The 57671-nt window shown below is 34.8% G+C and carries 60 protein-coding genes, 1 pseudogene and 1 riboswitch (1 of these 62 only partly in view); of the genes and pseudogenes, 44 read left to right on the top strand and 17 right to left on the bottom strand.

Features of this window, described 5'->3' with window-relative positions:
* The 3 genes from HLK68_RS10925 to HLK68_RS10935 form a co-directional block, all read left to right on the top strand.
* Window positions 1–1007 carry the 3' portion of an NAD(P)/FAD-dependent oxidoreductase gene (locus HLK68_RS10925; RefSeq protein WP_132942775.1) on the top strand. 229 nt of this gene lie to the left of the window's left edge, so 1007 of the gene's 1236 nt are visible here — the last part of the coding sequence; its start codon lies off the left edge, out of view; its stop codon occupies window positions 1005–1007.
* A gap of 47 nt (window positions 1008–1054) precedes the next feature.
* The gene (locus tag HLK68_RS10930; protein ID WP_009607598.1) at window positions 1055–1996 is read left to right on the top strand and encodes a TDT family transporter; all 942 of its coding nucleotides are present in this window, start codon (window positions 1055–1057) and stop codon (window positions 1994–1996) included.
* Between the two features lie 176 nt (window positions 1997–2172).
* Window positions 2173–3123: a TDT family transporter gene (locus HLK68_RS10935; protein ID WP_132942776.1), complete on the top strand. Its 951-nt coding sequence runs from the start codon at window positions 2173–2175 to the stop codon at window positions 3121–3123.
* 122 nt (window positions 3124–3245) lie between these two features.
* On the opposite strand, the gene HLK68_RS10940 is transcribed toward HLK68_RS10935, so the two are convergent.
* Window positions 3246–4412 carry an iron-containing alcohol dehydrogenase gene (locus HLK68_RS10940; RefSeq protein ID WP_006783540.1) on the bottom strand — a complete coding sequence of 389 codons (1167 nt, stop codon included), beginning with the start codon at window positions 4410–4412 and terminating at the stop codon, window positions 3246–3248.
* 123 nt (window positions 4413–4535) lie between these two features.
* Here HLK68_RS10940 and HLK68_RS10945 point away from each other — a divergent pair, with 123 nt between their 5' ends.
* A complete protein-coding gene (locus HLK68_RS10945; protein WP_006783541.1) occupies window positions 4536–5714 on the top strand; it encodes a cation diffusion facilitator family transporter in 1179 nt (392 codons plus the stop codon).
* 12 nt (window positions 5715–5726) lie between these two features.
* Complete coding sequence (locus tag HLK68_RS10950) at window positions 5727–6209, top strand: GNAT family N-acetyltransferase (protein WP_070099651.1); 483 nt, start codon at window positions 5727–5729, stop codon at window positions 6207–6209.
* 13 nt (window positions 6210–6222) lie between these two features.
* Here HLK68_RS10950 and bcp read toward each other — a convergent pair whose 3' ends face one another.
* A complete protein-coding gene (bcp, locus tag HLK68_RS10955) occupies window positions 6223–6693 on the bottom strand; it encodes a thioredoxin-dependent thiol peroxidase (RefSeq protein WP_132942777.1) in 471 nt (156 codons plus the stop codon).
* 171 nt (window positions 6694–6864) lie between these two features.
* Between bcp and yaaA the strand changes: the two genes are divergently transcribed.
* The gene (yaaA, locus tag HLK68_RS10960; RefSeq protein ID WP_006785654.1) at window positions 6865–7632 is read left to right on the top strand and encodes a peroxide stress protein YaaA; all 768 of its coding nucleotides are present in this window, start codon (window positions 6865–6867) and stop codon (window positions 7630–7632) included.
* A gap of 91 nt (window positions 7633–7723) precedes the next feature.
* On the opposite strand, the gene HLK68_RS10965 is transcribed toward yaaA, so the two are convergent.
* On the bottom strand, window positions 7724–7948 hold the full coding sequence (locus tag HLK68_RS10965; protein WP_040764148.1) for a hypothetical protein: 225 nt from the start codon (window positions 7946–7948) through the stop codon (window positions 7724–7726).
* Window positions 7949–8075: 127 nt separating this feature from the next.
* Between HLK68_RS10965 and HLK68_RS10970 the strand changes: the two genes are divergently transcribed.
* Window positions 8076–8870: an EFR1 family ferrodoxin gene (locus HLK68_RS10970; protein WP_006785653.1), complete on the top strand. Its 795-nt coding sequence runs from the start codon at window positions 8076–8078 to the stop codon at window positions 8868–8870.
* 313 nt (window positions 8871–9183) lie between these two features.
* Window positions 9184–10866 carry a PTS transporter subunit EIIC gene (locus HLK68_RS10975; protein WP_055164065.1) on the top strand — a complete coding sequence of 561 codons (1683 nt, stop codon included), beginning with the start codon at window positions 9184–9186 and terminating at the stop codon, window positions 10864–10866.
* Between the two features lie 125 nt (window positions 10867–10991).
* On the opposite strand, the gene HLK68_RS10980 is transcribed toward HLK68_RS10975, so the two are convergent.
* Both HLK68_RS10980 and HLK68_RS10985 read right to left on the bottom strand, forming a co-directional pair.
* The gene (locus tag HLK68_RS10980; RefSeq protein WP_006785651.1) at window positions 10992–11441 is read right to left on the bottom strand and encodes a hypothetical protein; all 450 of its coding nucleotides are present in this window, start codon (window positions 11439–11441) and stop codon (window positions 10992–10994) included.
* Window positions 11442–12100: 659 nt separating this feature from the next.
* Complete coding sequence (locus tag HLK68_RS10985; RefSeq protein WP_229040095.1) at window positions 12101–13246, bottom strand: alkaline phosphatase family protein; 1146 nt, start codon at window positions 13244–13246, stop codon at window positions 12101–12103.
* Window positions 13247–14168: 922 nt separating this feature from the next.
* Between HLK68_RS10985 and HLK68_RS10990 the strand changes: the two genes are divergently transcribed.
* Together HLK68_RS10990 and HLK68_RS10995 are read left to right on the top strand one after the other, a co-directional pair.
* Entirely contained in the window at window positions 14169–14594 is a 426-nt protein-coding gene (locus tag HLK68_RS10990; RefSeq protein WP_006785647.1) for a Fur family transcriptional regulator, read from the top strand.
* Between the two features lie 16 nt (window positions 14595–14610).
* Window positions 14611–16767 carry a YhgE/Pip domain-containing protein gene (locus HLK68_RS10995; protein WP_006785646.1) on the top strand — a complete coding sequence of 719 codons (2157 nt, stop codon included), beginning with the start codon at window positions 14611–14613 and terminating at the stop codon, window positions 16765–16767.
* A gap of 30 nt (window positions 16768–16797) precedes the next feature.
* Here HLK68_RS10995 and HLK68_RS11000 read toward each other — a convergent pair whose 3' ends face one another.
* Window positions 16798–17172, bottom strand: a complete 375-nt coding sequence (locus HLK68_RS11000; protein ID WP_009607357.1) for a ribosomal maturation YjgA family protein — start codon at window positions 17170–17172, stop codon at window positions 16798–16800.
* Between the two features lie 258 nt (window positions 17173–17430).
* On the opposite strand from HLK68_RS11000, the gene htpG reads away from it, so the two are divergent.
* The gene (gene htpG / locus HLK68_RS11005) at window positions 17431–19296 is read left to right on the top strand and encodes a molecular chaperone HtpG (protein ID WP_006785643.1); all 1866 of its coding nucleotides are present in this window, start codon (window positions 17431–17433) and stop codon (window positions 19294–19296) included.
* Between the two features lie 793 nt (window positions 19297–20089).
* Here the strand turns inward: htpG and HLK68_RS11010 are convergent.
* Both HLK68_RS11010 and HLK68_RS14745 read right to left on the bottom strand, forming a co-directional pair.
* A complete protein-coding gene (locus HLK68_RS11010; protein WP_040764146.1) occupies window positions 20090–20281 on the bottom strand; it encodes a hypothetical protein in 192 nt (63 codons plus the stop codon).
* Between the two features lie 21 nt (window positions 20282–20302).
* Complete coding sequence (locus HLK68_RS14745; protein ID WP_006785642.1) at window positions 20303–20434, bottom strand: hypothetical protein; 132 nt, start codon at window positions 20432–20434, stop codon at window positions 20303–20305.
* Window positions 20435–20693: 259 nt separating this feature from the next.
* Here HLK68_RS14745 and HLK68_RS11015 point away from each other — a divergent pair, with 259 nt between their 5' ends.
* Genes HLK68_RS11015 through HLK68_RS11025 form a run of 3 tightly spaced genes read left to right on the top strand, consistent with a single transcriptional unit; the run spans window position 20694 to window position 22510 of the window.
* Complete coding sequence (locus tag HLK68_RS11015) at window positions 20694–21461, top strand: hypothetical protein (protein ID WP_006785641.1); 768 nt, start codon at window positions 20694–20696, stop codon at window positions 21459–21461.
* A complete protein-coding gene (locus tag HLK68_RS11020; protein WP_132942778.1) occupies window positions 21461–22330 on the top strand; it encodes a S66 family peptidase in 870 nt (289 codons plus the stop codon). The genes HLK68_RS11015 and HLK68_RS11020 overlap by 1 nt, the downstream gene beginning before the upstream one ends.
* 3 nt (window positions 22331–22333) lie before the next feature.
* On the top strand, window positions 22334–22510 hold the full coding sequence (locus HLK68_RS11025) for a hypothetical protein (protein ID WP_155061881.1): 177 nt from the start codon (window positions 22334–22336) through the stop codon (window positions 22508–22510).
* 18 nt (window positions 22511–22528) lie between these two features.
* On the opposite strand, the gene HLK68_RS11030 is transcribed toward HLK68_RS11025, so the two are convergent.
* Window positions 22529–24061 carry a leucine-rich repeat domain-containing protein gene (locus HLK68_RS11030; protein ID WP_006785639.1) on the bottom strand — a complete coding sequence of 511 codons (1533 nt, stop codon included), beginning with the start codon at window positions 24059–24061 and terminating at the stop codon, window positions 22529–22531.
* Window positions 24062–24493: 432 nt separating this feature from the next.
* Here HLK68_RS11030 and abc-f point away from each other — a divergent pair, with 432 nt between their 5' ends.
* From abc-f to HLK68_RS11060, 6 genes are all read left to right on the top strand, one after another.
* The gene (gene abc-f, locus HLK68_RS11035) at window positions 24494–26056 is read left to right on the top strand and encodes a ribosomal protection-like ABC-F family protein (RefSeq protein WP_132942779.1); all 1563 of its coding nucleotides are present in this window, start codon (window positions 24494–24496) and stop codon (window positions 26054–26056) included.
* Between the two features lie 153 nt (window positions 26057–26209).
* Window positions 26210–27238, top strand: coding sequence for an ROK family protein (locus tag HLK68_RS11040; protein ID WP_006785707.1), 1029 nt, complete (start codon window positions 26210–26212; stop codon window positions 27236–27238).
* A gap of 8 nt (window positions 27239–27246) precedes the next feature.
* A complete protein-coding gene (locus tag HLK68_RS11045; protein WP_006785708.1) occupies window positions 27247–27849 on the top strand; it encodes a sugar O-acetyltransferase in 603 nt (200 codons plus the stop codon).
* A 13-nt stretch (window positions 27850–27862) separates the two neighbouring features.
* On the top strand, window positions 27863–28669 hold the full coding sequence (locus tag HLK68_RS11050) for a DUF4037 domain-containing protein (protein ID WP_006785709.1): 807 nt from the start codon (window positions 27863–27865) through the stop codon (window positions 28667–28669).
* A gap of 130 nt (window positions 28670–28799) precedes the next feature.
* A complete protein-coding gene (locus tag HLK68_RS11055; RefSeq protein WP_006785710.1) occupies window positions 28800–29810 on the top strand; it encodes a biotin--[acetyl-CoA-carboxylase] ligase in 1011 nt (336 codons plus the stop codon).
* A gap of 53 nt (window positions 29811–29863) precedes the next feature.
* A complete protein-coding gene (locus HLK68_RS11060) occupies window positions 29864–30418 on the top strand; it encodes a biotin transporter BioY (RefSeq protein WP_006785711.1) in 555 nt (184 codons plus the stop codon).
* A gap of 131 nt (window positions 30419–30549) precedes the next feature.
* On the opposite strand, the gene HLK68_RS11065 is transcribed toward HLK68_RS11060, so the two are convergent.
* Together HLK68_RS11065 and HLK68_RS11070 are read right to left on the bottom strand one after the other, a co-directional pair.
* Window positions 30550–31353 (bottom strand): ZIP family metal transporter, encoded by an 804-nt coding sequence (locus tag HLK68_RS11065; protein ID WP_006785712.1) that lies wholly within the window; start codon window positions 31351–31353, stop codon window positions 30550–30552.
* 336 nt (window positions 31354–31689) lie between these two features.
* The gene (locus HLK68_RS11070; RefSeq protein WP_006785713.1) at window positions 31690–32532 is read right to left on the bottom strand and encodes a L,D-transpeptidase family protein; all 843 of its coding nucleotides are present in this window, start codon (window positions 32530–32532) and stop codon (window positions 31690–31692) included.
* A gap of 88 nt (window positions 32533–32620) precedes the next feature.
* On the opposite strand from HLK68_RS11070, the gene HLK68_RS11075 reads away from it, so the two are divergent.
* The 14 genes from HLK68_RS11075 to HLK68_RS11140 all read left to right on the top strand — a co-directional run bounded on the left by HLK68_RS11075 (window position 32621) and on the right by HLK68_RS11140 (window position 44773).
* The gene (locus HLK68_RS11075; protein ID WP_237701298.1) at window positions 32621–32884 is read left to right on the top strand and encodes an NUDIX hydrolase; all 264 of its coding nucleotides are present in this window, start codon (window positions 32621–32623) and stop codon (window positions 32882–32884) included.
* 240 nt (window positions 32885–33124) lie between these two features.
* Window positions 33125–34174 carry a lysylphosphatidylglycerol synthase transmembrane domain-containing protein gene (locus tag HLK68_RS11080; protein ID WP_006785716.1) on the top strand — a complete coding sequence of 350 codons (1050 nt, stop codon included), beginning with the start codon at window positions 33125–33127 and terminating at the stop codon, window positions 34172–34174.
* 233 nt (window positions 34175–34407) lie between these two features.
* Window positions 34408–35847, top strand: a complete 1440-nt coding sequence (locus HLK68_RS11085; protein WP_006785717.1) for a DEAD/DEAH box helicase — start codon at window positions 34408–34410, stop codon at window positions 35845–35847.
* Window positions 35848–36245: 398 nt separating this feature from the next.
* Window positions 36246–36749: a molybdopterin-guanine dinucleotide biosynthesis protein B gene (gene mobB / locus HLK68_RS11090; protein WP_009607694.1), complete on the top strand. Its 504-nt coding sequence runs from the start codon at window positions 36246–36248 to the stop codon at window positions 36747–36749.
* A riboswitch (molybdenum cofactor riboswitch) is annotated at window positions 36748–36891 on the top strand. (Overlaps the previous gene by 2 nt.)
* Before the next feature lie 86 nt (window positions 36892–36977).
* Window positions 36978–38183: a molybdopterin molybdotransferase MoeA gene (locus HLK68_RS11095; protein WP_006785719.1), complete on the top strand. Its 1206-nt coding sequence runs from the start codon at window positions 36978–36980 to the stop codon at window positions 38181–38183.
* Window positions 38184–38188: 5 nt separating this feature from the next.
* On the top strand, window positions 38189–38773 hold the full coding sequence (mobA, locus tag HLK68_RS11100; protein ID WP_237701299.1) for a molybdenum cofactor guanylyltransferase: 585 nt from the start codon (window positions 38189–38191) through the stop codon (window positions 38771–38773).
* Window positions 38774–39265: a MogA/MoaB family molybdenum cofactor biosynthesis protein gene (locus tag HLK68_RS11105; RefSeq protein WP_006785721.1), complete on the top strand. Its 492-nt coding sequence runs from the start codon at window positions 38774–38776 to the stop codon at window positions 39263–39265. It begins immediately after the preceding gene.
* On the top strand, window positions 39250–40014 hold the full coding sequence (modA, locus tag HLK68_RS11110; protein ID WP_006785722.1) for a molybdate ABC transporter substrate-binding protein: 765 nt from the start codon (window positions 39250–39252) through the stop codon (window positions 40012–40014). Before HLK68_RS11105 ends, modA begins: the two co-directional genes overlap by 16 nt.
* 1 nt (window position 40015) lies before the next feature.
* Complete coding sequence (modB, locus tag HLK68_RS11115) at window positions 40016–40678, top strand: molybdate ABC transporter permease subunit (protein WP_006785723.1); 663 nt, start codon at window positions 40016–40018, stop codon at window positions 40676–40678.
* A gap of 24 nt (window positions 40679–40702) precedes the next feature.
* Window positions 40703–41719, top strand: coding sequence for a molybdopterin-binding protein (locus tag HLK68_RS11120; protein ID WP_006785724.1), 1017 nt, complete (start codon window positions 40703–40705; stop codon window positions 41717–41719).
* A gap of 19 nt (window positions 41720–41738) precedes the next feature.
* Window positions 41739–42215, top strand: coding sequence for a cyclic pyranopterin monophosphate synthase MoaC (gene moaC, locus HLK68_RS11125; RefSeq protein ID WP_006785725.1), 477 nt, complete (start codon window positions 41739–41741; stop codon window positions 42213–42215).
* A gap of 20 nt (window positions 42216–42235) precedes the next feature.
* Window positions 42236–43207, top strand: a complete 972-nt coding sequence (gene moaA, locus HLK68_RS11130; protein ID WP_055164039.1) for a GTP 3',8-cyclase MoaA — start codon at window positions 42236–42238, stop codon at window positions 43205–43207.
* A 4-nt stretch (window positions 43208–43211) separates the two neighbouring features.
* Window positions 43212–43646, top strand: a complete 435-nt coding sequence (locus HLK68_RS11135) for an MOSC domain-containing protein (protein ID WP_006785727.1) — start codon at window positions 43212–43214, stop codon at window positions 43644–43646.
* Between the two features lie 221 nt (window positions 43647–43867).
* Window positions 43868–44773 (top strand): aminoglycoside phosphotransferase family protein, encoded by a 906-nt coding sequence (locus HLK68_RS11140; protein WP_132942780.1) that lies wholly within the window; start codon window positions 43868–43870, stop codon window positions 44771–44773.
* Between the two features lie 181 nt (window positions 44774–44954).
* Here HLK68_RS11140 and HLK68_RS11145 read toward each other — a convergent pair whose 3' ends face one another.
* Together HLK68_RS11145 and HLK68_RS11150 are read right to left on the bottom strand one after the other, a co-directional pair.
* Window positions 44955–45872 (bottom strand): glycoside hydrolase family 73 protein, encoded by a 918-nt coding sequence (locus HLK68_RS11145; protein WP_132942781.1) that lies wholly within the window; start codon window positions 45870–45872, stop codon window positions 44955–44957.
* A 103-nt stretch (window positions 45873–45975) separates the two neighbouring features.
* Window positions 45976–46674: a DUF434 domain-containing protein gene (locus tag HLK68_RS11150; RefSeq protein ID WP_129821554.1), complete on the bottom strand. Its 699-nt coding sequence runs from the start codon at window positions 46672–46674 to the stop codon at window positions 45976–45978.
* 88 nt (window positions 46675–46762) lie between these two features.
* Between HLK68_RS11150 and HLK68_RS14610 the strand changes: the two genes are divergently transcribed.
* A complete protein-coding gene (locus HLK68_RS14610; RefSeq protein ID WP_238843587.1) occupies window positions 46763–46966 on the top strand; it encodes a DNA alkylation repair protein in 204 nt (67 codons plus the stop codon).
* Window positions 46960–47451, top strand: coding sequence for a DNA alkylation repair protein (locus HLK68_RS11155; protein ID WP_238843589.1), 492 nt, complete (start codon window positions 46960–46962; stop codon window positions 47449–47451). The genes HLK68_RS14610 and HLK68_RS11155 overlap by 7 nt, the downstream gene beginning before the upstream one ends.
* A 26-nt stretch (window positions 47452–47477) precedes the next feature.
* On the opposite strand, the gene rluF is transcribed toward HLK68_RS11155, so the two are convergent.
* A complete protein-coding gene (rluF, locus tag HLK68_RS11160) occupies window positions 47478–48185 on the bottom strand; it encodes a 23S rRNA pseudouridine(2604) synthase RluF (protein WP_006785732.1) in 708 nt (235 codons plus the stop codon).
* Between the two features lie 886 nt (window positions 48186–49071).
* On the opposite strand from rluF, the gene HLK68_RS11170 reads away from it, so the two are divergent.
* The 5 genes from HLK68_RS11170 to HLK68_RS11190 all read left to right on the top strand — a co-directional run bounded on the left by HLK68_RS11170 (window position 49072) and on the right by HLK68_RS11190 (window position 53377).
* Window positions 49072–49815: a phosphotransferase gene (locus tag HLK68_RS11170; RefSeq protein WP_006785735.1), complete on the top strand. Its 744-nt coding sequence runs from the start codon at window positions 49072–49074 to the stop codon at window positions 49813–49815.
* A 69-nt stretch (window positions 49816–49884) separates the two neighbouring features.
* Window positions 49885–50028, top strand: a complete 144-nt coding sequence (locus HLK68_RS11175) for a hypothetical protein (protein ID WP_155222991.1) — start codon at window positions 49885–49887, stop codon at window positions 50026–50028.
* Between the two features lie 95 nt (window positions 50029–50123).
* Window positions 50124–50621 (top strand): YehS family protein, encoded by a 498-nt coding sequence (locus HLK68_RS11180; RefSeq protein WP_006785737.1) that lies wholly within the window; start codon window positions 50124–50126, stop codon window positions 50619–50621.
* Between the two features lie 152 nt (window positions 50622–50773).
* Window positions 50774–51370 (top strand): ATP/GTP-binding protein, encoded by a 597-nt coding sequence (locus HLK68_RS11185; protein WP_006785738.1) that lies wholly within the window; start codon window positions 50774–50776, stop codon window positions 51368–51370.
* 147 nt (window positions 51371–51517) lie between these two features.
* Entirely contained in the window at window positions 51518–53377 is a 1860-nt protein-coding gene (locus HLK68_RS11190) for an LTA synthase family protein (RefSeq protein ID WP_006785739.1), read from the top strand.
* A gap of 77 nt (window positions 53378–53454) precedes the next feature.
* Here HLK68_RS11190 and HLK68_RS11195 read toward each other — a convergent pair whose 3' ends face one another.
* Complete coding sequence (locus tag HLK68_RS11195; RefSeq protein WP_009607699.1) at window positions 53455–53634, bottom strand: hypothetical protein; 180 nt, start codon at window positions 53632–53634, stop codon at window positions 53455–53457.
* A 322-nt stretch (window positions 53635–53956) separates the two neighbouring features.
* Between HLK68_RS11195 and HLK68_RS11200 the strand changes: the two genes are divergently transcribed.
* On the top strand, window positions 53957–54508 hold the full coding sequence (locus tag HLK68_RS11200) for a DUF3793 family protein (RefSeq protein WP_006785740.1): 552 nt from the start codon (window positions 53957–53959) through the stop codon (window positions 54506–54508).
* A 158-nt stretch (window positions 54509–54666) separates the two neighbouring features.
* Here the strand turns inward: HLK68_RS11200 and HLK68_RS11205 are convergent, their stop codons facing one another.
* Window positions 54667–55212 (bottom strand): hypothetical protein, encoded by a 546-nt coding sequence (locus HLK68_RS11205; RefSeq protein ID WP_132942782.1) that lies wholly within the window; start codon window positions 55210–55212, stop codon window positions 54667–54669.
* A 279-nt stretch (window positions 55213–55491) separates the two neighbouring features.
* A pseudogene (locus HLK68_RS11210) lies at window positions 55492–56304 on the bottom strand (M28 family peptidase).
* Window positions 56305–56599: 295 nt separating this feature from the next.
* On the opposite strand from HLK68_RS11210, the gene HLK68_RS14750 reads away from it, so the two are divergent.
* A complete protein-coding gene (locus HLK68_RS14750) occupies window positions 56600–56734 on the top strand; it encodes a hypothetical protein (RefSeq protein ID WP_262942055.1) in 135 nt (44 codons plus the stop codon).
* Between the two features lie 297 nt (window positions 56735–57031).
* The gene (locus HLK68_RS11220; RefSeq protein WP_132942783.1) at window positions 57032–57262 is read left to right on the top strand and encodes a hypothetical protein; all 231 of its coding nucleotides are present in this window, start codon (window positions 57032–57034) and stop codon (window positions 57260–57262) included.
* Window positions 57263–57671: the final 409 nt, after the last annotated feature.

The raw sequence follows: 57671 nt of genomic DNA on the forward strand, positions 1-57671 counted from the left end.
TTGAAGCATTAGATAAGGATAAAAAAGAGTTGACCTTATCTAATGGTGATGTTGTTTCTTATGATAAAGTTTTACTAGCAACAGGTGCTTCAACCTTCTTCCCTCCAGTGAAAAATTTAAAAGAAGCTAAAAATGTTTATGGCCTTCGTAACTTAGATGATGCGATTGAAATCAAAGAAAAAGCGAAATTAGCAACAAATATCGTGGTAATGGGGGCAGGGCTTGTTGGGATTGATGCCTTAACAGGTCTGCTACACTATGGAAAAAATTTAACATTAGTTGAGTTTAAAGGACATATGCTCTCAATTCAGTTAGATAAAAAGGCTGCTAAACGATATCAAGATGCTTTTACAAACGAAGGGGTGACTCAATATTATGATACTGCGGTGCAAGAAGTCATCTTAGATGATGAAGGAGCAGTCAAAGAATTAGTCTTATCAAATGGATTAACGATTCCTTGTGATTTCTTGATTGTGGCAACGGGTGTTCGTTCAAATGTTGCCTTCTTAGAAGGTAGTGGAATTGAATGCGATCGATTTGGACTTATTTTTAACGAATATGGTCAAACCAATGATGAATCAGTATTTGGTGCGGGAGATATTTCAGGACGAAATCCAATTTGGCCAGCAGCTGTTAAAGAAGGAATTATTGCAGTAAGTAATATGTGTGGAAAAACACGTGAGTTAACAGATTTCTTTGCAAGTAAATCAACCATGAATTTTTTACATATTCCAACGATGTCACTTGGAACACCAGAACCAGCAGATGAAACTTACACGGTTGAAGTAGACTGTGACGAAGCTTTAAATTATAAAAAAATTATCCATAAAGATGGAGTAATCTATGGGGCGATTATCCAAGGAGATTTATCTTATTCGGGTGTCTTAACACAATTGATTAAAGAAAAGATAAACATCTCAAAAGTGGAAAAATCTATCTTCAATATTGATTATTCTGATTTCTTCCATTTAACAGATAACTGTGAATATACGTATCAAGAAAAGTAGAGAGTATTTTGTATCGGTAGTTAAAAACGAAAGAGGAGTTTCAACGTATGAAAAATTTGATTAGTAAGATTGCAAATCTTCCGGTTGGAGTGATTGCAACCTGTGTTGGGATGGCGACGCTTTCTAACGTCTATTTGACGCTTGGATACACAGGCATTCGTCATGTGAGTATGATGATTGCAGCAGTGATTTGGATTGCTGCGTTCATTAAAATCACGGTTCATTTTAAAACATTTAAACAAGAGTATCAAAATGTCGTTCCAGCTAGTTTATATGCCACTTTTACCATGTTAACGATGATCCTAGGGAGTTATATCTTTAGCTATCAACAGACAATTGGAAAAGCCATTTGGTTAACAGGTGTTTGTCTTCATATTCTGCATATCTTAATTTTTACATATCGAAATGTGATTAAAGGTGTGAAAAAAGAGACCTTTATTCCAAGTTGGTTTGTAACTTATAACGGATTACTAGTTTCAACCGTTGTTGGAACGGCTATGAACGAGCCAATGTTATCAAAATGTATTGTCTTTTATGGAATTACAGTCTTTATCATTATTATCCCATTTATGATTATCCGTATGATTAAACGACCAATCCCGGATGCTTTATATCATACAAGTGCTATTTTATTAGCACCAAGTAGTTTATGTTTAGTTAGTTATTTAAACGTCATCCCAAACCCTAATGCTGTCGTGGTTTATTGTTTATACGCAGCAGTCTTTGCAACGTTAATTTTTATTTTAATCAGTATCCCTAAATTTTTTAAACCTGCATTCCACCCAGGCTTTGCAGGATTAACATTCCCACTAGCAATTGGAGTGGTGGCGTCAATGAAAATGTCAAACTTCTTAATGGCACAGGGAATGGAAACACTTGGAGCATTTATTAAAGAAGTTTCAGGCATTCAAATCTATATGACAACGGCAATTATTGCTTTTGTTTTCTATAACTTTGTAAGACTTTTTGTGAAGTCTTATCAAAAATAATGATTAATTGATAGCCCTTTTAAAATGTAATTTACCCCTTATTGATAAAACCAACATTGATTTGAATCAGTGTTGGTTTTTTTATGCGTAAATTAATTATGCTTTGAATAACTTTGGATAAACTAAAGATAGCAAATAGAAATAGTAATTTTAAAAAAGAAATGGAGTGCTAGAGTATGAGATTATTAGAAAAAATAGGTCGTCTACCTGTTGGAGTACTAGCCACTTCAGTTGGGCTGGTCACGCTATCGAATATCTATTTATTACTTGGTTTTCCAATCTTAAAGCATCTTGCTATGATGGTGGCTATTTTGGTCCGGTTAGCAGCATTACTTAAAATAACAGTTCACTTTCGAATTTTTAAATCTGAGTATAAGCAGGCTGTTCCAGCTAGTCTGTATGGAACTTTTTCCATGTTGACGATGATTATAGGAAGTTATCTGGTCAATTATGAGGAAACAATAGGAAAGGCTTTTTGGTATATCGGAATATTGCTTCATTTAATTCATACGGTTGTTTTTACTTATGAGCATGTAGTGAAAGGAGTGAATAAGGATTCCTTTACGCCAACTTGGTTTGTGACTTATGATGGGTTACTTGTATCAACCGTCGTTGGGAGTGCAATGGGAAATCAAGTTTTACAAGAAGTGATCTGTTGGTATGGATTAGTGATGTTTATTATCATTATGCCGTTCATGATTCTTCGTTTGTTAAAACGTCCCATTGCAGAACAACTTTATCATACAACGGCGATTTTGATTGCCCCAGGAAGTTTAGTAATAGTGAGTTTCTTAAATGTTTTTGCAGAGCCTAATCCACTTATTTTATATGGGCTTTATGCCGTTATTTTTAGTTCATTCATTTTTATTCTCTATAACATTCCCAAATTTTTTAGATTTTCTTTCCATCCAGGCTTTGCAGGATTAACCTTCCCATTAGCAATCGGAACTGTTGCTTCGACTAGCTTTTCTAACCATTTAATAAACCACGAACTAGAAGGATTAGGAGTTTTGATTAAACAACTTTCTGGAATCGAATTATTTTTAGCAACAGCAGTCATAGCCTTTGTTTGTTATAATTTTTTAAGAATGCTTGTCAGAACCTATCAAAGCGCTCAAAACGTTTAATAAAAAAAGTGTATCATATCGATACACTTTTTAAGATACAAGTAGTACTCCGTTGTTCCTACTTAAGAAAACTTAAACTGAATTCAAAAGGTGACGAAAATTTTGTGAAGTAGACGTCACCTTTATAGAGCTAATCGATAAATTTCGAGCGCGTCTGCTTCTTTAATTGGAACATAGTTTCCAACAGAGTCACAATCACAAACTAACTTTTGAGCTAATTCTTCAATGTGATCAGTTGGAAGATCGGCATCGCTAAAAGAAGTTGGAAGTCCTAAAGCTTTAAAGAATGATTCAAGTTTTTCAATTGCCAGTAAAGCTGTTTCTTCTGGATGATTTAAGTTGATCTCTAAATTGAAGACGCGACTTCCGAATTGAGCAAAACGATTAACATCATGATGATAGACATATTTCATCCAAGCGGGGAAGATGATAGCAAGACCTGCTCCATGAGCAATATCATACATGCCACTTAATTCATGTTCAATATCATGACTTGCCCAATCGCCAATACGGCCCATATCTAAACTGCCATTATGGGCAATCATTCCAGCAAGCATCAGTTCTGCACGAATATCATAATTGAAGGGATCATTCATGACACGTAAACCATTATCAATAATTGATTTCATGGTAGCTTCACATAAGCGGTCTGTTATGTCAACATGACGTTCGTTAGTAAAATAGCGTTCTAAAACATGTGCTAACATATCAGCAATTCCACAGGCTGTTTGATAGGTGGGAAGAGTAAAGGTTAACTCAGGATTTAAAATTGAAAAAACAGGGCGTAACGATTCATGACCGAAACTACGTTTTAAACCAATTTCGTCGTTTGTGACAACCGTTCCACTACTTGTTTCGCTACCGGCAGCGGGAATGGTTAAAATAGTCGCGAGTGGTAAACACTCATGTTCAACAGCAACGCCACAGAATAAATCCCAAACATCACCTTCATAGTGAACGCCTGCTGCAATTGCTTTAGCAGAATCAATTACACTCCCTCCACCAACTGCTAAAATAAATGGAATTTCTTGTTCTTGACAAAGGTTAATTCCTTTTCGAACCAGTGAAAGACGAGGGTTTGGTTTAACTCCTCCAAGTTCAAAGACTTCAATTCCAGCCTCATGAAGTGAGTGCATCACTTTGTCATAAAGCCCAGTTTTCTTAATTGAACCGCCTCCATAATGCAGTAGCACCTTGTTTGTATATTTTTTTAATTCCTGACCCACGCTTGCTTCAGTCTCACGACCGAAAATAATCTTTGTTCCATTTTGATAGTGAAAATCTTGCATGATAACCCTCCCTAAATTTAGATGTTATAGGATTATTTTACCTTAAATGCTTCTCAAAAGCGAATGAATAGGATAACATATTAGAGTGATAATATGTTTAATAAAAGAATGGAGATTGTGTTTATGTTTATCAATTGGTTAACTAAACTCTTTATTAAAAATTATGATCAACTCGAACGAGAAGAAGTACGAACGCAATATGTTTACATCGCAGGGATTATTGGAATTTTAGCGAACATCTTACTTTTTATAGTTAAATTCTCTGTTGGTGTCTTAACGGGAAGTATTGCGGTGATGGCAGATGCTTTTAATAATTTCTCAGATACCGCTTCATCCGTGATCACGATGATTGGGGTTAAACTGGCAAATCTTCCAGCTGATAAAGAACATCCACATGGACACGGTCGTTTAGAATATTTATCAGCTTTGCTTGTAGCTTTTATGGTGATGTTAGTTGGAGTCCAATTCATTAAATCATCAGTTGAACGAATTTTAAATCCCAGTGTTATTCAATTTGAAATCGTGTCATTTATTTTATTAGCGATTTCGGTAGTAGTTAAACTTTGGTTGAGTCGTTTTAATAAAGTAATGGGAGAGAAGGTAAACTCGTCAGCGTTAAAGGCAGCCTCTGTCGATGCACTTGGAGACGTTTTCACTTCAAGTACCGTTTTAATTTCTTTTTTAGCCGCTCGTTTTACAAGCTTTCCAGTTGATGGATATGCTGGGGTTTTAGTAGCAGGTTTCATTTTATACGCCGGTTACACGTTAGTGAAAGAAACGATTAGTCCTCTACTTGGAGAAGCTCCAGATGAGGAACTAGTCAATGATATTTATGAACGAATTTTATCATATGATTTAATTACAGGCGCTCATGATTTAGTCATTCATAACTACGGAGTCGGACGTATTATGGCTTCGATTCATGCTGAAATTCCAGCTGACCAGGATATTATGACCATCCATGATGTTATTGACCAAGCTGAACGTGAAATTTCAGAAGCCCTCAAGCTTCATCTCGTGGTTCATATGGATCCAGTTTGTATTGAAACCGATGAAATTAAAGAAATGAAAAGGGAACTAGATAAAATTATCGCAACACATCCGGCTATTTTATCGATGCATGATTTTCGAATTATTGGTCATGAACCGAATAAAAATCTTGTGTTTGACTTAGTCGTGGACGGTAGTAAGTTAACAAAAGAATTGACGGAAGATCAAATTAAAGATGCAGTGATTACTCAAATTAGACAGAGTCATCCAACTTATCGATGTGTGATTGTGATTGATAAGGCTTACCTCTAAGAGGTAAAGAAAATGTTAGAGATAGAAATTAGAAGCTATATCGCTGAAGATTGTGTTTTTTTGACTGAATTATTCTATCAAACCGTTCATCAAATTAATCAAAAAGATTACTCCTTAAGGCAATTAGAAGTATGGGCTCCAAAAGAAGTTGAGACTCAAAAATGGAATAAACGCTTTTTGTCCTCCTATACAGTCGTTGCATTGATCAAGGAAAAAATCGTAGGGTTTGGAAATATTGATTGTGATGGATATTTAGATTGTTTATATGTTCATGCCAATTACCAACGTCAAGGAGTTGCAACTTTAATCTATGAGGCATTAGAACAGAAGGTAAAACGTCAAAATCATCGGATTGAGACGCATGCCTCAATAACTGCTATTCCATTTTTCCAAGCGAAAGGATTTAATGTTCTTCGTCCACAAGTGGTGATTCGTCAAGGGATTGAACTTGAAAATTTTATCATGGAAAAGGTCATAAAAAAATCAGAAACATAAGTTTCTGATTTTTTTATAGTGTACAGTTTTCAAGAACATCCTCAATGTGTCCAGCCACTTTTACTTTTCGATAAATCTTAGTGATAAAGCCTTCTTCATCAATTAAGAAAGTTGAACGTTCAATCCCAATGGCTTTTTTTCCATACATATTTTTTTCTTTTAAGACATCATATAGGTGACAAACTGTTTCATCCGTGTCTGATAATAAGATGAAGGGAAGGTCATGTTTAGTCACAAATTTTTCATGACTAGCCACGGTATCGCGACTAATACCTAATATGACGATGTCTTGCGCATGAAAAGATTCAATGGCATCACGAAAGGCTTTTGCTTGGTTCGTACAAGCAGGTGTATTGTCACGAGGATAAAAATATAATACCACTTTTTGACCACGATAATCACTTAAAGTATGTTGGTTTCCATCTGATCCTGCAAGCGTAAAATTAGGTGCTTGCATCCCTTCTGTTAAAATAATCGGTTCCATTTCTCCACTTCCTTTTATGCAATAAGATGTCATGTCTTGAAAATAATTATGCGATAAATACCTACGATTGTAAAGAAATATGATAAGATGATTAAGACAAATTGAACATGACTTGTGTTATGATTGTTGTCTAAAAATGTTTAATTTATTCAGTTAAAGGAAGGATTTTAGATGTTACTGATTTTATCACCTGCCAAAACATTTAAGGAAGAAGGCGTGAAGCGCTTCGAGTTATCTAAACAGTTACCATTTGAATTAAAAACAAAAGAATTAATTGAACATCTGCAAGGGTATACGAGAAGTGAGCTTTGTGCGTTGATGAAGATGTCAGAGGCATTAGGTGCAGTTAATGAAATGAGATTCAAACAGTTTTATGAAGTTCAAGGCGAAGCGCTATTAGGATTACATGCTTTTGATGGTGAGGCTTATAAAGGATTAGATTCGTTGACGTTATCAAAGGAAGGAATTTTGTTTGCACAAGATCATTTAAGAATTTTATCAGGATTATATGGGATTATACGTCCTAACGATTACATTAATCCCTATCGTTTAGAGATGGGAACGAAGCTAGCAAATTCAGAGGGCAAAGATTTATATGCTTTTTGGAAACCTGCGTTAACAGAATATATGTTAGAAGCTTTAAATCAAGTAGAAGGAGAGCAGGTACTTATTAACTTAGCCTCTAAAGAATATAGTAAAGCACTCGATTTAAAGCAAATCGAAACGCAATATTCAGTGGTTAATATTGAATTTAAGGAACAAAAGGGAGAGACCTATAAAGTAGTCGGGATGTATGCAAAAAGAGCTAGAGGTGAAATGGTACGTTATATTTTAGAAAATCAATTAAAGAAAGCAGAGGAATTAAAAGGTTTTAATCAAGGAGGATATCAGTTTAATCCAACATTATCCACTGATCAAACATGGATTTTTACACGTTAGTTTTCATTGTCATCCAATAAAGTGGAACTTAAAGTCAATGCTACTACTCTTTTAAAGTGACGTTTAGTTAGGTTGCAATCTTTCACCTTTCTTAATCTTTTAGAGATTTTTTGAGTTCAAGTAAATAGGAAACCTCAGCTTCGTATATGTTGCATTGTTCTTTTATCATTCGTTCTCTAAATGATGCTTGTTTTTTTGGGAGTGACGAGTGTTTGAGATAATTGAGATGAGTAAGGATTTTTTTTGTTTGACCTATTTTAGCTTCTAAATCATGATATTCATCTAGTAATGATTTAGGTTGTTTTTTTAGTATCATCATAAAAATCACCTCTAGTTAGAAGTTTGAACAAATTTTATGAAATTTATGTAATCATTGTCATCCGACATCATGATGTTGATTTTTTATGGAATCGGTGAGAAGTTAAAGAAAGGAGGTAACGAAAATGATTTTTTATTTTAGTGGAACAGGAAATTCACAGGCCGTAGCTCAGGTCATAGCAACTAGACAACAAGAGGAATTAGTGCCTATGATTCAAGTCGATTTAACAGTACCCTATTTGATAAAAGAAAATGAAAACATTGTTTTTGTTTTCCCTATCTATGCGTGGCGGCCACCACAACAGGTCATCGATTTTATTAAACAAATTGAATTTGAAAATTATTACAATCACCCCATTACCATGATTGCAACATGTGGTGAGAATATTGGAGAAACATTAGCCGTTTTTAAAAAAATGATTCATCAAAGGAAGTGGACTTTGTCTAATGCCTACTCACTTGTCATGCCGAATAATGATTTAAGATATGGAAACATTGATGCGCGCGATGAGGTGCAAAGAAAGTTAAAAAAGGTAGAGCTTGAGTTAGAAAAGATTAATCAAAATCTGACCAGACGGGCGACTGGCATTTATCAAGTTGAAAAAGGGCCATTCTCATATATAACGACGTACGTAGTAGGGAATTTGTTTAACCGTTTTGCAAGAAGTACCCATCGTTTTTTTGCAACTGACGATTGTATTTCATGTAAAATATGTGAAAAAGTTTGCCCAATTCGATGTATAACGGTTTCAAAGAAACCTATCTGGAAAAACAGTGAGTGTACACAATGCCTTGCTTGTGTAAATTACTGTCCGAAGTCTGCCATACAATATGGGAAAAGAATGAGTAGAAAAGCGAGATATACTCACCCGTTAGTCGCTTGGCACCAATTGAATCAAAATCGAAAGCCTAAAGACTAGTTCTTTAGACTTTTTTTTGATTTTAAAAAATAATTTTCTGTTTTAAAGAGAAAAGAGGAATAAAATTCAAAAAAGAAGGAATACTAGTAAAGTTAAATCAAACATGTTTTTTAGGCTGTAAAACGACAAACATGTTAAAAAAAAATCTAAAATATGTGAAAAAAACACCTGTAACCGGTTACCGATTGAAGAAAAAGGGTATAATTTTAGTGAGAAATACGATATACTCTGAATGTGAAGATTGTGAAAAATTTTATTTAGGGATAATAAGTCAAATAATCATCTCTAAAATAAATACAAGGAGGAATTAGGTATGTTCAAGTACTTACAGCGTACAGGTAAAGCATTAATGCTTCCAATTGCAGCCTTACCGATTGCAGGAATTTTACTTGGAATTGGTGGAGCATTCTTAGGAATTGCAGGAATGAAAGATGCACCTGCAATTTATCAATCAATTGCAAATGTAATTAATAACTCTGCTTTCATTACAGCATTGTTAACGATTATGAAAAATATTGGAGATATTGTCTTTGGTAACTTACCAATTTTATTTGCGGTTGGTGTCGCAGCAGGTCTTGCTAAAAAAGATAAAGCAACAGCAGCATTAGCGGCAGTTTTTGGATTCTTAGTTATGAACCAAGTAATCTCAACATTATTGAGTTTAGGAATGACACAATTAGGTGTTTTAACTCCAGATAATGTTGGTGAATATGGAACTTATGTGACAACTAATGTTGGAATCTTCACGTTAAATATGTCTGTTTTCGGTGGGATTATTACAGGGATGGTAACATCAGCATTACATAATAAATTCTTTAATATTGAATTTAATCCTGTATTCTCATTCTTTGCTGGATCTCGTTTCGTTCCAATCATTACATCATTAGTTATGGCTATTGTTGGGGTTATCTTAGCATTTGCTTGGCCAGTGGTTCAAGGTGGAATCGCAGCGTTAGCTGAATTAGTTAATAGCTCAGGAAACTTCGGAACATTCTTATTTGGATTAATTGAACGTGCGTGTGTACCATTTGGATTACACCATGTATTCTATACACCATTCTGGTATGGTTCATTCGTTGAAGCTAATTTATTAATTGACGGTGTTCATACGACAGTTCAAGGTGCTAATACTGCTTACTTCGTTCAATTAGGTTCAATGGGTGACTTAGTTGGATTAGGAAAAGAAGGAATGCACGAGATTGTAAATGGAACAACTCGTTTCATGGCAGGGAAATTCCCATTCATGATGTTTGGTTTACCGGGTGCAGCTTTAGCTATGTATAAATGTGCAAAACCAGAAAAAAGTAAAGTGGTTGGTGGTTTATTAGGAGCCGCAGCTTTAACATCTTTATTAACTGGTATTACTGAACCTCTTGAATTCACATTCTTATTCGTTGCTCCAGTATTATTCGTTGTACATGCTGTTTTTGCTGGGTTATCATTCATGTTAATGGGAATGTTAAATGTATTCATCGGGATGACGTTCTCTGGAGGATTAATTGACTTTACATTATTTGGATTATTACCTGCAGGTGCGGGAGTATCAACAAATTGGTATTGGGTATTAATCATCGGTGCGATTTACTTCGTATTATACTATTTAGTATTCAGCTTCTTAATCAAAAAGTTTGATTTAAAAACACCTGGTCGTGAAGATGATAATGAAGAAGTAAAATTATACTCTAAAAAAGATTTCCAAGAAAAAACAGGTCAAGTAGAAGCTCAGTCATCTTCAGCTGCAGCAGGAGAAGATATTTGGAAGCAAAAAGCTCCATTAGTATTAGCTGCTTTAGGTGGAGAAGGAAATATCGAAAACTTAGATGCTTGTATTACACGTTTACGTGTTGAAGTAAAAGATACAGCTAAAGTAGACAAAGAACAATTAAAAGCATTAGGAGCCGCTGGAGTTATGGAAGTTAAGGGTGGAGTTCAAGCTATTTTTGGTGGAAACTCAAATACACTTAAAAACCATATCTTAGATATTATTGGTGACTAATTAAAAAAGCATGGCGAATAGGCCATGCTTTTTTTGAACGAAAAACTCTATAAGGTTAAAAGGAACCACTACATTCTATTAACCAGTATAGAGTTTGACACTATAATCCCATTTTATATTTTATATTACATTAAAGGAAAATTTTGAGACGTAACTGTTCCTTGCCCTGCAGACATTGTTCCGGTTGTTTGGGTTGGATAGGGAACAAATGATTGTTGTACCACTTGAGTAGGTGCAATGGTTTGTTGGACGACTTGCGTTTGGTTTTGTTGTAAGAATGGTTGTTGCATGATAGGAGTTGCAACAGGTTGAGGTGTAGCAAGGTATTCATCATAATAATAAGCTTCGGTTGTTTGACTCGGTGCAGTTACATAGTTATGTTGCGTATGATGATGATGAATATTTCGAATCACAACTGGTTTGATATGATCAACACGATGATAGTGATGTTGTTGATAAGGGCAAACTGTAGTTGGTTCTACCACCTGGCAACATGTTTCGTATGGCCCCATTGGTGGCATAGCAGGTGTCATTGGCGTAGGATTACATCCTGAGCATCTAGTATTTGTATTCATGATTTAGAACATCCTTTCATTTTGTAATTCAGTTACAGTATAGTATATTATCTTGGCTTATTTTTGAATGGTTTTGAGCCTATCACAAAATAAAAATTGAAAGGATTCTTTTACTTTTTATTGTTTTAGAAAGCAACATTGATCATCCCAATAATTAGTGAGGATGAACTGTCAAACGGATAAAATATAATCGGATTGATTTTACTCAGAAATAGAGTAGCCATGATATCTGATTTCATGTTTCTAATCATAACTACAATAACGCTTTGAAAAATCACAATCGCATCAAGATGCAAGATTCTTCCTTGATAGTCAGGAGAAGCCTCAGATTTATTATAAGATAAATACGGGATGGAAATTTGAAGTCAAATTGAGCTTATTATGAAAAAGAAGACTTTGGTGTTGGATTTGCTATTTAGAAGTGAAGCATATCTGTGAATTTTCAGTTTCTGTCATGAATGCTTGACGGATTCCTGTTAGTTTAATACGTTTTCCATTAAAATCAGAAATTTAAATCATTCATTCGAATAAGTATTATAGGTGATGATATCTTCATTTTATACCGATTACTCCTTTTATAAAGGCACTGTCGTTACTTCTAAAAATTCAACAATATAGGTTAAATAAAGACATAAAAAAAAGAGCCATTGGCTCTTTTTTTATGATTCAATGATGATTAAAGGAACCATCATTTCTTCTTTTGTTAATCCGGCATGAGTAGCTCCAAAGTCGAATCGTTTGGTAGTCATAGCTAAATAGCCAAGTACTTTTTTACCGGTTGCACATGCAAGGTAATCTCCGAGGAAATCAGTTGTTTTTCGGTGTGATAGTCCTTGTCCAAATAGTTGTTGATTCAGGACTTCTTGTTTGCTTAATAGGATGAATTCTTCTCCAAATAATCGGTTAAAACGCTCTTCAAATGCTTGCTTCATTTCAGGCTTAATGAAAAATGAAACGGCACGTTTTTCAATTGAAGGTGGCATGATAAAGCACTCATCTAATTCTTCGTATTCATTTAAATAAATGGTCGGTTCAACATCAATTAATCCATGATCAGCTGATGCAATAAATAAGGTATTAGATGTTGTTTCTACGATTTGTTTAAATAAATCATTAATTTCTTTTATTTTTTCTTTTGTTTCGTTTGAGTAGCATCCTGTTGAGTGCATTGTTTTATCTGGATCTGGCCAGTAAACAAAGATAAATTTATCATGAGGTGCATCGCAAAGTTTTTTTAACTCTGTAAAGACTTCTTTTGCTGATTCAACGCCTATTTTTGTGTTTTTACCTTGATACGCAATATAAGCGGGTTCTATCATGTAAGTTTTAATGCGTTGGTTCGTCGTTTGTTCAATTTTATCAAGAATATGTTCATACGGCATACAAGTGTGACCAGCATGTGGAGCGTCAATTTTTTCACCACTATAGCTATCCGTATTAATGAAGGTATCAATAAAACGTCCGTATTCTTTAAAGTATAAAGACCAGCCAAGCCATCCGTGTTCATTTGGTGATTTTCCACTGTAGTAAGCCGTCATTGCAGCTGTTGTCGTAGAAGGAAACACAGAGGTTAATTCTTTTATGATGTTTTGGTTTATAAAATCATCTGCTTTTAAATTTTGATTTAACATATCAATTCCCATTCCATCAAAAACCATTAAGACAACGTTTTGATGAGGTTTGTTTAAGGAGTTAGATAAGTCTTCAATCGTTGAGTAGTTAGATTCAATACCATAATGAGTTAAAATCGTAGAAATGGTATTCATAATACTATTGTTATAGTCTGGGTAGACAATATTTTTCATTTTTTTCACCTCTTTATTATCTTTTTTATTATAAATCATTTCCTAATGCTTAATCTACCTCAAAGCTTTTTATTTTGAAATTACTATCTTCTAATGTGAGAATTGAATCCGAAAATCTAGTTGCCAAAGTCATATCATGAGAAACAATGAATTGGCATAATCCCTGTTGTTTTAGTGGGTGAATCAAGTGGATATCAAATCTAGTTATTTTTTGATTTATAAATTCAATGGGAACAAAGTTATTATCATAACCAATCACAACCACGTCCTCTGAAGTTTGATTTTGGCAAACTGTGAGTATGATGACACATAGGATAAGAAATCGTATATAGTTTAGATTTTAAATTCATTGTTCTTCCTATTAGTTGCGGAAGCGCACGGTTTCATTTAGGCTCTTTTGGCGCGCATAACATATAAAAGAACAATAAAAAAACTCCCGTCTCTAGCTCATTTACTAGAGGACGGGAGTTTTTAGTATCTCACGAGGCCAACCTCATCAAGTACGACAAATAAAATTTGCTATAGCACGATAACGGGGGCAAGGGATTCAAAATAGTCTACCTAAAATCGAACTGATTTTTTCGGTGTTTAGCTCAGAGAGGTGTTCCATATTGTTTTAATATTTACACTCACCCTACGGAAACTCTCTATGATTAAAATGAAACCTTTACTATTTCTCTTCATTGTCATTTTTTATCTTAAAACATCCTATAATGCCCAAATGATAAATTGTCAACCAAATAGAAATGATTTTAAAAAAAATCAGAATGAAAAAGTATTAAAAGAACAAGGAAAGGCATCCTAAAAATAAGCCAAAACTCTAGTATTTTTGGAACTGGATTTACAAATTTCGTTGACATTCGACATCTGGAATAGTAGAATTTGAAACTGAGTCCCAATTTCTATTTTGGAGAGGTGTATAATGAATTTTACAAAAGGATATAAAACAAGGCAAAGAAGTCAAATATTAGGGTATCTCGCTAATAATTCTGATCGACATATAACGGCAGAGGATATCATGAACCACTTTAGTAAGAAGGGCGATAAAATTGGAAAATCAACGATTTATCGATATTTGAATGTATTAATAGAAAAAGGTGTTATACGAAAGTATGTCGAGGGAAAAAGTAAGATGGCCTGTTATCGCTATGTTAAGCAAGTTTGCTCTAAACAAAATATATATCATTTAAAATGTGGTGTGTGTGGTACTATTTTTGATACGGAGTGTGAAGCATTAGATGTTGCCGTTGTTTCTTTAGCTAGGAAGAAACATTTTACTTTAAATTTAAAAGAGACATTATTTTACGGTGTCTGTGAACACTGTTTGAAGGAAAAGAAAGACGAGTAGAAAGAAGAGAAAAGTTATGTTAAAAAATATTTTTAAAATTTATATTGAGGATTTAAAGCGTATCTTCACAAATTATGCTGCTTTCGTTGTCATTTTAGCACTGTGTATTTTACCATCACTTTATGCTTGGTTTAATATTAAAGCCTCTTGGGATCCATATTCTCAAGAAGCCACAAGCCAAATTAAAATTGGAGTGGTAAATAATGATGAGGGAACGATACTAAATGGAGAAGCAGTTAATATCGGAGACCAAGTTATTGAAGAATTGAAAAAAAATGATCTCATGGGATGGCAATTTGTAAGTGAAGAAGAAGCTGAAAAGGCACTGGATGAGGGAACATACTATGCAACGTTAACCATTCCAGGTAGTTTTTCAAATGATCTTACCTCTTTAGTTACAAATGATGTTCATAAAGGTCAGATTATCTACCGAGTAAATGAAAAAATTAATGCAATTGCACCTAAGTTAACAAGTAAAGGGGCAACAGGTGTTCAAGAAAGTGTAAATGAAACGGTCATCAAAACAGTAAGTAGTGTCTTATTAGAAACAGGGAAAAGTCTTGGTCTTGAAATTCAAGATACGCTACTTCCCAAATTAGCTTCTGTAGCAAACAGTTTAAATGAATTAACAACAAAATTTGGTTTGATTAATGAAACTGTCGCAAAAGCCAATGATGGGGGATTGAAATTGAAAGATTTAATATCTCAAATTCAAAGCGACTTACCAAAAATTCAAGAAACGTTAACCTCTGCACAGACGTTAACAAGTAGTATTGAAACGTTTATTTCAACCTCACAAGGAAGTATTAATGATTTATTTCCAACAGTGAAAGCTGATGTTCAACTCGTGACTGATATCACAGCAGAAATGATGAAGTATGTCGATGGACTTAAACAAGCAATTGAATCAGGTTCTGCAGAAGCACCAACGATGATTCAAAATTTAATTACAAAAGTGAATAGTGGAGAAAACCTAGTCGAATCTTTAGTTAAATTACTAGAATCTTTTAATAAAATTTCATTTGGAAAGCCATTGACAGGAATTATTGAACAATTAAATGGAATAAAAACAGAGCTTGTAAATATCTCTAATTTTTTACAGACATTATTTGATGAGGTTGTGAATAGTGGAGAACCTGATTTAACGCTTTTAAGTAAAGTTCAAACGGTTTTACAAGATGTTCAAACCATTTCAAGTGATTTAGTTAATCATTTTGATGATAAAGTTGCAGCTCCTTTGAATTCAATTTTAGATGAAGCTTATAAAACCTCTCAAAATGTTTTAACCGTTTTAAAAGATGCAGAAGCTAAATTACCTCAAGTTAGTGAATTATTAAATGTTGCTTATGAAGGAGCAGATACAGGAATTGAAGCGATTCAATATGTGAATGAAAAATTACCTCAAGCAGAAAATATTATTGCTGAGTTAGCAGGTAAGGTAACGGATATTAATAACAGTCAAGAGCTAAAAGATGTATTAGAACTGCTTCAATCGGCCGTACAAGAACGTGAAGATTTCCTATCAAACCCAGTGGAACTTGTAGAGGAAACAGTGTTTCCAATGCATAATTACGGAACAGCTATGACGCCGTTTTATAGTGTTTTAGCCATTTGGGTAGGAATGACGTTACTCGTTTCAATGTTATCTGTCAAGGCAAAAGGAGATTATCATCCAATTGAGGAATATTTCGGTAAATTCTTATTGTTTGTTAGCATTTCTCTTGTTCAAGCGTTGATTATAGCATTAGGAGACTTATATATCTTAAAAATTTATTGTATGAATTCTGGTTTATTTATTGTAAATTTACTCTTTACAGCCGTGACTTTCACCTTTATTGTTTACTCACTCGTTTCAGTCTTAGGTAATGTTGGGAAAGTTGCATCCATTATTTTATTAGTTCTACAAGTGGCGGGTTCTGGTGGAACCTTCCCAATTCAATTAACGCCGAAGTTCTTCCAAATGATTAATCCATTTTTACCATTTACGTATTCGATTTCAATGGCACGGGAAGCCATTGGAGGGGTTGTCCAAACCGTATTAACGAAAGATATCGTGATTTTATTGATTTTTATTAGTGCGGCCATTTTAGTGGCTATCTTCTTGAAAAAACCACTGAATAAATTATTGAGTGGTTTTGCAGAGAAATATGAAGAAAGTGGTCTTGGGGAATGAAAAATAGCAGGGGCTTTATCCCTGCTATTTTTAGTAATATAGATGATAATCTAAACAAAATCCAATTAAAATACCAATGGCATAGCTTACTAAATCTTGAATCAAAAAACCATAGCCTAAAACTAAACCACCAAGTGTGGATGCTCTTATTTGATTAATCCAATCGGCTTGGTACAATTGACTGAATTCAATCAAATAAGAAAAGATGAAGGCGAGAAGGAGACTTTTGATCAGTGTTCCATTAGGGTGTAAAAATTGAAAACCAAAATAGACCATCATTGCCCATAATGTATCTCCAATATATGGCGCAATTGAATCGGGAAAAACGAAAATGAATTTTCTAGAAGCTAGTCCGAGTCCAATGGTTAACACCACCATAAAAAAATAAATCCTTCTTTTTTTCATTAATAAAGCCTCCTTTTATAGCGATAATCCTATCACAATAAGCGTGGGGAAACAATGGCAATGAGGGAGTTTTTTTGCTAAGAAATAACCCTCACAAACATCATAAAATGATAGATTCAATATCAAAAAAGCAAAAAGTTGATATTGAATCTTTGAAGATAGTTGACAGGCATTTTTAGATATGATATATAAGAATTATATAAATTAGCACTCGTTTATTAAGAGTGCTAATAAAGTAAAAACAGAGGAGCGATTGAATTGAAACAGTTTAAAGCCGAATCAAAACGATTATTAGATTTAATGATTAATTCTATTTATACCCATCGAGAAATTTTCTTACGTGAGTTGATTTCAAATGCAAGTGATGCCATTGACAAGCTATATTATAAAGCCTTGACAGATTCGAATTTAAGCTTTAATCAAGAGGACTATTATATTAAAGTAACGGCTGATGAGACAAACCGTACAATTACGATTTCCGATACGGGAATCGGGATGACAGAAGCACAATTAGATGATCACTTAGGGGTCATTGCAAAAAGTGGATCATTACAATTTAAAAAAGAGACTGAATTAGAAGATGGACATGATATTATCGGACAATTCGGAGTTGGATTCTATTCTGCCTTCTTAGTCGCTGATAAAGTAACTGTGATTTCAAAATCAATTGATTCTGATCAAGCTTACAAATGGGAATCTTGTGGAGCAGATGGATATACCATTGAACCATGTGAAAAAGCGACAGTCGGAACAGATATTATCTTACATTTAAAAGAAAATAATGAAGATGAAAATTACGATGAATACTTACAACAATATAAATTAAAATCAATTATCAAAAAATATTCAGATTTTATTCGTTATCCAATTAAAATGGATATTGTGTCTTCACAGTTAAAAGAAGGTAGTGAAGATGAGTATGAACAAGTAACCGAAGAGCAAACAGTTAACAGTATGGTTCCAATTTGGAAGAAAAATAAACGTGAATTAAGTGATGAAGATTATGAGAATTTCTACACAGAAAAACATTTTGGATATGACAAACCATTAGCACATGTTCATTTAAGTGTAGATGGAAATGTAAGTTATAATGCAATCTTATATATTCCTGAAAAAATGCCATATGATTTCTATACAGCAGAATATGAAAAAGGATTAGAGTTGTATTCTAGCGGTGTACTAATTATGAATAAATGTGCTGACCTTTTACCAGACTACTTTAGTTTTGTAAAAGGAATCGTCGATTCAGAGGATTTATCACTCAACATTTCACGTGAAATCTTGCAACATGACCGTCAATTGAAATTAATTGCGAAAAATATTAAAACAAAAATCAAAAACGAATTAGAAAAAATGATTAAAAATGACCGAGAAAAATATGAAACATTCTATGAGTCATTCGGTCGTCAATTAAAATTCGGTGTATACAGTGATTTTGGAGCAAATAAAGATGTCTTACAAGATTTATTAATGTTTAAATCATCACATGAAGATAAATTAGTCACATTAGAAGAATATGTATCTCGCATGCCAGAAGATCAAAAACATATTTATTATGCCGTTGGAGAGTCAATTGAGCGTATTAAAAAATTACCTCAAACAGAAGCCGTGCTTGATAAAGGATATGAAATCTTATTCTTTACAGAGGACATTGATGAATTTGCTATCAAGATGCTAATGACTTATAGCGAAAAAGATTTCAAATCAGTGTCGAGTGCCGACTTAGACTTAGATACGGATCAAGCAGACGAAGAAGCAACAAAAGAATTTGCGTCAATCTTTGAAAACATGGCGACAAGTTTAAAAGGAAAAGTAAAATCAGTTCGTGCTTCTCGTCGTTTAAAAACTCATCCGGTTTGCTTAGCAAATGAAGGAGAGTTATCAATTGAAATGGAAAAAGTATTAAATGCCATGCCAAATGCTCAGCAAGTCAAAGCGGATAAAGTTTTAGAAGTTAACGTAAATCATGAAGTGTTTAAATCATTGCAAACGGCTTATGAACAAGATCGCAAAAAGTTTGATTTATATACAGATGTTTTATATAACCAAGCTTTATTAATTGAAGGATTATCGATTGAAGATCCAGTGGCATTTACAAATAATGTTTGTCAATTAATGAAATAATAGACTATATTTCTAAAATATTTTATGTCTTAGATGTATCGAGCACCTTGAAGGATTTAACCTTCAAGGTGTTTTTTTAGGAAGCGAGACAGATTATGGAGATGAGTGTTATACAAGGAAGATTCTAATTTTAAATGAAATGACAAAAAAGTATGGGGAATTAGATTGAATATCTGTCTCATACTTAATTTATAGTTTGATAAATTGAGATTACATTACATGAGAATTTGACCTATAATTTGAATTTGAGCGTAACATGGCACAATATCAGTTACAGAAATGAGCCCCATTGGAAGTGTAATTCCAGAAAAAGAAAATAAATTGTTTTCAGATAAGTGGTCATTCATTGTCATCGAAGGAGGCGTAATTGAAATTCCTGTTGGACTCAGGACATGAAACTCTCCAGGTAATAAGTCGGTACCAGGGACATTAATCGCAGTTAAATTTCCCAAGTGTCATAGATTGATGAGATAGGCGATTATATCTGAATTTATAAGAGTTGTCATCTTCATACCAGACGGTTCATCATGAAATGTCACAGACTGAACTTCTTTTGTTATACACACTAATGATTGGCAATTGTGATAGACTGGGTGTCCTGTTTCCCGTTTCTAGGATTTAATAAAATCTCATTTTGAGAATTTGGTTCTGTGTAGGTATATCCTATTTTGACAGTATTGGATACGATATCATTTAAGGAAGCGACATGACTGACGTTGACAGCGATTGTTAAAATGAGTTCATTGAGCGGATGAACGGTGGCGATAGCTTTAATGTCATAATAATGATCAAATTAAGCGGTTTCGTAGGAAATCACTGTTTCTTCCGGTGGATAAATATGATTCTCTCGTAGAATAATATGAATGCTTTCCCAGATAGGGGTTAAGTCAGAATCAAATATTTCACGAAAGACGATATCATGTAAATCAGTATCTCCATTATTTAAAGAAAGTATTGAATACTTAATGATTTCATTTGGGGCCACAGAAGCAACACCTTTTATTTTTTAAACAAAAATACTTGGATGATAGGTTGTGAGTTGTGATAAGTTGTTTTCACTGAAATTTGATTTTAAGACTTCCTTTTCAGATGTAAACGAATATTTAATTGTTGCTATATTATTTAAAATTCTCGTCAATAAACACACCTCCATATTCTTTATTAATTGATCAGCTCTATATAGTTTATGTAAAAAAGATAAGGTAATTAGGCAATTAGAAGATTAATGCCATAATAGAATAGAGTAGTAAAAAAAAGCAATTAAATAGCTTAAGTTGTCAAAAATGGAAAGGTTGTTTATAATTTATAGGTGAGTAAAGCGTTATTAACGTTACTTCTAAATCTAATCGGTTAAATGAAGACAGGTTAAGACGTTAGTCAGAAAGTATGGTGAACCAATGAAGAAACAAACAAAAGAAATGATTTGGATTGGAGTCGGATTGATTCTTCTCTCATTATTTTTACACTTTTTACATGTCGTCATATTTAAAGATTTGCATCACACGTTAATCTTTTTATTTGCTGATATTGCTTTTATTCCAATGGAAGTGTTCTTTACAACCCTCGTGATTGAACGATTACTTGAAAAACGTGAGAGTCATCATGTTAAAGAGAAATTAAATATGTTGGTTGGCGTTTTCTATGCCGAAATCGGGACACAGCTTTTATCTTATTTTGTAGAGCAAGATGATAACGTCTATGTTTGTAAAAAATTACGTGTTCAAGATCCTTCCGTTTGGGATGAAAATTACTTTAAACGATTACAAGAATTAAACTCGACTTATCACTATGAAGTTTCTCTTGATAAAGTGGATTTAAAGCAGTTACATGATATTTTACATGAAGGGAAAAATCTATTGATCACGCTGGTCACAAATGAAAGTTTGCATGATCATGAAACATTTACTGAAATGTTAATGTTAATCTTACACTTAAAAGAAGAACTAGATATGCGAGATTATGAGTCATTAACAGAAACGGAAAAACTCCATCTGACACATGATATGGAAGCTTTATATCGTTACTTAACTTATGAATGGTGTCATTATTTAAATTACCTCAGCAAAAATTATCCCGGATTATTTAGTACAGCGATTATGTTGAGTCCGTTTAATAAAAAACATCAACGTCAGGCTCTAGAAGATCATAAAGGGGGAGCATGCTAATGGCTCTTCTTCATAAAAAGGACAGTGTCGGACTCATTGCTTTATCTAATGGTCCTGCTCTAATGATGAAAGACACGTTTGAACAATTAGAGCAGGTATTAAAGGAAATGGGACTTAATGTTATTTGGGCACCTAAATTGTACCGCCAAGAGAGTGTCTTTCAGGCATCTGATTCAGAAAAAGCAGAGATGTTAATGGATTTTTACCGAAATGATGAGCTTGTAGCTATTTTTGATGTCTCAGGTGGAGATTTAGCAAATGGCGTTTTATCTTATTTAGATTATGACCTCATGAAACGTTATCCAAAACCATTTTTCGGGTATAGTGATTTGTCGGTGGTTGTAAATGGATTATATACGAAAACCCACCATAAGACGTATTTATATCAAATTCGTAACTTAGTAAGTGAGGATGCCTCAAAGCAGCAACAGTGGTTTAAAGAAACGCTATTTCACCAAAAAGATACCTTGTTTCAGTTCGATGTTGAATGGATTCAAGGAGAAACGTTGGAAGGAGAGCTTATCGGTGGAAATATTCGTTGCTTTTTAAAGTTAGCGGGTACTCCTTATTTACCAAGTTTCGAGAAAAAAATTTTATTGCTAGAAAGTTATAGTGGTGATGTGGCAAAAATGGCGACGTATTTAAATCAGTATAAGCAGATGGGGGTATTTGAGCAGATTAATGGACTGATTTTGGGAAGTTTTACGGAGATGGAACAAAAGCAATATGAACCAGATATCGTATCTCTTGTTAAAAGCATTGTTAATTTACCACAGCTACCAATCGTTAAAACATCTCAAATTGGACACAGACCTGATTCGAAGTGTGCGATCATTGGCGAAAGATTAATGATGAAGAAAGAAGGATAAAACATGAAAGAAAAGCAACAGGTAAATTGTGCAACGTGTGAGCACAATGTCTTTAATGTGTGCATGAGTTATCACGGGTATTATTTTCATGGTGAAGCCATCGGGGATGAAGAAGTCGAATGTGAGGATTGGGTACTAAATCCTTATTCTTATCCGACACAATTAAAGTTAAAAAAATAAAACTCGCATTTGCGAGTTTTATTTTTTTCGTCGTTTTAAACAAATCCCCGTTCCAATACTTAAGGCTCCTAGAGGGAGGAGAATACTTGAAAGTCCAGTTTCAGGAGCGATGCGAGGTCCCACTTGAACTGTAACGGTTTTAGACGTTGTCGAACCGTAAGAATCTGTGACTTCAAAGGTTAAGCGATACATTCCAATTTGAGTTAAATCAATGGTATTTTCTTTTAATTGAATCCATTCAGTAATATCACCATCTTCTTCATCGTAGGCCGTTACGTAATCCATTGGATCAAATAGTTGGTTGAGCTCAAGTTGTAGTGGATCATCGATGATTAAAATTGGAGCAGCGTTTCCGTTGAATTGAAGTGGAATCATCACTTGACCACTAAATAGGGTTGAAGCTGCACCAAGGCTGACTGCCTGTTCAAAAGTGAAAGATTCATACTGAGCTTGCCAAACATTAAGCCAGTTAATTGTATGTTCTGTTTCTTCATAGTACCCGTTATTTGAAATGGTTACCGGCGTGATGAAAGCAGAATCTAAATCATGAATTGGATTAAGTAAATGTGCATTTTCACCAGAAAAGACATTTAATCCACTTAAAGTAATACGTTGTTGCATTAAGTTAAGTTCTGTTAATTTTGTTAGCGTCATGAGGGGGCTAATATCTTGAATGCTATTATTTGATAGACCTAATTTTGTTAAGTTAATAAGTGAAGAAAGCGCCGATAAATCATTAATTTGATTGTAATCAAGATAAAGAACACTTAATCGAGTGAGAGAGGCTAAGGCATTTATAATTTTAATATGATTGTAGGATAAGTCAAGAGCATTTAAATTGATTAAGGTCGCAAGGGCAGAGATATCTTCGATTTGGTTACGATCAAGTGTTAGGGTTATGAGGTTTGTTAAGTTGCTTAAGCCAGAAATATTATAAATTTGGTTATGATCAAGTGTTAATTCAGTTAAATTGCTTAAGGTGTTTAAACTAGAAATGTCAACAATCTCGTTGTCAGCTAAATGAAGCATCTGTAAGTGAACAAGTTGATGTAAAGGACTGACGTTACGAATAGTGTTATGAGATAAGTGCAGTTCTTGTAACTTATTTAAAGAAGCAAGAGGGGATAAATCTTGAATTTGATTGTTTTCAAGATAAAGGTTTGTCAGTTTTGACAAAGAAGCAAGAGGAGAAAGATCTTGTATATCGTTATAAGATAAATCTAGACCCACTAGATTTACACATTCTTCTAAACCAGTAATGTTTGTGATTCCTTTATGGTCTAAATAAAGAATGCCGGTGAAACTTCTTAGTTGACCTTTTGTAATGTCAGCACCTGATGATTGTCCAAGCTCTGCGTTAATCGCAGCTTTTAAGGCGGGATCAGGGATGTTGACAATTTCATTACGATCAACAGATGTATCCTCAATTCTTGGGTATTGTTTAGGAGAGTAATCGGCTTCATCTGTATGAGCTAAAACTGAGGGAGCCGATATAGCTAAAAGACAACAAAAACAAAGGGTAAATAGACTTGAGTATTTAAAATTAACCATAATAATTCCCATCCTTTATTCAAAATATCTATGTTATTACGTTTTGCAAAGAACGGTGATTTATTCGAGATTTTAAAAGAAAGTGTCGAAAAAAATCTGAGTCATTCAGTTGAAAAGAATTGACTAAAAAATAATTGTTAGCATATACTGTTATTAATAATCGAACAATGAGGTGAAAACATGAATACAGTTCTTAACTAATTGAAAAATCGCAAAAGCATAATCGGTTTGTTCGTGAGAATGCCTCACATTTTTTGTTATGCGTTGCGACATTAGTTAAGAAATGAATGGACACACCTTAAGGTCAGAAAACTTTTTCGTTGTCGATGAATCATTTCATCGATTTTTTTTATTGTTTTTGAAAAGAGCTTAACTAATGGTTAGCAACTCAATGATGGAAACCGATTTCAAAATCATAATCGGGGCGATAAAATGCCAAAGATACGTATTTTGAATGGTTCGTTTCATTATCCTAATACGAATCAGTTAGTATTTGAAGGATTAAATTTAGATATTGAGGCCACATGGAAAAGTGGAATCGTTGCTAGAAATGGAATGGGCAAAACGACATTGTTAAAATTGATTCATGGAGATTTGAAGTTAACAACAGGAGACTGCCAAAAAGAAATTGAAACAGCCTTTTTTCCGATTACGTTTAAGCATTCTGATGGGGTTGTCCTTGAATTAATGAAAAAAGAAATTGGCCCTTATGTCGAATGTGAACAAGTCATGGCCGCTTTTTTACAAGGGGAGGCATCTGAAGAAGATTATTACGAGGCGCTTAACACCTACTTAGAATATGATGGGTATGAGATTGAAAGTAAAATAAAAAAAGAAATTCATCGTTTAAATCTTTCAGATGATATCTTATCAAGAGAATATGAGACGCTAAGTGGTGGAGAGCAAACGAAAATTCAAATGGTTATTCTATTTTTTAGGCCGCAGACTTTCGTGTTGCTAGATGAGCCAACGAATCACTTAGATAAAGAAGGGATTGAGCAACTGTCCAATTATCTAAAATGTAAATCGGGATTTTTATTGGTTTCTCATCATCGTCATTTTTTAGATGCGTGTGTGGATCATATTATTGCTTTACAGGGCCATTCTGTCGTGGTTCAACAAGGAAATTACAGTTCATATGAATATGATTACGAGTTGAAGAGGGAGTTTGAGTTAAAGCAACGAGACAAAATTGAAAAAGATATTCGCCGTCTAGAGGAAGTCGCCAGAGATCGACGTAATTGGTCAAATGCGCGTGAGAAAGAAAAAATTGGAGCCGGTGATAAGGGATTCGTCAGTCATCGAGCAGCTAAAATGATGAAGCGTGCATTACATGTGGAAAGACGTATCGATCAACAATTACAGGAGAAAAAGGAACTCATCAAACACAAAGAACATATTCCGTATTTAAAAATTACTCAACATCAGCAAGTATCCGTACTTTACCAAGTGTCACATTTAAATGTTTCATATGGGGATAAGATGATTTTACGAGATATAAGCTTTACGCTTGAAGCAGGAGAACGCCTGGTTATTGAAGGCCCTAATGGAAGTGGGAAAACGACATTAATTAAGAGTTTATTAGAACAAATTCCATACGACGGGATGATTAAACGTGATAATCGAGTAAAGGTGGCTTATGTGTCTCAATTTCCGAAGTATCAGTCTGGATTTTTGCGTGATATTTTGCAAATTGAACAACTTGAAGAAGCACGATTTAGAAGTATTTTAGGAGCACTTAGTTGTCATCGTGACATTTTTTTGCGTGATTTATCAAGCTTTAGCTTAGGAGAATTAAAAAAGGTTGAGATGGCTAGAAGTCTTTATAATCCGAGTCAGGTTCTTATTTGGGACGAACCGCTGAATGGACTTGATATATTAAGCCGAAAAGCGATTGAAGAGGCGATTTTACAATCTGAACCAACCATGATTTTTATTGAACATGATGAAACATTTATCGAAAAAATCGCCACCAAACGCTTAGTACTTTCCTAAAAAAGTCATCCAGGGACACTGGATGACTTTTTTTGGGGTTCCGGTTACCTATTTGCAATCAAAAGAAAATTATGATACTTTTTAAAGGTATTTTAATAAGTTTTTTTATAGACTTTATAAAATAGTTTTATAAAGTGAAAGGAAGGAACTTTCTTGAATCAAGTCAATACAACGATGACAGTGAAACGAATCAATACAGAGCTTGTAAGAGCAACGCTTAAAAGACTGAAATCGGCGACAAAACCTGAAGTTGCTAAAGCAACGGGGCTTAGTGTTATGACCTGTGGAACCATTTTAAATGAGTTACTTGCAACGGGTGAAGTGTTAGAGCAACAAGTGGATCCTTCGAGTGGAGGACGTCCAGCTATTCGTTATGAGTATCAGGCCAATTATGCTCAAATCGTCTGTTTATATGCGAGAACGGAAGGGAATGAGCATTTTATCAGTTATCAAGTTTGTAATTTATTAGGTGAGTGTTTAGAAGAAAACACGATTTATTATGACGAGATTACGTATGACGTATATGAACAACAATTAGAGCGCCTAAAAGATGTTTATCCAGCGATTAAAGTAGCAGGAATTGGGGTCCAGGGTGTCGTGCATGAAGGGGTGATTGGCGTTTGTGATATCAAGAGGCTTGAAAAGGTGGACATTGTTTCGAAGTTAGAAGACAAATTAAAGATTGACATTGTCGCTCAAAATGATATGAATTTAATCACGTATGGTTACTATCAAAAACAAGAGGATGAATCCCCCAAAAACATAGCCTATGTTTATTTTCCTGATGGTAACTACATGGGAGCCGGTCTGATTGTGAATGGACAAGTGGTGAAAGGTGAAACTAACTTTTCAGGAGAGTTATCGTTCTTACCGTTGGGGATCCTAAGAAGTGAACAACTAGAGCAGTTCAAACAACCAGACACCATGGTTAAATTAGCCGCGAAAAGTATCGCGTCACTTATTGCGATTATTAATCCAGCAGTAATCGTTTTAGCAGGACGCTGTGTAAAAGAAGAAGATTTAAAACGGATTGAATCAGAGGTTAAGACAATGATTCCAGGTGTTCATATGCCAACACTTAAGTATCGTCATGATATTCATGCCGATTATATGAATGGATTAAAAACGTTGACGCTAGAACAACTATCGTACCCATTTAAATTTGAGAAGAAGACATTTTAGGAGGAAAAATGATGACTGAAAAAGAAAGAATGTTAAGTGGAAAACCTTATTTAGCGTTTGAAGACACGTTACTCGAAGAACGCCAACGCGCGAAAGGACTTGTTTATGAAATTAATACGTTGCATCCGTTTAAACTCGATGAACGACGTACGCTGTTAAAAGAATTGCTCGGAAAGACAGGTGAAAATTTCTTTGTTGAGCCACCATTTCGTTGTGATTATGGTTATAACATTGAAATTGGAGAAAATTTTTACTCAAACTATAACTGTACGATACTAGATTGTGCCAAAGTGACAATAGGAAATAACGTATTATTTGCACCTAATGTGAGTTTATTTACAGCTGGACATCCGATCGATGCGACATTGCGTGCACAGGAGTATGAATATGCGTTTCCCATTACGATTGGAAATGATGTATGGATTGGAGGAAATACGGTCATTAACCCAGGAGTGACGATTGGAAGCAACGTGGTTATCGGATCAGGATCAGTCATCACGAAAGATATTCCATCCAATTGTATTGCTGCTGGAAATCCATGCCGTGTGATTCGTGACATAACAGAGGAGGATAAGCAATATTATTATAAGAAACTAAAATTTGATCGCTAGGAGGAGAAAGATAATGGAGGGGATTATCAAGCAATTGATTGAGGAATATCGTAAACTTGAAGAAGTTGAGGCCATTACGATTGCAGGTTCACGTGCCGCTAATCGATCAGATGAGCAGTCTGATATCGATATCGATTTGTTTATTACTGCACCCATTTCAGTTGAAAAACGCCGAAACATTGCAACGAAGTTTTCATCTAACATGGAAATTGATAATCGATTTTTCGGAACGGGGGACGAGTTCTTTTTGAAGGATTATCCTATTGAAATCGATGTTTGTTTATTTGATTGGCAAGATATCGTGTCAGGATTAAAACGCGTCATGGAAGATTATCAGGCAAGTACCGGTTATACGACCTGTTTTGTTCATAACGTGGTAAATGCCCAGATTGTCTTTGATCGTCATGGGGAGTTTTCTAAAACACAAGAAAAATATAAAACATCCTATCCTAAAACCTTAAAACAAAATATCATTAGGATGAATTATCCGATTTTAAGACAGTGTTTTTCCTCATATGAGGCGCAAATTAAAAAGGCCATAACGCGAGGGGATTTAAATAGTGTTAATCATCGAGTCACTGCTTTTTTAGCGAGCTATTATGATATTTTATTTGCAGTGAATGAGATGTTTCATCCGGGGGAGAAACGATTACTTCATATTTTAATGCACCAGTGTGATAAATGTCCGGAGCATTTACAACAAAACGTCGAAGCGTTAATACAATCAGTCGGAGTGGATTCAAATAGTGTCTTAGCGTGTTTAACGTCATTAGTTGATGAACTTGATGTATTATTAAAACAAGAGAACTTACTTGATTAAACAAGAGAGTTACTCTTGTTTTTTTATTTCATGTTAACTTTGAATTTCAAAATAGTTGACGTAATAATAGAGATATGCTAAACTCTTTTTAATTCAAACTGTTTGAAATTCAAAACAAAGGAGAAAAAAGATGATTTTAAAGGAAGAGTTGTTAAGTATACTGGAGCAAAATCGTCATCAAGTTATGTCGGGGCAACTCTTAGCTAATCAATTAAATGTCAGTCGCACAGCAATTTGGAAATGCATCACGGCATTAAAAGAGGATGGCTATGAGATTAATACGATTCAAAATAAAGGGTATCAACTTCATAAATCTTGTGATGTACTATCCGTTGCCGGTATTAAAAGTCATTTAAAGTCATGCTACCAATCTAACGATATATTCTTACACCAAATCATTCCGTCAACGAATGAAGAAGCGAAACGATTGCTCACACTGGGAGTTAAGCATCAGACGGTGGTCTTAGCTGAGGGGCAAAGTGCAGGAAAAGGTCGCTTTGGTCGTGCTTTTTATTCACCAGCGCGAAGTGGAATTTACATGACGCTCATTTTACATCCTAATTTACAGCTTAAAAGTTCAGTCTTGCTCAGCACAGCCGTATCAGTTGCGATTTGTCGGGCGATTGAAGTGGTTTGTGGGATACAAACACAGATTAAATGGGTAAATGATATTTATTTGAATGAAAAGAAAGTAGGAGGAATTTTAACGGAGGCAGTCACCGATTTTGAAAGTGGAAGGGTTGAAAGTGTCATGATTGGCATTGGATTAAATGTCTCGACCGACATCTTTCCAAAAGAACTAGAAGAGATTGCAACATCGATTAAGCCTAAATTGGGAACGCGCAATCAATTGGTGGCTGAAATTTTAAATCAAGTATTTAAGATTTGTGAAAATTTAGAGTCAGCTAACTTTTTAGAAGAATATAAGGAAAGATCCACCGTTTTAGGAGAAGACATTTACTTTATCCAAAATGGAGTTAAACAAGTTGGGAAAGCGATTGAAATAGACCATGAAGGAGCCTTAATGGTGAAATTGCCTGACTCAACTATCATTCGACTGAATTCTGGGGAAATCACCATTCGTAAGAGTGGAATCGGAATTGAATCTTTTGAAAAGGTAGGAATTCAAATCGACTCATGAGACTTTTTAGAATTAAAAATTAAAGGATTAATCCAAAAAGAAGGAGCTTAAAAATGAAAACACACGATTTAACTAAAATGGCCATTTGTATCACCTTATTATGTATTTCATCTTATGTCTCATTTCCATTACCATTGTCGCCTGTTATGATTACAACACAGACGATTATCATTAATTTAATTGCGCTAATTTTAACGCCAAAGCAAGCCTTTGTCACTGTGTCGTTATATATCATAATGGGGTTGATTGGCTTGCCTGTTTTTTCAGGAGGAGCTTCAGGTCTTGCTAAAATTTTAAGTCCAACGGGAGGCTTTATTATGGGATTTTTAATCGCAGCTCCACTCATGAGTTATGTAAAAGGAGAATGCGTCCATTTAAAATCAGCGTTATGCATTACAATCTTAATTGGAATGCCGATTATTTATTTATTTGGAACGTATTGGATGAGTTTAAATCAAGGAATCGGTATTTATGATGCGTTTAAAGTGTCTGTTATCCCATTTGTTTTAGGTGATGTAGTCAAATGTGTGATTGCCTCTTTAGTAGCGGTTAGACTCACTAAAAGGGTTAATCAATCCGTTTTTAGAGGGCAGCTTGTGAATGAATAATGTGGTGGATTTAGAATCTTTATTTGGATTTAAACTTGATTTGATAGAAGAGGAAGAATGTCACTTTATGACCTGAAAATTAAAAAGTGAAGTCACGAATTTCGAGACTTCACTTTTTATGATGAAGTTGTTTATCCTAAGGCAACATCCATGACCATCATCACCATAAATCCTAAGATGACACCGATAGCGGCTAAGTTTTTATTGTCTCTTGCACTTTCTGGAATCAATTCAGAAGACACGACTGAAATCATAGCACCAGCTGCGAAAGCTAATAAAAAAGGAAGTAAGCTACGAACACTAATAGCTGCCAAGGCTCCAATCACACCTGCCACAGGTTCAACTAATCCAGAAGCTTGTCCAGAAAGGAATGATTTCCATCGACTATACCCTTCTCGACGTAAAGGTAGTGAAACGGCAGCCCCTTCAGGAAAGTTTTGAAGTCCGATTCCAATAGCGAGTAAAATAGCAGAAATTAAAGTGGCTCCTTCAATTCCCGCGACAACACCACCAAATGCAACCCCGACAGCTAATCCTTCGGGAATATTATGTATCGTAACTGCTGACACGAGCAGTAAACTGCGTTTTAAAGAATTTTTACCTTCGGCATCTCTCCACTGATTAAAGTAGAAGTGATCCATTAGTTTTTCAGATAAGACAACAAATAAACCGCCAGCTAAAAATCCAAGTGCTGGAGTAAACCAGACGAAATGTGAACCTAAATCTTCCGCTAACTCGAGTGCTGGATTTAATAATGACCAGAAACTGGCGGCAATCATAACGCCTGCTCCAAATCCGAGCATCCCATCAAGTAATCTTTTATTAATGTTCTTAAAGAAAAGAACGACGGCAGCTCCTAGAGCAGTTACTCCCCAAGTAAAAATTGTCGCAAGTAATGCTTGAATTACTGGAGAGAGGCTAGCAAACCATTCCATTTTAAAAATCCTCTCCTTTTTGTCTGTTTATACATTGTCAGTATATTCTAACCTTAGAAATGTGTGCCTGCCTAAAGATGAAGATAAGGAGCTCATTCTCAAATTTGGAAAATATTTAAGCTAGATAACAGTGAATTTTTTTTATATAATAGGATTGTTAGAAATGGAATGTCAAATCAGACAAGTGCTGATTGGCAGACCATTTTAATGATCTCATGTTGGCGCATGAGATTTTTTTATGGGGTTTAATGAACTTTGTTTTTCGCATGAAGAAATCATTGGAGTGCAATTGAAATTCGAAACAATCTAAAATGGAGCGCTGAGGGCGTTCCTTTTTTAATGGATAATTACTGTTGTGCCATCGGGAATCGTCTCATAAATCCATTTTGCATTCGATGGATTTAAACGGATACAACCATGACTTAAAGCTTGTCCGAGTCTTCCATCAATGATATAGCTGCCTGTTGGATCGTATAAAACGGAATGATAGTAATAACCTTCGGCAAAACGTGTGGCATCTTTAACCGTATAACGGTTTGTTCCAAAAGAGGGTTTTCGTCCAATGATTGAAAACGTTCCGCTAATCGTAGGTGTACGAGGAGCGCCAATCGTTGATTTCCATTTGAAAAGTTGGGTCCAAATGTCGTTTTCTTTTTTAAACACATACGTCTCGCGATGCTTCAAATCAGTCGTTAACAAATAATCAGTGGGGCTTTGAATATCATTATCATTCACAAATTTTAACATATCAGTTGAAAACTCAGCTTGTTTCGTTAAATCAGGTTTTTGACCATCATCAGATAGATAAGTATTAAACACATAACCAAATTCATCGTTGTAAACGACATAACTCCAGTTTCCCTCTGTTGCTAAAACTTCAATACGTGATTGTTTGGGAATAAGGGTTAGTACATTAGAAGTGGTTGATGGCGCTTCTCGTAAATTTAAGTTGCTATAAGGGGACATTGTTTTTGACACATAATCACGACTGACATACCCTCTCGTCCCTTGATAATTCACTTCTAACCATTCATCATCCGTATCCGTCACTTCGATTTTTGAATACTTCGGAATCATCAAAAGGATTGGGGCTGAGGTTGATTTACCCCTTCGAAGATTTAAGTTACTGGTTGTATATTTGATTTGAATCGTACGCACTTGGAAATTGATAATTTGCAATTGTATCCATCCTTTCAAAGTTAGTCTACTCATAGCCTATGTGAAGATTAAATAATCAGTTCATGATATAATGTGAAAAAATGGAGGGATGGATTTGCAAACAGAAGGAGTATTTACAATCGTAGTAAACAAGAAGCAGGAGGTATTATTAGTCAAACGAAAAGATTTACCGATTTGGGATTTACCAGGAGGTAGAGTGGATGAAAGGGAATTATTAGAAGAGGCGGCCAAACGTGAGGTGCGTGAAGAAACTGGATACGAGGTGGAGATTGTTGACAAAGTGGGTGTTTATGATCGACCATCATTTCATGATGTGCAACATATCTACACAGGCATTGTAACGGGAGGCTGAGGAATTGAAAACGGTCCTGAAACGGCTAAACTCAAATTTTTTAATCCCAAATGTCTGCCGCTTTTGATGGTGCCACACCGTAAAAAACAAATTAGAGATTATCAAAAAAATAAACGTCACCTTAAAGAAATATTAGAAGATTCTTGGTTATTTTTGAAGTTGTTTCACTAACAGTTAGTATAAGTTTGAGAGGGATGAAACAAGATAAGAAGAGTAATTTCATGAAAGTGAATGAAGAGAATGGAACAAAAAAATTTTAAAAAATTAATCTTAAGTGGCGTCTTATTTGTTGGACTGATTGCGATTACGTTTTACCTTTTATTTCGTAAGCAAAATCTAGGTGACTTATTTCAAACACTCAAACTTGTCAATTTGATGTGGGTGTTCATTGGGGTAGGATGTATGTTTATATATATGTGTCTAGATGCGTTAAATATCAAGCGAATCTTACATATTCTACATCAAGATATTTCCTATTTTAATTGCTTAAGGTATACTTTTTCAGGCTTTTTCTTTAGCTCAGTAACCCCTTCAGCATCTGGTGGTCAGCCGATGCAAATTTATTATATGTTTAAAGATCACATTGAAATCTCGCATTCTTCTTTAGCTTTATTGCTTAACTTTGCGAGCTTTCAACTCGTGACGATTACGGTGGCGATTATCTCCTTTTTAAGTGAGTATCGATTTTTAGGGGATATTGGAAGAACCCTAAAAATTTTATTAATGATTGGCGTTGGCGTAAATTCTTTTTTATTGGTTATCGTATTGATGGGGATTTTTTCAAAAACATGGTCTCTTAAAATCGTTGATTTTGTTTTAAGTCTTTTACAAAAGCTAAAGGTTAAACAAATTGAGTATTTGAGACAATTAGCATATGATCAAATTAAAAAGTATCAAGAAGGAGCTGTCTACATAAAGACACATCAAACACGCATGGGATCAGTTTTATTAACCACCTTTTTTCAAGTCATGGCCATGCATTCTGTGACGTATTGTGTGTATCGAGCGTTTGGCTTATCAGATTTTTCTTATCTCAAAGTGCTATCCCTTCAAGCCATTTTATATATAGCTGTGTCAGCCATTCCATTACCAGGTGCAGTTGGAGTGAGTGAAGGTGGGTTTGTCATGTTATTTGCGACCCTATTTCCGAAAATGTTAATTGATTCAGCCATGCTTTTAAGCCGAGGCATCAGTTTTTATTTATTTGTGGCGATTAGTGGATTAGTGGTGCTATTGGGTCACCTTCTAATAGCCAAACAGAATAAGAAAAAAGAAGGTTTAACTAGTTAACCTTTTTTTCTTTTATGAACGAGAAGAGGATAAATGGGGATAAAAGAAACTAGGTCTTTTCGTGAAGTAGTGTTACAATAGAGAAGTCTCATTGATTTTCGATAAGAAGAAATCGTTATCAGGAACTCATTCATTTCGCTTAAGGGACCGAAATAACCAAGTTTGAATCGTTATAGTTCGGTTATGAATTGTTTGGGTTATAGAACAGATTAAGAAAGTATAGAGGGATTTAAATGACAGCATTTAATGAGTTACAACTGAGTGAATCGATTTTGAAATCATTAACAGGACTTGGATATGAGCACGCGACAGAGGTACAGGCAAGTGTCATTCCAACTGTTTTAAATAAACAAGATTTGATTGTGCAATCTAAAACCGGAAGCGGGAAAACAGCAGCGTTTGGGATTCCGATATGTGAAATGTTAGATTGGGATGAGAATAAGCCTCAGGCGCTTATTTTAACGCCAACACGAGAATTAGCACTACAAATTAAAGAAGAGATTTCAAATATTGGCCGTTTCAAGCGAATCAAGGTAACGGCGGTTTATGGGAAGTCTCCATTTAAAGAGCAGGCTCGTGAATTAAAGCAAAAAACTCATATCGTCGTGGGAACACCAGGTCGTGTTCAAGACCATTTAGAACGTGGGACGTTGTCTCTTGATAAATTATCTTTATTCGTATTAGATGAAGCTGATGAAATGTTAAAGATGGGGTTCATTGAGGTCGTTGAAAATATTATGAATGAAGCACCTAGAAAACGTCAAACGATGTTATTTTCAGCCACAATGCCAGATCGCATTAAAAAATTAAGCCAGCATTATTTAACTCATCCACAAGAAATAAAGATTGAATCACCGACTTTAACAACAGATCTTGTTGAACATGCACTATATGAAGTTCGTGAACAAGAGAAGGTAAAATTATTACAAGATTTATTAATGGTTGAAAATCCAGAGCGTTGTATGATTTTCTGTTCAACGAAAGAAGCGGTTGATGCCCTGTATCGTAATTTATCTCAAAAAGGCTATCCAATTGAACGTTTGCACGGAGGACTGGATCAGAAAGAACGTTTTGAAACGATGAAAAACTTCAAAATTGGTCGTTTTGCCTACTTAGTCTCAACCGATGTCGCAGCTCGTGGGATTGATGTATCAGGGGTTAGTCATGTGATTAACTATGATCTCCCACCGGAAAAAGATTCATTTGTTCACCGTATTGGTCGTGCCGGTCGTGCCGGTCAAAAAGGTAAGGCAATCACATTTGCGACTCGATTTGACCAAAGATGGTTAGAAGAGATTCAAGCTTATATTGGGTTTGAGTTACCGATTTGTGAACGTCCAAGTGAGGATGTGACGCAACAAGCGAAAGATGGGTTTATGAAAAAATTAAATTCACGTCCGACCTTACGTCATGAAAAAACGGCAGATGTAAACCGTGAAATTATGAAGTTATATATCAATGGTGGTAAGAAAAAGAAATTACGTGCGATTGATTTTGTGGGCGCAATTACGTCAGTTGATGGAGTAAGTGGCGAGGATATTGGAATTATTGATATTCAGGATAATGTCACGTATGTTGATATTTTAAATGGCAAAGGATGGACTGTTATTCGCGGTCTAAAAGATAAAACCATTAAAGGGAAAAAATTACGCGTTCAAAAAGCATATGAATAATGAAAAGGAGTTTGTTCTTTAGGGAACAAGCTCTTTTTTTGAAAGTAAATTCAGAAAAAAAAGTAATATTTTTATTATGAAAAGGCATTGTTTTCAACAAACAAAATGAATGGTAAAAATAAAGCGCAAAAACCGTTGCAACAAAAGATTTGGAAAAAAACTTGAGCTTAGAATCAAAAGGTAATTGAAATTTATGAGTGTATCAATTAATAAATTAAAAATATCACAAAAAAAAAGAAGAATGTGATAAAAATCACAGTTTTTTTAAAAACTTGATGGTAGAATGAAAAAAGTAATGAGCTAAAAGCTAGATAGCTCTCATCAAAATTAGTCATATAAATGGTTGTAAATGGTTAAACTGTTAAAGAAGGATAATTTAAAACCTAAAGGAGATGTCGATGACAAAAGTAATTAATGTGATGGGTCAAGGTTCGAATGTTGGAAAAACAGACTTGATGGAAGGACTCATTCAAGAGCTTAAAACGCGAGGATTAAGTGTTGCAACCGTGAAACACGATGTACATGGTTTTGATATCGATCATAAAGGTAAAGATACTTACCGTCATCGTGAAGCGGGCGCAGAAACGGTTATTATCTCTTCAAAAAAGAGATTTGCAATGATTAAAGAAGTAGAAGAAGAAATAAAGTTAAACGATATTTTGAAGTTATTAAAAGATAAAGATATTATTTTGGTTGAAGGCTATAAAAAAAGTCCTTTAAGAAAAATTGAAGTCTATCGTGAAGGATTTAGTGAAGGGATTCTAACACCGGAACATTTATTGATTGCGATTGCTTCTAAAACAGAGGTTTTAAGTGAATCTCATTTAGTGATTGATAAAGAAGATTATAAGTCGTTAGCAGATTTAATACTGCAAGAAAAAGAATTTGAATTTGAAGAATAATTGAATAATTTTCTTGAGTATAAAAGGTCCTAAGGAAGTAAAATCTAAGGCATTTATACCTGAATCTAACAAAAGATTCACAGGGTGATACTTGAAAAAGTATGATCTCCACGTTTTGGGAAGGAAAATCAGTAGAGTTTATATAGATTTATATAAGCTTATTGCTCATGCCCAAAAATGGGTGGATGTAATAAGCTTTTTTTGTTGTCAAAAGTAGAGGTGATGGAGATGAAATCATTTATAAGTTTAGAAGAGGCCTTAACCATTATGGATCAAAATATTCTGTCACTTCAAAGTGAAACTGTGGAGTTGCTTGAGAGTGTCGGTAGGATTTGTAGTCAATCGATTTTCTCAGGTATTAATAATCCACCGTTTGATAAGTCGGCCATGGATGGTTATGCAGTTCGAGTTGAAGACTTAAATGAAGTTCCTAAAAAACTAGACATTATAACGACCGTCTTTGCAGGGACAAATAGTGAAGAAGAAGTTCGACCAGGGACCGCCATCAAAATCATGACGGGTGCAAAGATTCCTAAAGGTGCAAATGCCGTGGTGAAAGTTGAAGAGACAACGTGCGAGTCAAATCAGGTCACGATTTTGAAAAAAGCCACTCCTCAGCAATTTATCTGCCCAATAGGAGAAGATATTGAAATTGGGACGTTATTAGTCGAAGCAAAAAAAACATTAAATTATGCGGATATTGGGATTTTAGCGAGTGCAGGTATTCATGAGGTTCAAGTGTATAAAAAACCACGAGTGGCCTTTATTAGTACCGGAGATGAAGTCATGGATGTCAATCAACCGTTAAAAGAAGCTAAAATTTATAATAGTAATAAGTATGCACTCATCGCAAGATTAAAAGAAATGGGATATGACATCACCTATATCGACCATGAATTTGATTCAGAGATTGAAATTGCAAAGAAGTTAAAGCAAGCTGCAGAAGTTTCAGATTTAGTGATCACAACAGGTGGAGCGTCTGTTGGTGAGAAAGATTTAATTAAAGAAGCGATTGAGGCGCTAGGTGGAGAGAAGTTATTTTGGAAAATTCTCATTAAACCTGGATCGGCCATGCTAGCGAGTCTTTATGAAGGAAAACCAATCATTAGTTTATCAGGAAATCCAACAGCAGCGCTCACGACTTTTGAATTAATGGTCAAACCGACGCTTGAAAAATTGAGTGGACAGGTCAAAATAGAATTAAAAAGAGAACAAGCTATTTTACAATCTGATTTTACGAAGTCTTCACCACAAAGACGTTTCGTTCGAGGATTTTTTGAAGCGACACAAGAAGGACAACGTGTGTTTGTGACACAAGTGAAAAGTGGGAATAGCATTCTAAGTTCTGCCCTTCATTCTAATTGTTTAATAGAATTTGAAGCTAATCAAGAACCATTAAAAGCAGGATCGATTGTGACAATCATTAAATTATAAAAGAGGTGGCAGCATTGATTTCAAAAACACTAGCTATTTTAGCAGGTGGAAAAAGTAGCCGTATGAATTATCAGAATAAAGCGTTCATTGCATATAAAGAAAAGCAGTTTATCGAGCATATCATCGAGGCAGGGCGTGATTTTGAAGAGATGATCATTGTGACAAATCAACCAGAAGATTATCAAAAATATAACCTTAAGACAATTTCCGACATTTTCCCGGGAAATGGTCCATTATCCGGCATTCATGTTGCCTTAAAGGCAGCAAAAAATGAAGAAGTGCTATGTATCGCATGTGATATGCCCCTGACAAGTCGAGAGGTGCTTTATTACTTAGGAGAATATGTAACGGATGCTGATGTTTTAGTACCGTTATGTGACGATAGACTTCAACCACTATGCGCCGTTTATCATAAGCGACTTCTTCCTAAGATGGAAAAATGTTTAAAGAATCAGGATTTTAAATTACAAAAATTTATTTTAAGTGCGAATTATGAAGTGCTTAAAGGATTAGAGAATCGTCAATTTGTCGGAAAAGATTTTTTTAATGTTAATACGCCAACGGATTTGTTAGAATTGGAGGAAATATAAATGTATACGGTTGGAATTATCACAAGTAGTGACAAAGGATATGCCGGAGAGCGTGAAGATAAAAGTGGAGCCGTCGTGAAAGAAATCGTTGAGGCAAATGGATTTGAAGTGGTGAAATATATTGTTTTACCAGATGATCAACAAATGCTAGAAGATGAATTTAAAAAGATGTGTGATGAATTAAAAGTTAACTTAGTGTTGAGTACAGGTGGGACAGGATTTTCAAAGCGTGATATTACGCCAGAAGCAACGAAAGCAATCATTGAACGCGAGGCACCAGGAATTTGTGAAGCGATTCGTTACTTTAGCTTACAAATTACTAAACGAGCGATGTTATCACGCGCTGTATCAGGAATTCGTAAGGATACATTAATTGTGAATCTACCAGGAAGTCCAAAAGCTTGTACGGAGGCGTTGGATTTTGTATTAGACGATATAAAGCATGGAATTGATATTTTACTTGGGGAGGCCAAAGAATGCGCAAGAAAATAATCTTATTAACCGTCTTATGTATGGGAATGATTTTATCAGCGTGTGGGACGCAAAAAGAGGAAGTGACTGAACTTAATATCAGTGTAGCAGCGAGTTTAGTCAATCCGATTGATGAGATGATTGAACTTTATACTAAAGATCACCCTGTTAAAATTAATGTAAATTCAGGGGGATCAGGAACACTTAAGAAACAAATTTCAGAAGGTGCAGATATCGGTTTATTCTTCTCAGCGAATGAAAAATATGTGGTTGAGTTAATAGATGAAGGATTAGTAAAGCCTTCTAATAAATCAAACTTAATTTATAACACATTAGTCGTGATTAAGAATAAAGAGGCACAGACACTTAATTCCTTATTAGACATTAAAGAAAATGGATCAATGCTAGCCATTGGTGAAGTAAGTACAGTTCCAGCAGGTGAATACGCTAAAGAATCATTAACTAATCTTGGATTATGGGATGAGTTAGAATCTTCTTTAATTTATGGAAAAGATGTTACCGCTGTTAAAACCTATGTTGAACGTGGAGAAGTTGATTATGGTATTGTTTATAAAACAGATGCAATGAATCTTGAAAATGGTGAAGTGATGATGACGCTGCCAACGGATTCTTATCAAGAAATTGTCTATTCATTAGCATCGATTGAAGGTTATTCAAACGAAGCTGAATGTTTGAAGTTTATGGATTTTATTAAATCAGACACGGGAAAATCAATTTTGAAAAATTATGGTTTTGAAGTAAGTGAGTAAAATGATGGTTGTAGATGCTACCCTCATTTCAATAAAAGTTGTCTTAATTGCGGTTATCACCACGTTCATTCTTACCTTAATCGCGGTATGGGGAATTGGACTTAACAAACATAAGTCGATTCGTTCTCTTGATTTTATCTTTTTATTACCGCTATTTATTCCACCTTCGGCGATTGGCTATTTAATTTTAATCATCCTCGGTAAGAATGGGTGGATTGGAAGGTTTTTAAATCAAAATTTCAATCTATCCATTATCTTTACACTCAGCGCTGCAGTGATTGCAGGAATAATGGTGTCGATTCCGATTATGTATCAGAGTATTAAATCGGCTATTACCTCAGTAGATGAAGATATTATCAATGCGGCAAGAGTTTTTGGGGCCAGTGAGTGGGTGATCTGGTTAAAAATTATTTTACCGCTTTCCATTAATGGGATTTTAAATGGTATTTTACTTTCCTTTGCGAGAGCTTTCGGTGAGTTTGGAGCCACCATTTTAGTGGCGGGGAATATTCCAGGAAAAACACAAACGTTACCGATGGCGATGTATTATGCCATTGAAAATAACAATACTGAAATGGCGACGCAAATATTATTGATTATTTTGATTGTTGCTATTTTCTTAATGAGTTTATATAAAACATTAATGATGCGTTTATCACATTAAACATCATAATAAGGAGAATATCGTATGAAAATGATTAAAGTTGAAGATGCGATTGGATCAATTCTAACACATGACGTCACACAAATCATCCCAGGTCAATTTAAAGGCCGTTTATTTAAAAAAGGGCATTTGATTCAAGAAGAGGATATTGAAAAATTACGTGCTATTGGGAAAGAACATATTTATGTTTGGGAAGTGAAAGAGGGCCAACTACATGAAAATGACGCGGCGATTCGGCTTTCTAATTTAGCTAAAGGCGATGGCATTAGGGCATCGGATGAAATCAAAGAAGGGAAAATCGACTTCTTTGCGGACTGCGACGGTGTTTTGAAAATTGATAAAGAAAAGTTAATGACCCTAAATTCCATTGGTGAAATGATGATGGCGACGATTCATACGAATACTCCATTAAAAAAAGGAGAGAAGATTGGTGGAACACGTGTCATTCCATTGGTCATCGATGAAGAAAAAATTAAAGAAGCAGAAACCTTAATTACAGATAAGATTATGTGGATGGAACCGTTTAAAGCAAAAAAATGTTTGTTGATTACAACAGGAAATGAAGTTTATAAAGGAACGATTAAAGATGCGTTTTTACCAGTTATCAAAAAGAAACTTGAATACTATGGAAGTACAGTGAGTCGTCAGGTCATTTTGCCCGATCAAAAAGAGTTAATTATTGAAGCCATCCAACAAGGACTTCAAGAGAACGTTGATTTAATTATTTGTACGGGGGGGATGTCAGTCGATCCTGATGATGTGACGCCGTCTGCTATTAAAGAAAGTGGAGGTCGACTTGTGACTTATGGATCACCTGTTTTACCAGGGGCGATGTTCTTACTCGCTTATCATGGAAAAACACCGGTACTTGGGGTGCCAAGTTGTGCGATGTATTCTAAGCGTACGGTTCTTGATTTGGTTTTACCTCGTATTTTAATTGATGAAGAATTAACAGCTGAGGATATTGCAGCCTATGGACATGGTGGATTATGTTTAGATTGTGGTGTTTGTACGTTCCCGCATTGTTCATTTGGAAAATAATAAATTAGGAGACATTAACATGGAAAATAAATTAACGCATTTTGATCAAAATGGACGAGCTCAGATGGTGGATGTTTCAAATAAAGTTGAAACGGCACGTGTAGCCATTGCGGTTTCAAGTATTCGCATGAGTGAAGAAACGCTTCATTTAATTGAAGCAGGGAAAATCGGAAAAGGTGATGTATTAGGTGTGGCACGTATTGCTGGAATCATGGCATGTAAGCAAACGTCTAACTTAATTCCCATGTGTCATCCGTTGATGATTTCAAGCTGTAATGTTGATTTTGAAGTCGATCGTGAAAACAGTAAGATTCATATAAAAGCAACGGTTAAAATCGTGGATAAAACAGGAGTTGAAATGGAAGCTTTAACCGCTGCTATGACTGCTGCTTTAACGATTTATGATATGTGTAAAGCCGTTGATAAACGAATGGTGATTGAAGAAACGCATTTGTTAAAGAAAACAGGAGGAAAAAGTGGCGAATTTAATTTTTAAATACCACTTTAGCAGACGACATGAAAGATAGATTTAACAGAGAAATAGATTATTTAAGGCTATCCGTTACCGACCAATGTAATTTACGATGTGTTTATTGCATGGAAGATACCACTCAAGAATTTTTACCGAAATGTAGTAAGTTAAGCGATGATGAAATGATTCGCATTGTGACTGCCTGTGCCCGTCTTGGCATAAAAAAAGTTCGATTAACAGGTGGAGAACCTCTAGTCCGTCCTGGCATTGTTGAATTAATAAAGCGAATTCACGATATCGATGGGATTGAAGAAATTTATCTCACAACGAATGGAACCGTATTATCTGATCAAGTGAAGACATTAGCTCATCACGGTCTTAAAGGGGTAAACATTAGTTTAGATTCATTAAAAGCTGATCGATTTCACCAAATCACACGTCGTGGGATTTTAGCCAATGTTTTAAAGTTTATTGATGAGTGTTTAGCTTATGGGTTAAAGGTAAAGTTAAATACAGTCCTTGTCGATGAGGTGAATCAAGATGAAATTTTAGATTTTGTAAGATTAACGCTAGAAAAACCAATTGATGTTCGTTTCATTGAACTCATGCCCATCGGAGTTGGAAAAGTGCATAAAGGTGTGACAAATGAAGAGGTGCTTCAAACAATTTGCTCTAGTTACTCAGATGTTGTGGAAGTTGGAAAAGCGGATAAAGGTGGACCGGCAACATATGTCTGTGTGAATCAAGGACCTGGAAAAGTCGGGTTTATTTCTGCTGTGAGTAATTGTTTCTGTGAATCATGTAATCGGATTCGCGTGAGTGCAGATGGTTTTTTGAAGCAATGCTTACATTTTAAATTTGGTGTGAGTTTAAAAGATTTAATAAGAGCAGGTATCACTGATGAGGCATTGCAACACGTCATCTATGAACAAATTTATCACAAACCTGAAAAACATTTATTTAATCAAGAGAATATAGACGAAGAAGTTAAGTTTATGAATCAAATTGGAGGGTAACAACGTGAATCAAGTCATGGCAATTTGTATGAGTGAAAAAAAAGGAACGGCCAAACAAATGGTACAAGAGGCAACACTAATTGAAAATTTCGGAATTAAAGGAGATGCTCATGCTGGAAAATGGCATCGTCAAGTCAGTTTATTAGCACTTGAAAAAATTGAAGATTTCAATTTAAAAGGAGCTAATGTTGATTTTGGAGCGTTTGGTGAAAATTTAGTCGTATCGGGGATCAAACTAAATGAACTACCGGTTGGACAAAAGATTCAAGTGGGGGAAACCTTACTTGAAGTCACACAAATTGGAAAAGAGTGTCATACACGTTGTGCGATTTACTACCGCGTAGGTCAATGTATCATGCCGAAAAATGGAATTTTCACACGAGTTTTAAAAGGTGGAAACATCAAAGTCGGGGATAGCGTCGTTTTAATTGAAGAATAAGACCAAAAAAGATGAAAGGATATTCCTTTCATCTTTTTTTACAAAAGGTTGATGCTGTATTGATTTAGAAATGGTTAAAGAGGGTTACATCGAAAGAAAATAGGTTAAGGGTGAATCGTTTATAAAAAAAATAAAACGCTTTACAAACATCGGGGGAAAACGTAAAATAGAAGTTTGTTTAGATTAGTTTTCAAGGAACTCCAGATGAGGAGGATATAAAAATGGAATCTGTTTTGAAATCAATTGCGGTTTGTCAATCTGCTAAAATCGTGAAGAAGGTTGAAGCAGGATGGTCAAGTGATGTAAAGTATTATGTACTAGACGCTCATAACCGTGAATATATGTTAAGGTTATCAGATATTTCACAGGATCAATCAAAGCGGATAGAGTTTGAACGAATTCAAAACTTCAATACTTTAGACTTTGAGATGTCACGAGCTGTTGAATTTGGGACGTGTAATCCAGGAAGCATGGTTTATATGTTATTAACTTGGGTTGTCGGAGAGTCACTTGAGTCATCACTAAAAGTGTTGAGTGAGCAGAAGCAATATGAATTAGGAATAAAGGCCGGAAAAATTTTAAAGGCTATTCATGATTTGCCGACAATAGAAGTGGTGGATGTGTTAGCGAAAAAAGAAAAGATGCTTGAAAAATTGGCTCGTTATGAACGTTGTGGGTATCGTGTTGAGCAAGATGATAAAATTATCAACTATATTAAATCGCACTTAGATGACTTAAATGATTTGAAGGTGGTCATGAATCATGGAGATTATCATGTTGGGAATTTGATTTTAACTTCAGATTTTGAAGTAGGAGTCATTGATTTCAATCGAATGCAAGTGAGTGATTACGTAGAGGATTTTTATAAAGTGCAATCATTTAATGTTGAGGTCAGTATCCCGTTTTCAATCGGTCAAATTCATGGCTATTTTCAAGGGAATCCAAGTGAAGAATTTTGGAAAGTCTTAGCGTTATATAATGCGTATGCAGCGCTTAATTCTATTACTTGGGCTACTAAGTTTGGCCAAGAAGCAATTGAGGGCATGATTCGTCGCTGTAGACAAACAATGAAAGATTATGATTCTTTTACTCAAGTGGTACCACGTTGGTATGTCACGCTTGAGTAACAATAAAAACACCCCATCGGTAAGAGATGGGGTGTTTTTGATGACGAAAGAAAATAAAAGAAAAAATTTAATAAGTGTTTATCACTAGCGGCGTCTAAACACCTATTGGAGAGAGTTTATCCACAAAGGATAAGCTTAATTTACCCGATTCCCCGTTAAAATATGCAACATCAGCTGATTTTTATGAAGCTTCATACATCACTTCATGATCATAAAGTTGTAAATTATACTGCCGAATTAATTCGCCAAGTCGTTTCGCATAGACGCGATTTCCAAGTTCATCTTCTGCTGTACTATAGCCAGCATCTTGCAAAGCCTTGGCTTGAAGTCGATACGTTTTTGCCTCAAAAACGCCAGCTTGTTGATAACGAGCATTATTGACTAAAAAGGCAGCATGATCATCAATTGATTGTTGCCAGTTTTCATACTGGCGAAAGGTTCCAATTACCATTTGATCAGCATATTCAAGTGTTTCAAAGCTCATACTCGGACCATCCCAACGTGAGTCTGCCTTAATCCCAAATAAATTATGTGTCGCTACCGCCAAATCAGATGTTCCCCAGTTAGATTCTAAGATAGCTTGGGCAATCGTGATAGAAGGTAAAATGCCCGTTTCATAATAATTTGCCTCTGCTGGTTGGACGAGTTGGGCAATAAATTGTGCCTCTTTAGCGCTTGGTTCTAGCTTTGAGGAAACATAACCGACGTATTTTAAATCGTCTAAATATTGATAAGCACGCGTCTTTTCATCATCTGAAAAGTCAGAATCTGCTACCACTTCATCAAAACTTTTCACATGGGTATCCGTCATAAATTCTTGGGCCGTGTAGGTTAAGACCTCATCACTAATTTGGTGCATCTCATTATTTTGTTCCACACCAATGAAAGCGATTATCTCTTTCCAATTTAATTGATTAAAATCACCACCTAATTCATCGACTTTATTGACCAGATACGTTAAATCAAGGGCTGAAACATCCAAATGAGCCATCCGTTCCTGTTCTTTTTTAAGTTCATATTTTGTTTCGATATCTTTAAATCCTCTAATCAACACGACCATAAAGCCAATGAGGAAGAGGAAGATCCATCTTTTTTTCATGTGTCGTCACCTACTCTCATCTAGATACGTTGAATTTTAGCAAGTTTAACAAACTTTCGCAATGTTATTTAAAGATTCACACAGAAATACCGCATTTATGAGGCTAAAAGGTTAAAATGAACGCGTCAGGGATGAATCGTTGAATAATATCTTCGCTTAAATTAAAATAACTGAGGCAAGAGTCTAAAACGATGGCATCACTACTTATGATATGGGAGTGATGTTGAAGAGCTAAATCGGCATTAGGAACCAATTCCACGCTTGTTTTAAAGTTCCAAAATTTTGAAAACTCTAAAATCTTGTATTTGAGATTTCGCGAGTTAGAAACCGGTTCATCTAAATAAAAAATAACCTGGTTCACGTGATGAGAGCTTAAGCATTGACCAATCAGTCGCAGTGCTTCTTCTGTTTGCTCAATGAGTTTGTATGTTCCTCGAAGTCCGGCTAAATCGCGAATGATTTCATCACGGCCACGAATTAAGGTGCCTCCTGATAGGGCGACTTCAAGGGTGATGATCAGGTTGAATCCATCAATATAGATTGTTTGATGGTTTAAGGCTGAAAGTGATAATCGACGAGAGATTCGACTTTCTTTTTGTAACTGTGTGCAGACACAACGCTTTAAGGCATCCCGTTGGCGATTGGAAAATTGATAGCGATCCGACACAAATTTAACGACGGGTAAGATGGGATAGTTTCGATCAAGAAGCCACTCGATTTCTTCTTTGGCCTGTTTTAATCGAAGTTGCTCTGTCTTTGAAAACCATTTTGTATCATGGATATCAAAGCCACGTTTTTTCATGAACACCACTCCTTCTCATTAGGGTGGATGAGTCGTGTTGATTTTAAACAAAAAATTAGTATACTTGAAGTTAAGGGAGGTAAGGGTTGTGATTGAAACAATCAGAAATGAATTACTTGTGTTAGCAGAGCCAACCTATCAAAGGTTCGCAATGCGACTATTACCTGGAACCGACCATTTACTTGGAGTTCGTTTACCAAAGCTTCGGCAAATGGCTAGAAAAATCTTCAAAAGGATTATGAGGCATATTTACAAAACAATGACGAACTTTACTTTGAAGAAATCATGTTAAAAGGCATGATCATTGGTTATATCAAGGTTCCTTTGGATGCAAAACTTGAGTTGATTCGTCAATTTGTGCCCAAAATTAATAATTGGTCAGTCTGTGATAGCTTTTGTTCAGGGTTAAAATTTACGAAAGACCACCAAATGGAAGTTTGGACGTTTTTACAACCTTATTTTCAATCATCTCATGAATTTGAAGTTCGATTTGCTGTGGTGATGGCGTTAATTTATTATATAGAAGATCTGTTTATTGAGTCTGTGCTAGAGACATTAGATCAGGTTAAGCATCAAGGATATTATGCTCAGATGGCAGTTGCATGGGCTATTTCAATTTGTTTTATTAAACAAGAAAAAAAGACTCAGACTTACTTAGAAAATCATTCATTAGATCCTTTTACTTATCAAAAAGCATTGCAAAAAATCATTGAATCAAATCAAGTCGATAAGAAGACGAAAGCACGGATAAAAAAGATGAAAAAAAGCGAGCGTTAGTTTATTTCTAACGTTCGCTTTTTCAATTACCATTCTTGAGGATGATAGTTTAATTCTTGGAATAAACGTGTTTTTTCTTTTTTGGTTAAGTCACGCCATTGTCCTACTGGCAGATTTCCAAGCGTAATGTTCATAATACGGACACGTTGTAAACGATAAACTTCATATCCTAATACTTCACACATACGACGAATTTGGCGATTTAATCCTTGTGTTAAAATAATGTTAAATTCATATTTTGAAATTTGTGTCACTTTACAAGGTAATGTTTTTTGTCCTAAGATTCGAACCCCTTTAGACATTTTTTCAATAAATTCAGGTGTAATTGGTTTATCAACAGATACAATATATTCTTTTTCGTGATTATTTTCAGCACGTAAAATTTCGTTGACAATATCTCCATCATTTGTAAGTAAAATTAATCCATCAGAATCTTTATCTAAACGACCAATGTTAAACACACGAAGCGGGTGATTAACTAAATCGACGATATTTCCTTTGACTCCTTTTTCTGTTGTACACGTAATTCCGACCGGTTTATTTAAAGCAAGATAAACGTGATTACGAGCAAGACGGATAATGTTTCCATTTACCATTACCTCATCACCAGGTTTCACTTGATCACCAATTTTAGCAATACGACCGTTAACTTTAACTCGTCCTTCCGCAATTAATTTATCAGCCCCACGTCTTGAAGCTTTTCCAGAATCACTTATAAATTTATTTAAACGCATGTTGTCACTTCCTTTGATGGAGTTTAAAAAATCAATCTGTCATAAGTATACCGTGATTTTAAATAATTTGTCGATAGGAACTTAGCTAAAATCCTTTTATTTCAAGATTAAATCTCACGTCAGTCACTTTAATCTCCATACAGCAAGAAATTTCTGAACCTATCTTAAAAGTAGAGACAAATCAGAATGATTATCCCAAAATGATATCTTTTAATCGGGACGGGAGTTCAAGTGATCGTGTAAATAAAAGCAAACTATTCAAGATTTTCATATATGATTCTCAACTCGTATAATGACGATAGTTTGATGGAACGATTACTTTGGTTTAATGGGTTACCATTTAAATTAGAGGCTTGTTTTTAACGCTCAAGAATCGTAAAATAGGACTGAAAAGAGGAGGAATATATGATGATGGAACCGACAATGAACGCGTAGCAGAGGTTATGCGATTAATTAGTTAAATAGCCTTTGCGAACTCTCATGTTAGATTGAATAAATCTTGAGGAGGCGCAACATGTGCTATATTAAAGCGAAAGATGTTTTACCACTTGAAGTTATTGAACTCATTCAACAATATGTCGATGGCGAATATTTGTATATTCCCAAAAAAAGAGGAGCGTAGACTCGGGTGGGGCACTAAGACGAAAATAAGAGAAGAAATGAATCAACGAAATACTAATATTTATACATAATTTTTAGCTGGGGAATCAAAGGAAACCTTAGCTCATAACTACTGTTTATCACAAAAAAGTATTGAACGTATTATTTTGCAACAAAAACGAAAAAGATGAGGCAATCTGTTTGCCTCATCTTTTTTTCAGAATCATAAATGAGGTCGCCATAAGATGAAGTGTGGGATATCATAATACAGGTGGAGGGATTTTTGATGAGTACTAGATTAAAAAATGTATTAGCCTGTTACGACTTAGTGGAGGCGAAGATTGAAACAGAAGCGATAAGTGATGAAACGAATCGTCAACCACACGTTTGGACCGTGAATGATGATTACTTATTGAGAATGAGTGAGAATTTAGAGGAATTAAAACGACACATTCATTTATCTAAATTATTAAAGACGGTTAATGTTAAAACGCAAACCCCGATTCAAACTGTGAATCACGAAGATTATGTCGTTATGGATGGTTATTATTTTATTTTGTGTGAAAAAATAAAAGGATCCGTATTAACGGATTATTTTATAGCCGATGAGGCGAAGCTTGGTTATGAACTGGGGCAACATTTAGCAACGCTACACGAAGGGTTAAAAGAAATTACACCCAAACTTACTGATTTGTGGGATAATGATATGTTACAAGAGTTATCGGGGTGGGTGAGTGAAGAACTTGAAACGTATGTATCAGCGTCAACCTTACCTAAAACGGAACTAACTGAACTAAAAAACATAAAAAATACGTGTATAAATCATTTTAAGGAGCTTTATAACAATCTTCCAAGACAGGCGATTCATCGTGACTTTCATGGCGCCAATATCATTTTTAATGATAATGAAATTGTCGGCTATATTGATTTTGATTTAACCCAACTCAATGCGCGATTATTTGACGTTTGTTATTTAGGAACGGGGGCATTGGCTAGTATTTTTCAAGAAGAGGCCAAACGTGACAGATGATCAATCTTTTTCAAGCAAGTGATTAAAGGATATGACGAAGTAACCATTTTAACGTTTGAAGAAAAGCAAATGATTAAGCCCATGATGATTGCAATTGACTTGATCATGATTGCCTTTTTTGTTCAAGGAGGTTACAAAGAACTTGCTGACACGAATACGAGAATGATTAACTGGATCGAAAACACATGGAGCGGGGATTTAGGAACAGTCTAAGTTACGCACCTCAGTGGAATATCAAAAGAATTTTAATTTCACCTCGATATTTGTGTTATAATAAAGATTATTCGACATAGTATGGAGGCATTTTAATGGATAATAATGATATTTTAATTCGAATCAGATATGCATTAAACTTAAAAGACGGTCAAATGCTTAAAATATTTAAATTAGGTGGCGTGACGTTAACAGAAGAAGAAGTTCGAAAAATGTTAATTAAGTCACCGGATAAAGGAATTTTCCAAGATCAAGAGGCAGAGGAAAATTTAAAATGTAATAATCGTACATTAGATGCGTTTTTAAATGGGTTAATTGTGTATAAACGAGGTCAAAAAGAAGGGCAAGAACCGATGCAACCTGTTGCGATTAAACAAAACGCTGTTAATAATGTCGTGATGAAAAAGTTAAAAATTGCGCTTTCTTTAACAGGAGAAGACATGCTTGAAATTTTAGCTTTAGCAGGCGTTCAGATTTCAAAAAGTGAATTAAGTGCGGTGTTACGTAAAGAAGGGCAAAAAAATTATAAACAGTGTGGCGATCGTTATCTTCGTAACTTCTTAAAAGGATTAACATTAAAACCACGTTTGTAATCAATAAAAAGTCTATCATTGGATAGACTTTTTATGTTGTCGAAGCATGGAATAACTTGTCGTTGAAAAAAGTATTAATTATTGATATAATTTAATTCTCACAGCATTTCGTATGAAAAGAAAAAATATTTTTTAAATTGGAGAAGTGATCTATGACGGTAAGAATTGCAATCCTAGGTGGACCACGTTGTGGAAAAACAACGTTAATTCAACAATTATATGTGGATTTAAAAATCAGAGATATTAATGTTGGAGTCGCAACAGAATACAGTACTGATTATTTAAGAGATAAAGGCATGATCGAATCAATTTCTGAGCAATACGGAATTTATTTAGGCCAATTACATTTAGAGAAAGCATTAGATGGACACGATTATGCTGTAACGGATTATGCGACATTCGTTCCTTATATTTATGGACGTTTAATGCTAGGTGATAAAACTCGCACCAAAAAAGAAATTGAAATTTTAAATGACCTATATAGTTTAGCGATTCGTGATTTACCTCAATATGACTATATCTTCTTTGTACCACGTGAATTTGGTTATAAGAAAGATGGCGTAAGATGGCAAGATGAAGAAGTTGCTCAAATGGTGGATGATGCGATCTTAAACTTCTTAAATGCTGAAAATGTGAAATATTCTGTGATTAGTGGTTCAACCAAAGAACGTTCAGAAAAAATCATGGATATTATCGGAATCGATGCTGAAATCGTTCAACCTATTAGTGTTGACGAAATGGCAGAATAATAAAAAAATGTCGACCAGGCGGTCGACATTTTTTTTGATTTATCAAATGCTTTATTGACTATTCATGTTAAATTAGCTTTGAAATTAACCTAAATTTTACAATTTATTATAAATTCGATATAATTGTAAGGAGTAAGGGGGATGAAAATGAAGAAATGGAGAGAAATTAGCACCTTTGGGATGCCATTGGCATACATCATGGGTTTTGTTTGCGTCGATAGTTTAATTCGATTAATGGCAGGTTATGATTGGTTTTCATTAAAAGCCATTTTATTTTCGATTTCATTTAGTAGTTTATTAGCTGCCATTGGGCTATTATTTAAAGGAATCGCAAGACCTATTTTCTATAGCATGACGTTTAGTCTCATTAGCATTATTGCAGTGGGACAATTGATTTATTATCGATTTTATCAAGCTTTTTTTTCTGTTAATCAAATGACGAATTTAATGGAATTATCAACGGTAAGTGGGGAGATATTTCGGGTATTAGAATTAAAATATAGTTTGTTTTTAATTCCCACGGGATTTGTTTTATTAGCGTGCTATTGGTTTAAATCACCGAAAAAACGAACACGACATGATCAACTGATTATCGTGACTTTAACTATTTTGTCTGTTATCTTAAGTACTGTCACAAAGCTAACTTTTACACAAGCAAGCAATGAAGGGAGTCGATATAAAGATGATGTTTATTTATACGAAACATTATTTGATAAAGGAAAAGCGATGAGTGAATTTGGATTGTATCAATATACACTACAAGATATTAAACTTGCTATCAGTCATCAGCAAGAAAAAACGCAAGTAGTGGGCCAACAAACATCTGAAATTGACGACTACTTTCAAAAATTAAATCATACGCATATCGACAATGAGATGAGTGGGATTTTTGAAGGGAAAAACGTCGTTTACATTATGGCAGAAAGTTTGTTCAGCCGTGCCATTCATGAACAGGCGACCCCAACATTATATAAACTAATGAATGAAGGAATTTATTTTGAGAACTATTATTCCCCACATTATAAAGGGACCACGAGTGACTCGGAATTTATCTCTAATACCTCGTTGGTACCATCAGTGAATTATGGCACAACTTGTTATGAATTCACCGACAACGCGTTTCCAAATTCAATTGCCTCTGTGTTTAAAAAGGCAGGATACAGCGCGACATCTTATCATTCGAACACCGGAGAATTTTATAATCGAGATGCCTATCATGAATCACTAGGATATGATGCTTTTTATGACCAAGAAGCACTTGGTTTAGAATTTTTAGAAGAGTGGGAGTATATGGTGAACTGGCCAAGTGATGCGGATTTAATGAATGCTGCGTCTGATATTTTTCTTGAAGATGATCGTTTCTTTAGTTACGTGATTACGACGAATGGTCATACGCCCTATACCACACAGCGGACTGAACTACAAGAAAATTACGATTATGTTAGCTCATTTATTCAGTCTGATGACGAAGAAATTGTTTATTATTATGCCGCTCAAAATGCCTTCGACCAATCAATCGAAGTGCTTATGGGGCGTCTATTAGAAGCGGGAGTCTTAGATGAAACAGTTCTTGTCATTTATGGGGATCATTATCCTTATCCCATTCATCACGATAAGTTATGGGCATATGATTCAACAAATGAGTGGGATTGGCAAGAGCTTCGTAAAGTTCCACTCATGATTTGGACACCGGGGATTGAGGCTCAGACGGTATCAAAAGTTATGAATGTATTTGATTTAGTTCCGACGATGGCGAATTTATTTAATTTAGATTACGATTATGAGCATGCATTTGGGATTGATATTTTTAGTGAATTAGAATCAACCGTTATTTTTGAAGATTATGGATGGATCACCGATCATGCAAGATATAATAAGTATTCAGAATATTATGAATCCTTTGATGAGATAGGAACTGAAAGTTATATGGAAGAAATGGATGTTAAAGTGATTGAAATGTTTGAAATCGGACAAAAAGTGTTACGAGATGATTACTTTAAAAGATAACCTCACTAGCTTCTAATTCTTAAAAGGAGTATCGCATAAATAATAAAAAGAGTTCTATTAAATTAGAACTCTTTTTATTATTTATTTACGCAATGATGACAACGATTGTAATCATCTTGTTCAGGGAATTTGGCATCGACACGACCACCTGGTCCAACTTCAAGATTACAGTTTGCACAATACGGTGTTTCATCATATTGTCCTTCCTCATAAATTTGTGAGACAGGACCCATTGTAATATCACCAAACCAAATCATAAATGTCCTCTTTTCTAAAAGATTTTATTTAATCATATCGTATTAATGAGGCAAGTTCAAGTGAAACTAATGGTGGAGTTCATCACTATATTTGGTTATTTAGTTAGAGGTGATTATAAATATTGTAAGATGATTTCAGATATGCTATGTTTAAATCAAAAGTTAGCATAAGCTAACTTGAGGAAACAGTTAAAACCTGCTTTTATTTTTAACAATTAGTTAGCATATGCTAATTTGAGGTGGTATACCCACCATTCATCCGTTCTGTTAAAGAGAGTAGATTTGAATATACTAATAAATGCATTAAAAATGAGGTGAAAAAATGAAAAGGACATTAATTGAGCATGCAGCGCCTACATTAGCCGGGTTAAAAACGGCTAATATGTTTAATTATAAATTTAAAAGTAAGGAACAATTAACAGAAGAGCTAATCCTTCTCAATCGAGAATTAAATGAAAAGGGCCTTTATCTTGATGTTCTTCGAGAAAGTTGTCAAACCGTTCTTCTTTATGTGTATCGAAAGAATCAATTATTAGAAGAGTTAAAAGAGGTGAGAACCCGACAATTATTAACGGAATTGGGGTATCATCATCAAGCGACGATTCCGGATCTTTTGAATAGGTTAAAGCAACGTTTATCATCATCTGATGAATTTCCTCATGAAATTGGGGTGTTTTTAGGATATCCAATTGAAGATGTGTTAGGTTTTATTACGAACTGTGGCTCGAATTGTAAATGTTGTGGTTATTGGAAGGTCTATGGGGATGAACAAAAAGCGAAACGATTATTTGGTCAGTTTACAAAGTGCCGAGAAATCTATTTGAAATTATACTTAATGGGACGATCAATTAATCAATTGATTGTATCCGTTTAATAGCTAAATGTGTTAACAATGAGGAGAGCGAAACAGAAAACGCACAGAGAACAATAAAATCCATTGATCATGTGGGAGGGATGTCAAACGCTTGAGAATTCATTCATATCATATCAAAAAAGGTGGCACGACAGAGGTGCGCCCCTTTTTGGTTCAAATTAATCAATAGCACTTAAACTTGAGAGAATTGAAATAAAGGCAATCATAATCAATAGCATATTAGCGACTAAGCCTCCAAGAGTTAAAGCGGCATTAAATAGATAAATGGTTGGAATAAATAAGATAATAATAAATGGAATTGGAATAAATAGTAAATAAGAGCTATACCAGTTCCCATTTAATAACGTCTTAATAAAAGCACAGATAGCGAATAAAAAGGCTGGACAAACGGTTAAGTAACTCGCTCCTGGGAATGTAAAGGTGATAATCAAAGACAAGATAAGAAGCAAGACAAGTAATCCAAGTAAAAATTCTGAGGATTCTTTGAATCGATGTGTCATTTTTTTAATGACTAAGAAGTGCGTGATAAAGGTCACGATAATCACGCTAACGAAGATAAAATCTTCATGTTTCATAAGTGGTAAGTACGTCAGTTTAAATGGACGCCCATTTAACACCGCAATAAAACGTGTTAATAAATAGGATAAACCCATCATTAAAATCGTGAAGCCAGCATTTAAAAACGTATATTTAAAGACTGTCATCTGCTTTTGTATCTGAAGTTTTTTAAATAAGAAGATAATTAAAGCGAAGATTACAATGATTAAAAGATAGTTGAGTGTTTTGGAGTAGTTAATAAATGCCGTTCCAAACGTGAAGAAAATAGAATCATGTGAGGCAGTTAGGGCGTTTGCGTCCGAATAAGTTTCGTCCTAAACAAAAGCTTTTACAATCGGCAAGACGTGATCTCCATAATGCTGAAGGGAAGCATCACTTAAATGATCTGGATTATCATTGGGTGTATGATAATTTTCAAGACTATCTCACACACTGATGTTAATGCCAGGCAAATCATGTTGTAAGAAAATAGTGAAGTCCGACCCATTTGGAAGTAAACGATAAATTTCTGGTGTGATTGAATACGAAAAAGGATGCTCACTTTTTTTAAATAGATCCATAATAGCAGCGTTGTTAGGACTTGTTTCAAACATGACGGCAGGACCTTTTGTACCACGTGCTTCAATATTGATCAGGTAGCGAACCCCTTCAAAAATTTCTGATTCATTGACCGCTTGCTTAGCTCCAAGTAATCCATATTCTTCGCCATCGGTGAAGAGGATTTTAATTCCATTAATCATTGGAGTGTTCATTTCTTAGATCACACGTACTGTTTCAAGAATGGTTGAAAGGCCATATCTTACATCGGTAGCACCGCGTGAACCATCCATTTCAGCATATCGTTCTGGTTTAGCACGAGACCTATCGTAGTGTGTCACGAGCATAATATACGAATCAGATTGTCCTTCAAGTGTTGCATAAATATTTTGCAAGTCTTCGTAACTATCACTGCGCTCAACATAAACATCCTCATATTCGTAAAGTGTGGGTTGGAGTCCGAATGCTTCTAGTTGTGAGATCAGATAATTTCTCACGTTTTCTTTCGCTTCGATATCATAAATAGAATGTGGTTCTTTTGCGATTTCTTGAATATGATTCATCTGATTGGTTACATTGACCTTTGATAAATCATCGTAGTTTGGTGTGGCTGGATTCAGTGATTCAAACCCGATCCAAGCAGATATTGTGACAACTATAATAAGAATTAGAAAAGTAAGTCGTTTATTCGTTTTAAACATAAGTCCCCCTTAAAGATTCGACATTTAGATTTGCTTCCTTCTTAATTTAACAAAATTTAATTACCTTGTTAATCGAAATATTTCAAATACAAAGTATTTTGAGGTTTTATAATCTGAAAAGTAACTGACAGAATCATAAATTTGTTATCCTAATAATTACATATTTATTATTACTGTTTTTTTCTAATTTTTGTGTTTACTCGTGGTATAATCTTAACGTGTTTTTAAGAAGACTATGCGCTTTTAAAAAGGAAATATCGCATGACAGAATTAAAAAAATAAAAGAGCGTTAATGATGTTATTTAATATCATTTTTATCATCACGTTTGGTTATATTACGTTAGATGCAATGATTCGTCCATCGACTTTATTTGCAAGTATGAATCCACTGCTCGTGACAAGAGGAGCAGGGAGGTCCTGTTTATCCTGATAAAATTAAATGCTTATCTTGAAAAATTTTCAAATCAAAAGTTACTATTTATGATATTTGGAAGTTTTTTAGTGAATAATCGCCTTACAACTATTTTTTATGACATGTTTTAAAGTAACGCCCCTTTGGCATTTTGGGATAGTGCATGTTTCAGCACTTAATGCGCAAGAAGGCTTTACGAAGTTTGATAGTTATTTTTACGATTGTTACCCAAATAACATTCCGTTATTTCTATTTGAATTAGGCGTGTTACATTTATTTAAATGACTAGGCATTAGCAATGATTACATAGCACGTATGCTTGTTAACATTGGTTTTGTGCAATTATCACTCATTTGTTGGTATGTCTTTATTAAACGCTGCGATGGGATGGTGCGAGCGAAAGAATCAGCAATGACCTCTATTGCTCATCAAGGGATCATTTTAATTCCCATGGCCGTCTTCTTGCCTAAATTCTTTGATACTTTTGGAGATAACTTTGGATTGATTAAGAATTTATTTGAAACAGAGATGCCGAATGGATTATAGGGTGTGATGTTTGCTCAACTGTTATGAGATATAATCACAGCGATTGTGACGGTCATGATCGCCCTTCGTCCGCTCAACGAATTAAAACAATTAGAAAAAGAACAAGAACAGATTGCGGGAAAAATTGAAAAAACAACATTAAAACCGACTATGGAAGGATAGTGCAAAGGCGCTAGGATTAATCATCTTAGCTCTTTTATTTTTGAAAAAAAGGGACAATCCATTTCAAAAGTTAATTTTTTCAATCTGTAATAGGTTGACTTAAAATTTGGAGATGTTATAATTTATCTCGCCGATTATTAAAAAGTAAAAAAAATGTCGAAGGAATATCAAGAATCTATCAAGCTAAAGAGAGGTTAGATGAAATTCTTAACGTCGTATTTGATTCTTATTAGACATGAAAATATAT

This window comes from Turicibacter sanguinis (genome assembly GCF_013046825.1).
Taxonomy (GTDB): Bacteria; Bacillota_I; Bacilli_A; order MOL361; family Turicibacteraceae; genus Turicibacter; species Turicibacter sanguinis.

Excerpts from the sequence above, each read along its gene's own strand:
- HLK68_RS10930 (WP_009607598.1), top strand. The coding sequence starts at position 1,055 with ATGAAAAATTTGATTAGTAAGATTGCAAATCTTCCGGTTGGAGTGATT.
- HLK68_RS10935 (WP_132942776.1), top strand. The coding sequence starts at position 2,173 with ATGAGATTATTAGAAAAAATAGGTCGTCTACCTGTTGGAGTACTAGCC.
- HLK68_RS10940 (WP_006783540.1), bottom strand. The coding sequence starts at position 4,412 with ATGCAAGATTTTCACTATCAAAATGGAACAAAGATTATTTTCGGTCGT.
- HLK68_RS10945 (WP_006783541.1), top strand. The coding sequence starts at position 4,536 with ATGTTTATCAATTGGTTAACTAAACTCTTTATTAAAAATTATGATCAA.
- HLK68_RS10950 (WP_070099651.1), top strand. The coding sequence starts at position 5,727 with ATGTTAGAGATAGAAATTAGAAGCTATATCGCTGAAGATTGTGTTTTT.
- bcp (WP_132942777.1), bottom strand. The coding sequence starts at position 6,693 with ATGGAACCGATTATTTTAACAGAAGGGATGCAAGCACCTAATTTTACG.
- yaaA (WP_006785654.1), top strand. The coding sequence starts at position 6,865 with ATGTTACTGATTTTATCACCTGCCAAAACATTTAAGGAAGAAGGCGTG.
- HLK68_RS10965 (WP_040764148.1), bottom strand. The coding sequence starts at position 7,948 with ATGATACTAAAAAAACAACCTAAATCATTACTAGATGAATATCATGAT.
- HLK68_RS10970 (WP_006785653.1), top strand. The coding sequence starts at position 8,076 with ATGATTTTTTATTTTAGTGGAACAGGAAATTCACAGGCCGTAGCTCAG.
- HLK68_RS10975 (WP_055164065.1), top strand. The coding sequence starts at position 9,184 with ATGTTCAAGTACTTACAGCGTACAGGTAAAGCATTAATGCTTCCAATT.
- HLK68_RS10980 (WP_006785651.1), bottom strand. The coding sequence starts at position 11,441 with ATGAATACAAATACTAGATGCTCAGGATGTAATCCTACGCCAATGACA.
- HLK68_RS10985 (WP_229040095.1), bottom strand. The coding sequence starts at position 13,246 with ATGAAAAATATTGTCTACCCAGACTATAACAATAGTATTATGAATACC.
- HLK68_RS10990 (WP_006785647.1), top strand. The coding sequence starts at position 14,169 with ATGAATTTTACAAAAGGATATAAAACAAGGCAAAGAAGTCAAATATTA.
- HLK68_RS10995 (WP_006785646.1), top strand. The coding sequence starts at position 14,611 with ATGTTAAAAAATATTTTTAAAATTTATATTGAGGATTTAAAGCGTATC.
- HLK68_RS11000 (WP_009607357.1), bottom strand. The coding sequence starts at position 17,172 with ATGAAAAAAAGAAGGATTTATTTTTTTATGGTGGTGTTAACCATTGGA.
- HLK68_RS11015 (WP_006785641.1), top strand. The coding sequence starts at position 20,694 with ATGAAGAAACAAACAAAAGAAATGATTTGGATTGGAGTCGGATTGATT.
- HLK68_RS11020 (WP_132942778.1), top strand. The coding sequence starts at position 21,461 with ATGGCTCTTCTTCATAAAAAGGACAGTGTCGGACTCATTGCTTTATCT.
- HLK68_RS11025 (WP_155061881.1), top strand. The coding sequence starts at position 22,334 with ATGAAAGAAAAGCAACAGGTAAATTGTGCAACGTGTGAGCACAATGTC.
- HLK68_RS11030 (WP_006785639.1), bottom strand. The coding sequence starts at position 24,061 with ATGGTTAATTTTAAATACTCAAGTCTATTTACCCTTTGTTTTTGTTGT.
- abc-f (WP_132942779.1), top strand. The coding sequence starts at position 24,494 with ATGCCAAAGATACGTATTTTGAATGGTTCGTTTCATTATCCTAATACG.
- HLK68_RS11045 (WP_006785708.1), top strand. The coding sequence starts at position 27,247 with ATGATGACTGAAAAAGAAAGAATGTTAAGTGGAAAACCTTATTTAGCG.
- HLK68_RS11050 (WP_006785709.1), top strand. The coding sequence starts at position 27,863 with ATGGAGGGGATTATCAAGCAATTGATTGAGGAATATCGTAAACTTGAA.
- HLK68_RS11055 (WP_006785710.1), top strand. The coding sequence starts at position 28,800 with ATGATTTTAAAGGAAGAGTTGTTAAGTATACTGGAGCAAAATCGTCAT.
- HLK68_RS11060 (WP_006785711.1), top strand. The coding sequence starts at position 29,864 with ATGAAAACACACGATTTAACTAAAATGGCCATTTGTATCACCTTATTA.
- HLK68_RS11065 (WP_006785712.1), bottom strand. The coding sequence starts at position 31,353 with ATGGAATGGTTTGCTAGCCTCTCTCCAGTAATTCAAGCATTACTTGCG.
- HLK68_RS11075 (WP_237701298.1), top strand. The coding sequence starts at position 32,621 with ATGGATTTGCAAACAGAAGGAGTATTTACAATCGTAGTAAACAAGAAG.
- HLK68_RS11080 (WP_006785716.1), top strand. The coding sequence starts at position 33,125 with ATGGAACAAAAAAATTTTAAAAAATTAATCTTAAGTGGCGTCTTATTT.
- HLK68_RS11085 (WP_006785717.1), top strand. The coding sequence starts at position 34,408 with ATGACAGCATTTAATGAGTTACAACTGAGTGAATCGATTTTGAAATCA.
- mobB (WP_009607694.1), top strand. The coding sequence starts at position 36,246 with ATGACAAAAGTAATTAATGTGATGGGTCAAGGTTCGAATGTTGGAAAA.
- HLK68_RS11095 (WP_006785719.1), top strand. The coding sequence starts at position 36,978 with ATGAAATCATTTATAAGTTTAGAAGAGGCCTTAACCATTATGGATCAA.
- HLK68_RS11105 (WP_006785721.1), top strand. The coding sequence starts at position 38,774 with ATGTATACGGTTGGAATTATCACAAGTAGTGACAAAGGATATGCCGGA.
- modA (WP_006785722.1), top strand. The coding sequence starts at position 39,250 with ATGCGCAAGAAAATAATCTTATTAACCGTCTTATGTATGGGAATGATT.
- modB (WP_006785723.1), top strand. The coding sequence starts at position 40,016 with ATGATGGTTGTAGATGCTACCCTCATTTCAATAAAAGTTGTCTTAATT.
- HLK68_RS11120 (WP_006785724.1), top strand. The coding sequence starts at position 40,703 with ATGAAAATGATTAAAGTTGAAGATGCGATTGGATCAATTCTAACACAT.
- moaC (WP_006785725.1), top strand. The coding sequence starts at position 41,739 with ATGGAAAATAAATTAACGCATTTTGATCAAAATGGACGAGCTCAGATG.
- moaA (WP_055164039.1), top strand. The coding sequence starts at position 42,236 with ATGAAAGATAGATTTAACAGAGAAATAGATTATTTAAGGCTATCCGTT.
- HLK68_RS11140 (WP_132942780.1), top strand. The coding sequence starts at position 43,868 with ATGGAATCTGTTTTGAAATCAATTGCGGTTTGTCAATCTGCTAAAATC.
- HLK68_RS11145 (WP_132942781.1), bottom strand. The coding sequence starts at position 45,872 with ATGAAAAAAAGATGGATCTTCCTCTTCCTCATTGGCTTTATGGTCGTG.
- HLK68_RS11150 (WP_129821554.1), bottom strand. The coding sequence starts at position 46,674 with ATGAAAAAACGTGGCTTTGATATCCATGATACAAAATGGTTTTCAAAG.
- HLK68_RS11155 (WP_238843589.1), top strand. The coding sequence starts at position 46,960 with ATGTTAAAAGGCATGATCATTGGTTATATCAAGGTTCCTTTGGATGCA.
- rluF (WP_006785732.1), bottom strand. The coding sequence starts at position 48,185 with ATGCGTTTAAATAAATTTATAAGTGATTCTGGAAAAGCTTCAAGACGT.
- HLK68_RS11170 (WP_006785735.1), top strand. The coding sequence starts at position 49,072 with ATGAGTACTAGATTAAAAAATGTATTAGCCTGTTACGACTTAGTGGAG.
- HLK68_RS11175 (WP_155222991.1), top strand. The coding sequence starts at position 49,885 with ATGATTAAGCCCATGATGATTGCAATTGACTTGATCATGATTGCCTTT.
- HLK68_RS11180 (WP_006785737.1), top strand. The coding sequence starts at position 50,124 with ATGGATAATAATGATATTTTAATTCGAATCAGATATGCATTAAACTTA.
- HLK68_RS11185 (WP_006785738.1), top strand. The coding sequence starts at position 50,774 with ATGACGGTAAGAATTGCAATCCTAGGTGGACCACGTTGTGGAAAAACA.
- HLK68_RS11190 (WP_006785739.1), top strand. The coding sequence starts at position 51,518 with ATGAAGAAATGGAGAGAAATTAGCACCTTTGGGATGCCATTGGCATAC.
- HLK68_RS11195 (WP_009607699.1), bottom strand. The coding sequence starts at position 53,634 with ATGATTTGGTTTGGTGATATTACAATGGGTCCTGTCTCACAAATTTAT.
- HLK68_RS11200 (WP_006785740.1), top strand. The coding sequence starts at position 53,957 with ATGAAAAGGACATTAATTGAGCATGCAGCGCCTACATTAGCCGGGTTA.
- HLK68_RS11205 (WP_132942782.1), bottom strand. The coding sequence starts at position 55,212 with ATGACAGTCTTTAAATATACGTTTTTAAATGCTGGCTTCACGATTTTA.
- HLK68_RS14750 (WP_262942055.1), top strand. The coding sequence starts at position 56,600 with ATGTTATTTAATATCATTTTTATCATCACGTTTGGTTATATTACGTTA.
- HLK68_RS11220 (WP_132942783.1), top strand. The coding sequence starts at position 57,032 with ATGCTTGTTAACATTGGTTTTGTGCAATTATCACTCATTTGTTGGTAT.